Annotated in this window: 59 protein-coding genes (2 of these 59 running past the window's edge); 21 read left to right on the forward strand and 38 right to left on the reverse strand. The window is 68.4% G+C overall.

Going from position 1 to position 56,557, the window contains the following annotated elements; all coding sequences use genetic code 11:
* The 3 genes from F4560_RS31670 to F4560_RS31680 form a co-directional block, all read right to left on the reverse strand.
* Positions 1-5, reverse strand: the beginning of a protein-coding gene (locus F4560_RS31670; protein WP_312869595.1) for a tyrosine-type recombinase/integrase. It extends 1,177 nt beyond the left edge of the window; only the first 5 of its 1,182 coding nucleotides appear in the window; the start codon lies at positions 3-5; its stop codon lies off the left edge, out of view.
* Positions 6-86: 81 nt separating this feature from the next.
* Positions 87-281, reverse strand: a complete 195-nt coding sequence (locus F4560_RS31675) for a helix-turn-helix transcriptional regulator (protein ID WP_184926377.1) — start codon at positions 279-281, stop codon at positions 87-89.
* A 21-nt stretch (positions 282-302) separates the two neighbouring features.
* Positions 303-1,910: a replication initiator gene (locus tag F4560_RS31680; RefSeq protein ID WP_184926379.1), complete on the reverse strand. Its 1,608-nt coding sequence runs from the start codon at positions 1,908-1,910 to the stop codon at positions 303-305.
* 41 nt (positions 1,911-1,951) lie between these two features.
* Between F4560_RS31680 and F4560_RS31685 the strand changes: the two genes are divergently transcribed.
* On the forward strand, positions 1,952-2,245 hold the full coding sequence (locus F4560_RS31685) for a CPCC family cysteine-rich protein (RefSeq protein WP_184926381.1): 294 nt from the start codon (positions 1,952-1,954) through the stop codon (positions 2,243-2,245).
* 8 nt (positions 2,246-2,253) lie between these two features.
* On the opposite strand, the gene F4560_RS31690 is transcribed toward F4560_RS31685, so the two are convergent.
* From F4560_RS31690 to F4560_RS31710, 5 genes are all read right to left on the reverse strand, one after another.
* Entirely contained in the window at positions 2,254-3,723 is a 1,470-nt protein-coding gene (locus F4560_RS31690; protein WP_184926384.1) for an FtsK/SpoIIIE domain-containing protein, read from the reverse strand.
* A 351-nt stretch (positions 3,724-4,074) separates the two neighbouring features.
* Entirely contained in the window at positions 4,075-4,278 is a 204-nt protein-coding gene (locus F4560_RS31695; protein ID WP_312869596.1) for a transcriptional regulator, read from the reverse strand.
* Between the two features lie 62 nt (positions 4,279-4,340).
* Positions 4,341-4,637 (reverse strand): AMED_5909 family protein, encoded by a 297-nt coding sequence (locus F4560_RS31700; protein WP_184926388.1) that lies wholly within the window; start codon positions 4,635-4,637, stop codon positions 4,341-4,343.
* Positions 4,634-4,909 (reverse strand): hypothetical protein, encoded by a 276-nt coding sequence (locus F4560_RS31705; RefSeq protein WP_184926390.1) that lies wholly within the window; start codon positions 4,907-4,909, stop codon positions 4,634-4,636. The genes F4560_RS31700 and F4560_RS31705 overlap by 4 nt, the downstream gene beginning before the upstream one ends.
* Before the next feature lies 1 nt (position 4,910).
* Positions 4,911-5,369 (reverse strand): hypothetical protein, encoded by a 459-nt coding sequence (locus F4560_RS31710; RefSeq protein WP_184926393.1) that lies wholly within the window; start codon positions 5,367-5,369, stop codon positions 4,911-4,913.
* Between the two features lie 214 nt (positions 5,370-5,583).
* On the opposite strand from F4560_RS31710, the gene F4560_RS31715 reads away from it, so the two are divergent.
* Positions 5,584-6,426, forward strand: a complete 843-nt coding sequence (locus tag F4560_RS31715) for a GntR family transcriptional regulator (RefSeq protein ID WP_184926396.1) — start codon at positions 5,584-5,586, stop codon at positions 6,424-6,426.
* Complete coding sequence (locus tag F4560_RS31720) at positions 6,423-7,127, forward strand: HAD family hydrolase (protein WP_184926399.1); 705 nt, start codon at positions 6,423-6,425, stop codon at positions 7,125-7,127. The genes F4560_RS31715 and F4560_RS31720 overlap by 4 nt, the downstream gene beginning before the upstream one ends.
* A 19-nt stretch (positions 7,128-7,146) precedes the next feature.
* Here the strand turns inward: F4560_RS31720 and F4560_RS31725 are convergent, their stop codons facing one another.
* From F4560_RS31725 to F4560_RS31740, 4 genes are all read right to left on the reverse strand, one after another.
* Positions 7,147-7,641 carry a DUF4411 family protein gene (locus F4560_RS31725; protein ID WP_184926401.1) on the reverse strand — a complete coding sequence of 165 codons (495 nt, stop codon included), beginning with the start codon at positions 7,639-7,641 and terminating at the stop codon, positions 7,147-7,149.
* Complete coding sequence (locus F4560_RS31730) at positions 7,641-8,792, reverse strand: ImmA/IrrE family metallo-endopeptidase (protein WP_184926403.1); 1,152 nt, start codon at positions 8,790-8,792, stop codon at positions 7,641-7,643. Before F4560_RS31730 ends, F4560_RS31725 begins: the two co-directional genes overlap by 1 nt.
* Before the next feature lie 876 nt (positions 8,793-9,668).
* Positions 9,669-10,028 carry a hypothetical protein gene (locus F4560_RS31735; protein WP_184926405.1) on the reverse strand — a complete coding sequence of 120 codons (360 nt, stop codon included), beginning with the start codon at positions 10,026-10,028 and terminating at the stop codon, positions 9,669-9,671.
* Positions 10,029-10,046: 18 nt separating this feature from the next.
* Positions 10,047-10,724, reverse strand: coding sequence for a DUF3885 domain-containing protein (locus F4560_RS31740; protein WP_221485437.1), 678 nt, complete (start codon positions 10,722-10,724; stop codon positions 10,047-10,049).
* Between the two features lie 107 nt (positions 10,725-10,831).
* Between F4560_RS31740 and F4560_RS31745 the strand changes: the two genes are divergently transcribed.
* A complete protein-coding gene (locus tag F4560_RS31745) occupies positions 10,832-11,203 on the forward strand; it encodes a VOC family protein (protein WP_184926407.1) in 372 nt (123 codons plus the stop codon).
* A gap of 1 nt (position 11,204) precedes the next feature.
* On the opposite strand, the gene F4560_RS31750 is transcribed toward F4560_RS31745, so the two are convergent.
* The gene (locus F4560_RS31750; protein ID WP_312869597.1) at positions 11,205-12,110 is read right to left on the reverse strand and encodes a helix-turn-helix domain-containing protein; all 906 of its coding nucleotides are present in this window, start codon (positions 12,108-12,110) and stop codon (positions 11,205-11,207) included.
* Between the two features lie 226 nt (positions 12,111-12,336).
* On the opposite strand from F4560_RS31750, the gene F4560_RS31755 reads away from it, so the two are divergent.
* Positions 12,337-12,948, forward strand: a complete 612-nt coding sequence (locus tag F4560_RS31755) for a hypothetical protein (protein ID WP_184926411.1) — start codon at positions 12,337-12,339, stop codon at positions 12,946-12,948.
* Positions 12,949-13,033: 85 nt separating this feature from the next.
* Here the strand turns inward: F4560_RS31755 and F4560_RS31760 are convergent, their stop codons facing one another.
* From F4560_RS31760 to pdhA, 3 genes are read right to left on the reverse strand one after another with little or no spacing between them, the layout of a single operon-like run.
* Positions 13,034-14,425 (reverse strand): dihydrolipoamide acetyltransferase family protein, encoded by a 1,392-nt coding sequence (locus F4560_RS31760; protein WP_184926413.1) that lies wholly within the window; start codon positions 14,423-14,425, stop codon positions 13,034-13,036.
* Between the two features lie 10 nt (positions 14,426-14,435).
* Complete coding sequence (locus F4560_RS31765; RefSeq protein WP_184926415.1) at positions 14,436-15,458, reverse strand: alpha-ketoacid dehydrogenase subunit beta; 1,023 nt, start codon at positions 15,456-15,458, stop codon at positions 14,436-14,438.
* Positions 15,458-16,651 carry a pyruvate dehydrogenase (acetyl-transferring) E1 component subunit alpha gene (gene pdhA / locus F4560_RS31770; protein WP_184926417.1) on the reverse strand — a complete coding sequence of 398 codons (1,194 nt, stop codon included), beginning with the start codon at positions 16,649-16,651 and terminating at the stop codon, positions 15,458-15,460. The genes F4560_RS31765 and pdhA overlap by 1 nt, the downstream gene beginning before the upstream one ends.
* A 472-nt stretch (positions 16,652-17,123) precedes the next feature.
* Between pdhA and F4560_RS31775 the strand changes: the two genes are divergently transcribed.
* Positions 17,124-18,536 carry a M20/M25/M40 family metallo-hydrolase gene (locus F4560_RS31775; RefSeq protein WP_184926419.1) on the forward strand — a complete coding sequence of 471 codons (1,413 nt, stop codon included), beginning with the start codon at positions 17,124-17,126 and terminating at the stop codon, positions 18,534-18,536.
* A 4-nt stretch (positions 18,537-18,540) separates the two neighbouring features.
* Here the strand turns inward: F4560_RS31775 and F4560_RS31780 are convergent, their stop codons facing one another.
* Positions 18,541-19,014 (reverse strand): HIT family protein, encoded by a 474-nt coding sequence (locus tag F4560_RS31780; protein WP_184926421.1) that lies wholly within the window; start codon positions 19,012-19,014, stop codon positions 18,541-18,543.
* 174 nt (positions 19,015-19,188) lie between these two features.
* Between F4560_RS31780 and F4560_RS31785 the strand changes: the two genes are divergently transcribed.
* Entirely contained in the window at positions 19,189-20,901 is a 1,713-nt protein-coding gene (locus tag F4560_RS31785; RefSeq protein ID WP_184926423.1) for an ATP-binding protein, read from the forward strand.
* A gap of 46 nt (positions 20,902-20,947) precedes the next feature.
* Here F4560_RS31785 and F4560_RS31790 read toward each other — a convergent pair whose 3' ends face one another.
* Positions 20,948-23,023, reverse strand: coding sequence for a hypothetical protein (locus F4560_RS31790; RefSeq protein ID WP_184926425.1), 2,076 nt, complete (start codon positions 23,021-23,023; stop codon positions 20,948-20,950).
* A gap of 107 nt (positions 23,024-23,130) precedes the next feature.
* Between F4560_RS31790 and F4560_RS31795 the strand changes: the two genes are divergently transcribed.
* The 5 genes from F4560_RS31795 (at position 23,131) to F4560_RS31815 (ending at position 30,660) form a co-directional block, all read left to right on the forward strand.
* Positions 23,131-25,812, forward strand: coding sequence for an MGH1-like glycoside hydrolase domain-containing protein (locus F4560_RS31795; RefSeq protein ID WP_312869598.1), 2,682 nt, complete (start codon positions 23,131-23,133; stop codon positions 25,810-25,812).
* 156 nt (positions 25,813-25,968) lie between these two features.
* Complete coding sequence (locus F4560_RS31800) at positions 25,969-26,787, forward strand: transporter substrate-binding domain-containing protein (protein ID WP_184926429.1); 819 nt, start codon at positions 25,969-25,971, stop codon at positions 26,785-26,787.
* A 74-nt stretch (positions 26,788-26,861) separates the two neighbouring features.
* The gene (locus F4560_RS31805) at positions 26,862-27,686 is read left to right on the forward strand and encodes an amino acid ABC transporter permease (protein ID WP_184926431.1); all 825 of its coding nucleotides are present in this window, start codon (positions 26,862-26,864) and stop codon (positions 27,684-27,686) included.
* Positions 27,683-28,444, forward strand: coding sequence for an amino acid ABC transporter ATP-binding protein (locus tag F4560_RS31810; RefSeq protein ID WP_312869599.1), 762 nt, complete (start codon positions 27,683-27,685; stop codon positions 28,442-28,444). Before F4560_RS31805 ends, F4560_RS31810 begins: the two co-directional genes overlap by 4 nt.
* A gap of 59 nt (positions 28,445-28,503) precedes the next feature.
* Positions 28,504-30,660, forward strand: coding sequence for a translocation/assembly module TamB domain-containing protein (locus F4560_RS31815; RefSeq protein ID WP_184926433.1), 2,157 nt, complete (start codon positions 28,504-28,506; stop codon positions 30,658-30,660).
* A gap of 69 nt (positions 30,661-30,729) precedes the next feature.
* On the opposite strand, the gene mctP is transcribed toward F4560_RS31815, so the two are convergent.
* The 3 genes from mctP to F4560_RS31830 all read right to left on the reverse strand — a co-directional run bounded on the left by mctP (position 30,730) and on the right by F4560_RS31830 (position 33,451).
* Positions 30,730-32,364 (reverse strand): monocarboxylate uptake permease MctP, encoded by a 1,635-nt coding sequence (gene mctP, locus F4560_RS31820; RefSeq protein WP_184926435.1) that lies wholly within the window; start codon positions 32,362-32,364, stop codon positions 30,730-30,732.
* Entirely contained in the window at positions 32,364-32,630 is a 267-nt protein-coding gene (locus F4560_RS31825) for a DUF3311 domain-containing protein (RefSeq protein ID WP_184926437.1), read from the reverse strand. The genes mctP and F4560_RS31825 overlap by 1 nt, the downstream gene beginning before the upstream one ends.
* Before the next feature lie 122 nt (positions 32,631-32,752).
* Positions 32,753-33,451: a GntR family transcriptional regulator gene (locus F4560_RS31830; protein WP_184926439.1), complete on the reverse strand. Its 699-nt coding sequence runs from the start codon at positions 33,449-33,451 to the stop codon at positions 32,753-32,755.
* Positions 33,452-33,566: 115 nt separating this feature from the next.
* Between F4560_RS31830 and F4560_RS31835 the strand changes: the two genes are divergently transcribed.
* A complete protein-coding gene (locus F4560_RS31835; protein ID WP_184926441.1) occupies positions 33,567-34,340 on the forward strand; it encodes a LamB/YcsF family protein in 774 nt (257 codons plus the stop codon).
* Positions 34,341-34,343: 3 nt separating this feature from the next.
* On the opposite strand, the gene F4560_RS31840 is transcribed toward F4560_RS31835, so the two are convergent.
* The 4 genes from F4560_RS31840 to F4560_RS31855 are packed head-to-tail and all read right to left on the reverse strand — an operon-like array spanning position 34,344 to position 37,353.
* On the reverse strand, positions 34,344-35,135 hold the full coding sequence (locus F4560_RS31840) for a hypothetical protein (RefSeq protein ID WP_312869600.1): 792 nt from the start codon (positions 35,133-35,135) through the stop codon (positions 34,344-34,346).
* Between the two features lie 35 nt (positions 35,136-35,170).
* Positions 35,171-36,283 carry a WXG100 family type VII secretion target gene (locus F4560_RS31845; protein WP_184926445.1) on the reverse strand — a complete coding sequence of 371 codons (1,113 nt, stop codon included), beginning with the start codon at positions 36,281-36,283 and terminating at the stop codon, positions 35,171-35,173.
* Between the two features lie 16 nt (positions 36,284-36,299).
* Positions 36,300-36,623, reverse strand: a complete 324-nt coding sequence (locus tag F4560_RS31850) for a WXG100 family type VII secretion target (RefSeq protein WP_184926447.1) — start codon at positions 36,621-36,623, stop codon at positions 36,300-36,302.
* A 34-nt stretch (positions 36,624-36,657) separates the two neighbouring features.
* Positions 36,658-37,353: a YbaB/EbfC family nucleoid-associated protein gene (locus F4560_RS31855; RefSeq protein ID WP_184926449.1), complete on the reverse strand. Its 696-nt coding sequence runs from the start codon at positions 37,351-37,353 to the stop codon at positions 36,658-36,660.
* A 175-nt stretch (positions 37,354-37,528) separates the two neighbouring features.
* Here F4560_RS31855 and F4560_RS31860 point away from each other — a divergent pair, with 175 nt between their 5' ends.
* Positions 37,529-38,818: a pyroglutamyl-peptidase I gene (locus F4560_RS31860; protein WP_184926451.1), complete on the forward strand. Its 1,290-nt coding sequence runs from the start codon at positions 37,529-37,531 to the stop codon at positions 38,816-38,818.
* A gap of 5 nt (positions 38,819-38,823) precedes the next feature.
* Positions 38,824-39,651: a septum formation family protein gene (locus F4560_RS31865; protein WP_184926453.1), complete on the forward strand. Its 828-nt coding sequence runs from the start codon at positions 38,824-38,826 to the stop codon at positions 39,649-39,651.
* Between the two features lie 51 nt (positions 39,652-39,702).
* Here the strand turns inward: F4560_RS31865 and F4560_RS31870 are convergent, their stop codons facing one another.
* The 5 genes from F4560_RS31870 to F4560_RS31890 all read right to left on the reverse strand — a co-directional run bounded on the left by F4560_RS31870 (position 39,703) and on the right by F4560_RS31890 (position 44,966).
* The gene (locus F4560_RS31870) at positions 39,703-40,179 is read right to left on the reverse strand and encodes a hypothetical protein (protein ID WP_184926455.1); all 477 of its coding nucleotides are present in this window, start codon (positions 40,177-40,179) and stop codon (positions 39,703-39,705) included.
* A 109-nt stretch (positions 40,180-40,288) separates the two neighbouring features.
* On the reverse strand, positions 40,289-42,100 hold the full coding sequence (locus F4560_RS31875; RefSeq protein ID WP_184926457.1) for a phosphoenolpyruvate carboxykinase (GTP): 1,812 nt from the start codon (positions 42,098-42,100) through the stop codon (positions 40,289-40,291).
* A gap of 370 nt (positions 42,101-42,470) precedes the next feature.
* Positions 42,471-44,192, reverse strand: a complete 1,722-nt coding sequence (locus F4560_RS31880) for a DUF2716 domain-containing protein (protein WP_246477909.1) — start codon at positions 44,190-44,192, stop codon at positions 42,471-42,473.
* A complete protein-coding gene (locus F4560_RS31885) occupies positions 44,189-44,659 on the reverse strand; it encodes a GNAT family N-acetyltransferase (RefSeq protein ID WP_184926459.1) in 471 nt (156 codons plus the stop codon). Before F4560_RS31885 ends, F4560_RS31880 begins: the two co-directional genes overlap by 4 nt.
* A 7-nt stretch (positions 44,660-44,666) precedes the next feature.
* Positions 44,667-44,966, reverse strand: a complete 300-nt coding sequence (locus F4560_RS31890; protein WP_184926461.1) for a hypothetical protein — start codon at positions 44,964-44,966, stop codon at positions 44,667-44,669.
* 101 nt (positions 44,967-45,067) lie between these two features.
* Between F4560_RS31890 and F4560_RS31895 the strand changes: the two genes are divergently transcribed.
* Both F4560_RS31895 and F4560_RS31900 read left to right on the forward strand, forming a co-directional pair.
* Positions 45,068-45,928 (forward strand): helix-turn-helix domain-containing protein, encoded by an 861-nt coding sequence (locus F4560_RS31895; protein ID WP_184926464.1) that lies wholly within the window; start codon positions 45,068-45,070, stop codon positions 45,926-45,928.
* On the forward strand, positions 45,925-46,101 hold the full coding sequence (locus F4560_RS31900) for a DUF397 domain-containing protein (RefSeq protein WP_184926466.1): 177 nt from the start codon (positions 45,925-45,927) through the stop codon (positions 46,099-46,101). Before F4560_RS31895 ends, F4560_RS31900 begins: the two co-directional genes overlap by 4 nt.
* On the opposite strand, the gene F4560_RS31905 is transcribed toward F4560_RS31900, so the two are convergent.
* From F4560_RS31905 to F4560_RS31930, 6 genes are all read right to left on the reverse strand, one after another.
* The gene (locus F4560_RS31905) at positions 46,098-46,595 is read right to left on the reverse strand and encodes an Imm1 family immunity protein (RefSeq protein WP_184926468.1); all 498 of its coding nucleotides are present in this window, start codon (positions 46,593-46,595) and stop codon (positions 46,098-46,100) included. The two genes, F4560_RS31900 and F4560_RS31905, sit on opposite strands and share 4 nt — an antisense overlap.
* The gene (locus F4560_RS31910) at positions 46,592-47,137 is read right to left on the reverse strand and encodes a DddA-like double-stranded DNA deaminase toxin (RefSeq protein ID WP_184926470.1); all 546 of its coding nucleotides are present in this window, start codon (positions 47,135-47,137) and stop codon (positions 46,592-46,594) included. Before F4560_RS31910 ends, F4560_RS31905 begins: the two co-directional genes overlap by 4 nt.
* A gap of 165 nt (positions 47,138-47,302) precedes the next feature.
* The gene (locus F4560_RS31915) at positions 47,303-47,977 is read right to left on the reverse strand and encodes a DUF6802 family protein (protein ID WP_184926472.1); all 675 of its coding nucleotides are present in this window, start codon (positions 47,975-47,977) and stop codon (positions 47,303-47,305) included.
* A gap of 94 nt (positions 47,978-48,071) precedes the next feature.
* On the reverse strand, positions 48,072-49,889 hold the full coding sequence (locus F4560_RS31920) for a dynamin family protein (protein ID WP_184926474.1): 1,818 nt from the start codon (positions 49,887-49,889) through the stop codon (positions 48,072-48,074).
* Positions 49,890-49,911: 22 nt separating this feature from the next.
* A complete protein-coding gene (gene grpE / locus F4560_RS31925; RefSeq protein ID WP_184926476.1) occupies positions 49,912-50,292 on the reverse strand; it encodes a nucleotide exchange factor GrpE in 381 nt (126 codons plus the stop codon).
* Positions 50,289-51,860 (reverse strand): dynamin family protein, encoded by a 1,572-nt coding sequence (locus F4560_RS31930; RefSeq protein WP_184926478.1) that lies wholly within the window; start codon positions 51,858-51,860, stop codon positions 50,289-50,291. Before F4560_RS31930 ends, grpE begins: the two co-directional genes overlap by 4 nt.
* Positions 51,861-51,945: 85 nt before the next feature.
* On the opposite strand from F4560_RS31930, the gene F4560_RS31935 reads away from it, so the two are divergent.
* From F4560_RS31935 to F4560_RS31945, 3 genes are all read left to right on the forward strand, one after another.
* The gene (locus tag F4560_RS31935; RefSeq protein WP_184926481.1) at positions 51,946-52,434 is read left to right on the forward strand and encodes a hypothetical protein; all 489 of its coding nucleotides are present in this window, start codon (positions 51,946-51,948) and stop codon (positions 52,432-52,434) included.
* Positions 52,435-52,558: 124 nt separating this feature from the next.
* Positions 52,559-53,722 (forward strand): sensor histidine kinase, encoded by a 1,164-nt coding sequence (locus tag F4560_RS31940; protein ID WP_184929514.1) that lies wholly within the window; start codon positions 52,559-52,561, stop codon positions 53,720-53,722.
* Positions 53,723-53,749: 27 nt separating this feature from the next.
* Positions 53,750-54,406, forward strand: a complete 657-nt coding sequence (locus F4560_RS31945) for a response regulator (protein ID WP_184926483.1) — start codon at positions 53,750-53,752, stop codon at positions 54,404-54,406.
* 31 nt (positions 54,407-54,437) lie between these two features.
* Here the strand turns inward: F4560_RS31945 and F4560_RS31950 are convergent, their stop codons facing one another.
* Positions 54,438-55,349 (reverse strand): SDR family oxidoreductase, encoded by a 912-nt coding sequence (locus F4560_RS31950; protein ID WP_184926485.1) that lies wholly within the window; start codon positions 55,347-55,349, stop codon positions 54,438-54,440.
* The gene (locus F4560_RS31955; protein ID WP_184926487.1) at positions 55,349-55,918 is read right to left on the reverse strand and encodes a TetR/AcrR family transcriptional regulator; all 570 of its coding nucleotides are present in this window, start codon (positions 55,916-55,918) and stop codon (positions 55,349-55,351) included. The genes F4560_RS31950 and F4560_RS31955 overlap by 1 nt, the downstream gene beginning before the upstream one ends.
* A 66-nt stretch (positions 55,919-55,984) precedes the next feature.
* Between F4560_RS31955 and F4560_RS31960 the strand changes: the two genes are divergently transcribed.
* Positions 55,985-56,557, forward strand: partial view of an HAD family hydrolase gene (locus F4560_RS31960; RefSeq protein ID WP_184926489.1) — the 5' portion only. The gene runs 222 nt beyond the window's last position; the window shows 573 of its 795 coding nt (coding positions 1-573); its start codon is at positions 55,985-55,987; its stop codon lies off the right edge, out of view.

The following is a 56,557-nucleotide window of genomic DNA, read 5'->3' on the forward strand; positions in this document are numbered from 1 at the left end:
GTCACCGGGTCTTTGACCTCCTTCCACCAGCGATCTTGGACATGCCCCATGGCACACCTCTCCTGTGTGTCGAATTGCCGAAACTTCTAGGCCGCGTCGAGGTCCAGGCCCTCGAACCACTCGCGGACCTTGGCCGGGTCCCACCGCAGGTGTTTGCCGACCTTCCGAGCCGGAGGCCCGTAGTTCTTGCTGCGCCAGCCACGAATGGTGTGCACCGGTACACCGAGGAAGGCTGAGAGATCGTCAACGCCCCACAGCCGGTCGAACTCGTTCCCGCTCATTGCCGTCCCCCTCCCCAGGTCTCAGGCCGCTTGTGGAACTGCCGAAAGATCGGGCGGTGCACCACTGGCCGCCAGCAAGGCCCGGTCGTACTCGGCCTTCCACGTGACGCGTTGGGCGATGGCGTGCATGAGCAGGTGCGCGCGTGGTGGCACGTTGGGGTCGCCAGGCCGGACCTTGTGCCAGACGAGCTGTGACGTGTCGGGTTCCGGCTTCTCGATGCCCACGGCCTTGAGTGCTTCGACCACGAACCGCTTCCGGTCCGCCCGGTGATCCGCCAGCGTCTTGCCGGACCACTTGCGCGACACCAGGACCCGCCGACCGGGCAGGCCGAGCGTGGTCCGCCGATGAGCCCGCCCCTTGCAGTGCCCCGGAGCGGTCCGAGAGTTCACCCCACGCGGCTGGACGCCGTAGAGCAGCCAGACGGGGCAGCGGTCGGAGCAGGGCGTCACGGCCAACTCGTCCGCCAGGCGGTCAGCGTGCCGCCGTTGCCGGTCGGTGGTCTGCTCGACCACTTCGCCGATGGACTTGGTGAGGTACTTGGTCAGGTAGCCGATGTGCCGTCCGGCTTCCTCCGAGCCGCCGAGGACGCCCTTGGAGTGCACCTGGCGGCCGAAGGTCACCACGTGCGCCGGTTCGTCCACGGCCTCGACCGCGTCCGCCCAGGCCGTCAGCGGCTTACGGGTGTCCGGGTCGACGAACGCTTCCGCCCGTGCGTCCCACACCGGCAGGTGGTCACCGCCGTAGACGCGTTCGTCATGGTTGGGCCACCACACCTGGTGGTACGTGGCGGCCGTGACAAGCCGGATGGTCTCGTGCGGGATCGAGCCGCGGATTGCCACATGGAGGTGTGGCGCCGCTCGGCGTTGCGGTTCGACCGTGGCGAAGTACTGGACGTCCCAGCCGACGACCCGCCGCAGGTTCTGCCACCACCGGTCGACCAGCGAGGCGAAATGCACCGCGTCCCGAGCCGCCCGCCGGTAGTCGTAGGTGTCCGGATCGACCGGCGTGCCGTCGTCACGAACCCGACCGTAGGTGTCGAGGGTGAGCGTGACGAACATCGACGGCCGGAACCCGCCTGCGTACTCCCTTCCCACGGTGCGCTTCTCGACCCGCCGCCGAGGCAGGTTCGGCGCGTCCTGCCGCCGCTTGGTCGACCGCTTCACAGGTCGCTTCGGTGGTGCGTCGGGCGAGGGGAACCGACCCCGCACGCCGAGTTGCCGAAGTTCCGCGTCGACCGAGTGGATCTCCTCCCGCAGCTCGTCCGCGTCACCCGCCTCCCCGGCCTGGACTGCCTCCCGGTACGCCTTCACCAGGTCCGCCCGGAACGTCATCAGTTCCTTCTCGTCCTGGGACGGCTGACGTGCGGTGAAGTCCAGTTCCTCGGTCATGTGCCAGCCTTCGCGGCACTGCGCCATCCGAAGCGCCTTGGCCTTCTTCGCACACGGCCCACAGACGCTCTCCACCGTCGACCCGCACGGGACGGCGACGTAGCGGACTTCGTAGCTGGCGCGATCCTCAACTTCCATCGTGAACGGCCGCACGCACACCCCGTGCTGCTCGGCCGCAGCCTTGGCCACGTCCAACGCCATCGGCTGACGCATCCGCTCCGCGCGAGTCGTGGCGCTCATCCGGCCACCTCCGCCCGGTTGCAGATGTGACCATGTGCAACATGCCCCGAGAGCCGTTCGTCAACGTCGTCCGTGACGACGAGTCCGGTCCGCACGCCTGCCCTTGCTGCGGCTTCCTGACCCTCGGCGAACGGGGCGGCTACGAGATCTGCGACGTCTGCTTCTGGGAGGACGACGGCCAGGACGAACACGACGCCGACCAGGTACGAGGAGGCCCGAACCGGGGTCTCAGCCTGACCCAGGCCCGCGAGAACTACGCCCGGATCGGTGCCGCCGATCCGACGGACCTCAAGCACGTCCGACCGCCGAACCCTGCCGAGTACCCGCCCCTCTAGCTGCCAGTTCACGCCGCCACCCCGTCCACACCACCGGGATTGCTCGGAAACGGCCGCACCTCGGCAGGCCGGAAGTAGTCCCGCAGCGCCGCCAAATCGGCATCGGTCACGTAGAAGGCCCGAGCCCGTTCCGGCTCCCGCTGCCCGTCCTGCTTCACCCACGCCACACCGGGCGTGTTTTCGCTGATCTCGTGAGCCGCCGCCCCGCGCTGCCGGACACCGTCACCAAGGACCATGTCCACCTGTTGCGGTTCGTCCAGCCGCAACGCCACCCGCGTGGTGAACAGGTGCCGGAAGGAGACGATCTCCTTACGCGGGTCCTGGACCAGGCCGACGAGCACGTACCCCGGAGCCCGCCCCTGGGAAGCGATCGTCTGCACAGCTCGTGCCGCACGCTCCCGCAGCTGCTTGTCCGGCTGGTAGGCGACGACGTCCGCCAGTTCGTCCACGATGAGCACGGTCAAGGGCTCACCGGTGTCCCGAGCCCACAGCCGCCGAATGCCCCGATACCGGGAGGCCCGCTCCTTCACCTCAGCGGCGATCTCCTCCAACAGTTCGACCGCGTCAGCGCCGTTGCCGAACACCAACCGGTCGAAGGCGTCGGGGCATTGCCCGAGTTCCATCCCGCCCTTCGGGTCGATCCCAACCAGGCGCACCAGGCCCGCCCGAACTGCCGGTGCGAGCTGCCAGACGATCGACCACAACACCGAGCCCTTACCGGCCCCCGGTACCCCAACCACGAGAAGCTGTGCCCCGAGCAGCCGAACCCGCCACGGCTTGCCCGTCTCGGTCCGCCCGACGACCACCCGCTTGAAGTCGACGTCGGCCGAGCCGTCCAGCGCCGGCACGGGCACCGGCCGCACAAGCGGGTCAGCGTGCACGAAGTCCAGTTCAAGCAGTCGAGGCCGCAGCACCCGGACCCGGCAGGACCGAGCACCGAACGAGTGCGCCAAACCATCCCGCCTCAGCTCCCACGCCTCCGGCGATTGGGCCGGCACCATCCGCACCCGAACCCGGTCCCGCCATCCTTCGGACCGCACCCGCCGCAACCTGGGTCGGTACTCGCGGCCACGGTCGCGCTTGGCCAGGTCGGACAGCCGCATCACCGACCGCCACTTCGGCACGTACACCGTCGCCCGCCGCCACTCGGTCACCAGCCGGTACCAGCAGTGCCGCAGAAACGACGCCCGGTCGTACCCAGCCCACACGGCCAGTGCCGCGACCAGCGACAACAGCGCCAACACCAACGGCGACAGCCCGAACCGCCACCAGCACCAGGTCGCCGACGCCGGAACCAACGTGACCACCGGATAGCGCACGACAACGAGCACCAGGCGCACGACGCCTACCACCACGAGCCACACCAGCGCCACCAAGGCCGCAATCCACTTGGCCTTGCCCGGCACCAACATCCACCACGGCACCCGAGGCCGCACACCCTCGAACGGAGCCGGGTCGACCCACTTGCCGCCGTTCACAGCGCACCACCGCCCACAGCGGTGAAGACCAGCGACAACCACCCCAGACAGGCGCAGCAGTCGAGCTGATTCGGGGCGTAGACACCGAACCGCTTGCACGACCGGCACCGTTGACCGTTGGGCAATTTCCACAGACCGGTGGGGCGTCGACTTGACGTCCGCCCCCCAGATACCGATACCCTCGACATGACCGAAACCCCTTGTGTCGCAACAAAAGCGCGCAAGAAATCCGGTCGGTGTGTCGTCGGGAAACAGCCTCAGCCCGCCAAGACTTGAATCTGTTTCCCGCGACCCACACCAACCGGCACGAATCGTTCAGTTGTCACGCAACGCGTCATCAGCCGGACGCGGTCAGCGGTCCTCCACGACCTCGAACAGGTCCGTGAAGCTCATCGTCTTGAACGCGCTCAGCGCACCGGCGATGAACACCGGACCAGGCCGGAGCTCGTCGGCCAAGACCCGGCCCACCGTCGAACGGTGGACGCCCAGCGCATCTGCGATCTCGTAATCGGACTCCAAGCCCGCGACGCGAGTCGCCAGGTCGAACCTGTCCACTCGTAGCCGCACGGTGTACCGAACTCCGTCACCGCCGGCACGCGACCGCCGACGCCGACGCCTCACCGGTCACCTCCGCCATCCCCGGCACGTCCGGCATCGGTCGCGGCAGCGATGGCCTCACCCTTCTCCCGCTCACGCTTGGCCCAGTACAACGCTTCGTGATGGTGCCCCCGGTCGATCTCCGCCACCCGCGCGTACACCTCCGCCGACCGCAGGAAGAACGCCCGCCGCACAGCCGGTTCCGCATCGGGTGCCGGCATCACCCTGACCAGCGCTTCATGCGCGTCTTTCAACGACGTGACAGCCCACGCCGCCCGCCACAGTCCCTCATTCGAAGCCCGCTTCGCCTTGCTCATGTCCCGTCCTCGTCCGGGTTGACACGGGCGTGCTCGATCCGCGCCCGACGGTCGAATTCCTCGGCAGCGATGGCGCAGGCGTGACGAGCCCACAAGGGCACCGCCAGATCAGCAGCCAGAATCCGCCACGCCCACGCCACCGCCGCATAGCTGTCAGCCAGCCGAAGCCGTGCCGCCGCCCTGTCCTCAGTGGACGCTGCGAACAGGGCTTCGGTCTGGTCCGCGTACGCGAGGTTCCAGCGAGCGACCGCCTCACGAGACGGCCGCGCCACCTCAAGCCGCCTTCTGCTCGCCCTGGGGCTTCTCCGCACGCTTCGGAGCAGCGCCAACCTGCGGCGACGCAATGCCCGTAGCTCGGATCGTGAACCCCTGGTACTTGTACCGATCACCCATCACCCGCGGCTCGACCGTCAGCCCCTCGAACGCCACCGGCCTCACCTCGACACCAGGCATGACCTGCACAGCCTGCGGCGGCACCGGCTGCACGTCAGCCAGGATCGTCACCGTCACCGACGCGTCCCGCTCCTTCTCAGCGGACGGGTCCGTGACCACGACCTTCCACTGACGCTTACCCGTGCGCTCATCCACACGCTGCTTGGCCTGCCGACCGCGCCCCTTGTCCTCCGCGCTCATGTACTCCATGTCCGGCGCGACCTCACCGACCATCAACGCCCCCATCGGGAACACCTGGTCAAACGACGCCTCGAACCGAGTCCCATACGGAACCGCCACCAGCCACCTCCGTCACCTTGCCAGCCTGCCTATACAGGCTAGCCATGTCCCGAGAGTAAGACAGCTTGGCTAGCCAAGTCAAGCAAGTGACGAACATCAGCCGATCGAGCTAGCTCTCTAGGCGGTCTAGCCAAGTGCGAACAGACACTGCGAACATGTGCGAACAGCCGCTTTGCGCCCCGCTTTGCGCTCGCGGGACACGAGACGAGGAGCCATGGCACTAGACCCAGACGATCCGCGACCGCCATATATGCAGGTGGCCAACGCCTTGCGAGCTGCCATCCTGACCAAGGTCTTCAGGGCGGGCGACAAGCTGCCGTCACGTGCGGAGCTGGCGAAGAAGTACGACGTCGCACCGATGACCGTGCAGAGCGCGCTACGCGAGCTGCGTGACGAGGGCTTGATCGTCTCCCGACAGGGCAGCGGCGTGTTCGTCCGAGAGCGCACTGAGCGCCCGGTCGGCCTGCGCCCGCACATCGAGCAGGCGTTCACGTCCGACCGCGTGACGATCGACTTCGCCGGGTTCTCCGGCGAGACACTGCACGGCATCCTTCAGGAGCCACTGGACAAGATCCGCATCGGCCGACTCACGCCCGAGGCAATCCACGTCCGCATCCTGGTCCCGGACCCCACCGTCCCGTGGTCTGTCCCCTGCACCGTCGAAGACCGGTCCGACAGCCCAGCCTTCCGCGAACGCGCCGCCGAGATCATGCGCCGCCACACCCAAGCCATTGTGGACAACGTCACCGAGCTGGGCGAACTCGGTCTGGTCAAGGACGCCACCGCAGAAGTCCGCGTCCACCCAGCCCCACCACTGTTCAAGCTCTACCTGATCAACAACGACGAAGCCTTCTTCGGCTTCTACCCCGTCCGCGAGCACGTCCTATCCCTAGGCGGCCAACCCCAAGCCATCTATGACCTCATGGGCAAAGACGCCATCCTCTTCCACCACAGCACCACCGACGACGACACCAGCACCGGCAGCCAATACGTCGAGCAAGCCCGCACGTGGTTCGACAGCCTGTGGAGCTCCATCGCGACGGAGCAGAAGCGATGAGGGCAGATTTCGTGCAGACGGACGACCTAGGATTGCTGCGCCACATCTTGTCGTCCACCGACGCCTTGCTACTCGACTTCGATGGACCCATCTGCTCGGTCTTCGCGGGCATACCTGCTCGCCATGTCGCCGATCAACTGCGCAAAGTCCTCTCCAAGGAGAGTCGGGACAGCCTTCCGCCCGATATCGAAACGACCGAAGATCCCTTTGATATTCTTCGTTATGCCGCAACAGTGGGCGATACAGAAGCACAAGGTGTAGAAGTCGCTCTCCGTGCCTACGAAGTTGAAGCGGTTGCGAGCGCTTCGCCTACCGTTGGCGGCCTAGACGTCATAGCTGCATGCCACGACAGAGGCAGGATGGTCGCAGTAGTTAGTAACAACAGTGCAGAATGTGTTCGAACCTACCTTCGCATCAAAGAAGTTGAAGCCCTCGTCGACGCGATCTGCGCTCGGACTACACATGACACGTCAATGCTCAAGCCAGCTTCGACATTGCTGACTGCAGCGCTGACCACCCTTAACGTACCGCCCGAAGCAGCCACACTAGTAGGGGATTCCGAAACCGATATCCAGGCTGCACTACATACACAAGTCCACTCAGTCGGATACGCAAATAAACCTGGGAAAGAACAGAAGCTTAGGGACGCAGGTGCTCACGTGATCATCGACCGGATGACACAAATTTCAGACGTCCTATAAGCGTTCGAAAGCGGCGACATCAACTCGCCATGGCACCCATAACGAATTGAGCCTGCTCGGTCCGAAGCATCTCAAACGGAGTTATACACTTAACGCCAAGTCCACGACATACGTTCGGAATCTTAATTTTCTTCACTGACTCCGAGTACCTCTCATGCGTCACCACTACAAACTGCTTAGCGTGCGCATGTGAGACAAGGTGATAGTCGGCCACGCCGAGGAATGTACTGACAGCAGCGGACACGAAGTTCTGGCTGGTTACCCAGCGACTCGTGACCGCCAAGCTTCTTAACACGTTGGCGTCAGGCGACAAGAATAGCGTCGGGTTTCGCCCTACCCAACCCGACAGCTCGTCCTGAACCTCGACCAACTCTTTCTTCACTGCATCAATACTATAAACAACCTGCCTATGATTGGCGTCGATGATCCAATCCCAGAATGCTGGACAAAAGTCGAGTCCATAGTGAAAGTTCTTCGCCTGAATGAGCACATTGGAGTCGATCAGGTATGGCACTAAGAAACTCCCAACCGGTTCGCAAGCTCGCGATAGGTCGAGAGCTTCTTCACTCCAAGCAGACGGAACGCGTCCCTGTACAGCGTTGCGCCCTCCTCGGCGCTTTCCACTATGGCACGGGCGAATCTCTTGCTCGTACGGACGGGTTGGGTGTTATAGAAGTTTCCTCCGGAGCCACCGTCCTGCTCTCGCGCCAGTTTCATGACACGCACATACTCCGCGTCATACATCTGCCGGAATTGTTCCCACGGAAGAAACCTGATGTCGCGCAGCCTTCTGAGGACAACCAAGGTGCTCACCTTGAATCGAGCTGCTAGTCGATCAAGTTCAGCCGTAATATCATTATGCCTACTGAACTCTTTCTGCAACATATCAGCCGGAACTAGAATTTCGGCAGCCACTTGATTACACCAGCGCTCAGCATGATTTTCAGGCACTGAGGCGACGTCGACGTCACTCAGAGCCGATTGACCCACCCAAATGTGAGCCAATTCATGCGCCAAAGTGAATATCTGAGCCGCCTTAGTGTCGGCACCATTAACGAATATGACTGGCGCATAGTCGTCCACCAGCGCGAACCCTCGAAACTCAGTCGGATTCAGTTTACGGTGCGTGTTGCCGCCAACCACTCCATTGACCATAACGAGGATTCGGAGCTCTTCGGCCGCTTCGGTGAGACGCTTGAAAGCTTCGCTCCAGGATGAGCCTCGCTCCGCCACGCCAAAATGGAGCGCCTCGCGGAGTGATCGCGCAGCGGCGTCCGAAGGTGTCGACGGATCGAAAGACCCAACAAACGAAAGTGGTTCCATACCCATCGTTCGGACATGGTCGCGATACCACTCTTGTCGTTGCTGAACTTCGAACAATGTGTCCAACAGGTCGACGCTCGGCTGTCGCAGCGCCTCGTCTCGCACTGTTCTAAAGTCGGGGAGTGGCAACTCCTCTTCCGGAGGCTCAGGGAGGAAGAAGAAACCCACGGGCGTGTGCGTGGCGTTCGCGAAGTCTTCCAACTGATGAAACGTCGGTGAACTCGCTCCAGCTTCCCACTCACGCAGCTTCGGAAACCTCCGGGCAAGTTCGGTCCCGCTGACGCCGGAACGCTCACGCGCCCAACTGATCAGCTCGACCGGAACCTCAACCCGCAGCACCATGTCTCCCAGTATCGTTCACCAGGCACCTGCCCTGCATAAGATCACTGGATCGGCGTACCTGTGTGGTGCTCAGTCCGTCGTCGGCGACATGCGTGGTGTTACAGACAGGAACGAAGTACTGCCCTCTGCTGAACTTGGCTCTATGGGATCAAGGCGCGCCGCCTGCGGCGGCGCGCGGTACGGGGTGGCGCACGTTGGCACCGACTCCCCGCATCACGGCACGCCGGGCTCCCGCTTCGCTCCGCCCGTCGGCCGTGCGCGGAGTCGGTGCACGTGGTCGGGTGGCGGCGCGCGCCAGCGACGAAGGCCGCCAAGGCGAGAGCTCCCAGCGGCACCGGTCGGGACGATCGCGCGGTCACGCGGCTTGGTCGGGCTGGGCACGGCGATCGACGCCCGCCGACGCTCCGCGCCAGCGGCCAACGGGAGTGTCCCGGCATAGCGGAGGGCACCACCTCGGCACGTGAGTCGTCGCGGTTGGCGACGCGGTGTGCCGGGGTGGTGCCCGTAGTGCGTGATCAACTCTCAGGCCGTCTCCAGGCCGTGAGAGGTCGAGGAAGGTTGGTCAACGACGATGAACGTTGACCAGGTATGCGCAGTTCAGATGACCATTCCAGGTGATGTGGGCAGGTCATAGCCACCCCGGCGCAAAATCTTCACCATCTTCGAGGGGACGTCGGAGATCCAGCGGTTGGTTGTCGCGCGCGCTATCTCGGGCATGCACATCAAGTAGACCTGACTGATCAGGTCACCCGGTCTGGGCGGGGTCTTCAGGACGCGGAAGACCCCGTCCACTGCTTTCCGGTCGCGGTCGGTGGTGTGACTCAGGCGGGCCACAACAGGGAACTCAGCTTGGTTCGGGCGTGCGGTTCGGTCCGGCTACGCGCGGCTGAGGGTGTTGCCGTCGTGTTTGCCGGTTTGGCGCGCCGGTGGCAGTTCTGTGGGCTGTTCGTCAGTGACCCACGCGTGCTCCAATGCCGACAGTCGGCCGTGCTCCAACCACACGAGCAGCCAGCCGGTGAACGTGCCGGCGTCGTCCGCGATGGGGAACGAGAGCGGGCTGGGGAGGTTGTCGCACGGTGGGCTGTCGTCGGGGACGTGCAGGTCGACGCTGGTCGACCCCGGCGCCCACGGGCGGATCACCTTGGCCTTGTCGACCTGTGCGTGGAGGACTGGGTAGTCGGACAGGACGTGATGGAGCACGGTCCTCTCGTCGACCGACATTTGACGTCCCGACATCGCGCTCATTTCGTCCGCTCACAAGCCTTGCGGATGCCTGGAGAGCCACTCTGTGTGCCTAGCCCTCAGTACGTCGCGTTCCTCGCTGGTCGGGAGCAGCACGTCGGCGCCGCCGTCATAGGGATGGTGGATTCGGGTCATCGCCACGTCGGTGATCATCACGTTGGCTTCCACGTCATCCGCCACGTCGCGGAGCAGCGGATCGATCGCCCCGGTGGTCCACGGGATCCGTTTGGCGTACACATGCCAGTACGTCGGGTCGTCCGGGTCCGGGTCGGTGCAGATCGTGGTCCAGTAGTCGGTTTGCGGCTTCGGGTCGTCACGCCACTGGCCGGTGATGACGTAGACGTCCTCACCGGCGAAAAGCTCATTCAGGACCGTGTTGTAACGCTCCAGGATGATGGCGTACTCGGCTTCGGTTTCGGCGTACCTCTTGGACTCCGGCAGGCTGTGGAAACGCACCCAGCGTTCCCGGTAAGCCTGCTTCAGCATGTAGGCAGCCGGGTCGCAGCGGGCCCAGTTGCGGTTCCACTGGTGGAGCAGGTCAGGGATCGGGTGCGACTCGCGCAGCCAGTTGTCCAGGTAGGTGACGATGTCGGGTGAAGTGGGGCGTAGTTCGACCGCGGCGTGCCAGAGGGGGCCTGCCAGCTCCAGGACCAGCGCTTCACCGCGCACGTCCGAATAGAGGGTGGGCACGATCGCTTGTCGGAGCCACCGGTCCTGGTGGTCAGCGACCCATTCGCACACAGTGTCGTTCAACGGTCGTCCTCCGTATCCCGACAGAAGCGGTTAGGCTCGGGCGCATGGTCGGGGTGTTGCAGTGTGTTGTCCTTGATTGCCCAGAGCCTAAGGCGCTGGCCGCGTTTTACCAGGGAATTTTCGGCGGTGAGGTGGACAAGCCGGACCGTCGGTGGAAGTTGAACGACGAGTGGTCGACGTTGCACATCGAGGGCGGTTTGGTGCTCGCGTTTCAGCGGGCCGTCGACTACGTCGCACCTGAGTGGCCTGATCCGGGCAAGCCTCAGCAGTTCCACCTGGACGTCGGGGTGAAGGACCTCGGCTTGGCCAAGGCCGAGGTCCTTCGGTTGGGCGGTACCTTGTTGGACGACTCGCAGGAGGTGTGGTGGGTGTTCGCCGATCCGGCCGGCCACCCGTTCTGCCTGGTCTGGGAGTGAGTCAGTTGCCCGCTTCGGTCAGCCAGCGCCGTTCCGCGGTCGTATCCGGAACGGGGTTGTCCCAGCCGTTGATCGTGGCCAGCAACGACCAGTAGCGCTCCGCCCTGGGATCGCTGAACTCCTCCAGGCGCCTGGACAGTTCCGGGCCCACCGGCACGTCCAGCACGGCCGACCACTTCTCGTTGATCCGGGCGACAACGGTTGCCGCTTCGGGCGAGTTCGGATCGATCCCCGCGTCCAACGCCTCACGGGCCTGGGCGATCGCGTACTGGAACGCTTCCATCGACTCGTCGGAACGGCCGGACATGTCGACACCTTCGGCCCGCATTTCCTGGTGCCGTTCCGACATGTTCCTGATCGACGCCCGGAAGTCCGGGTCACGGACCATGTTCGCCAGCTCTACCCACGCCTCCAGCTGCTCGGTCGTCGGATCGTCCGGCAACTCGACCCGCACCGACCGCATCATCTGCTCGAAACCGGGATCCAGCTCCAACCCGCCGAACACCTCGTCGAAGAAGTCGTCCAGGATCGCCTGCCGCTCTTCCTCCGACAGCCGCGCCAATTCGTGCACTATCTCCACCTCCCCGTTCCGCGCCACGACCCGCAGCACGGCCCGGCGCAACCGGAGCGTGCGTATCTGCGCGTCGATGGCTTCCGCGTGCGTCCGCGCCACGTCGGCCACGGACACCTCCCGTGCCAACACCCGCTGCGCCGTGGGCAGGTCCACGCCCAGGTCACGCAAGGTCCGCACGAGCTTGAGCCGCGCCAACCCGTCGACGTCGTACGTGCGGAACCCGCCCACGGTGCGCCCCGCCACGGGGATCACGCCGGAATCGGAGTAGAACCGGATCGTCCGCGTGGACAGCCCGGTCATCCGCGCCAGTTCGCCGATCGAGTAGTGCGTCACGGGGACCACCTTGAACTTTCCAGTCGCTGGAACTTCAACTGGTTTACCGGACCACCGCACATCCGTCCCGCCGACGTGACACCCGACGGGCGGGTGCCCGACGGGCGGGCGGATTCGTTGACGGCACCCCTGTGTGCGCGCCTAATGTGCACGCCGGGGGGCGTTTCCGCTGGTAGAGCGCCAGTCGACGCTGTCGTCCACCCGTCGGCGTGATCGAGGGAGAAACGTGCTGAACAACTTTCGAACGGCAATCGGCGTCGCGGCGGTCCTGCTCGGACTGCTCGCGCCGGGAACGACGGCGAACGCGGACGTCTCGCAGGCGCAGGCGCCGACCGGCGTGCGGTCCGTGACCACCAGCGCTGAGTTGCCGGCCGGTGCGCCGCCGTTGCCGGTCCTCGCCAACGCGGCAGCGCCCGCGCTGTGCATGGTCGGCCACGTGCAGGACCGGGACTGGGGCCAGTGGCAGTGCCAGGCGCCCGGCCAGTCCGCCTTCGCCGGATCTGTCGGACTGGGCAAGAACCTGGAGGCTCTGGTGGTGTACGTCAGCGCCCCGGACGCCGGCTCCCAACTCTGCGGCGCCGCACACGTCCGCAACCGCGGCTGGGTCCAAGAAGGCTGCCGCGGCGCGGGCTCCGCGGTGCAGTACGGGTACACGGGGCTGAACCTGCCGCTGGAGGCGTTCAAGTTGAAGAGCTCCACCCGCAAGGTGTGCCTCGAAGCCCACGTCCGCAACCAAGGCTGGGTGGGCAACGGGTGCGTGAACCCCGGCGAGTGGCGCGAGGTGGGCACCACCGGCCTCGCCCTGCCGCTCGAAGCGGTTCGGGGAATCGTGCTCTGACCGGACACCACTGACGACGATGGGGCGGGACCTGATAGCCAGGTCCCGCCCCATCCGGTCGACAGCGGAACGTCGACAGCGGAACTCAGTAGGTCATCGCCACGCCGGGGTCGGCCAGGAGGGCGCCTACGTCGGCCAGGAACTGCGAGCCCTGTTGGCCGTCGACGACCCGGTGGTCGAAGCTGAGCGCCAGTTGGCAGACCTTGCGCGGCACTACTTGGCCGTCCACCACCCAGGGCATGTCCCGGATCGCGCCCAGGGCGAGGATCGCCGACTCTCCCGGGTTGATGATCGGGGTGCCGGTGTCGACGCCGAAGACGCCCACGTTGGTGATGGTGATCGTGCCGCCCATCATGTCCGCGGGTGTCGTCTTGCCGTCACGGGCGGTCGTGGCCAGGGCGTCCAGGGCCTCGGCCAGCTCGCGCAGTGACATGCGGTCGGCGTCGCGGACCTTGGGGACCACCAGGCCCCGCGGCGTCGCGGCGGCGATGCCGAGGTGCACGTAGTCCTTGTAGACGATCTCCTGCGCCGCCTCGTCCCACGTCGCGTTGACGTCGGGGGTGCGGCGGGCGGCCAGGATGACGGCCTTGGCGGCGAACGCCAACGGCGTGATCTTGACGCCGCGGAACTCGCGCGCTTCCTTCAGACGCGCCCGCAGTTCCATCATCGGCGTCACGTCCACCGTCAGGAACTCGGTGACGTGCGGCGCGGTGAACGCGCTCTCCACCATCGCCTGCGCGGTCGCCTTGCGGACGCCCTTGATCGGGACCCGGCGCTCCCTCGTCCCGCTGTCCACAACGGACGGCGCGGGTGGTGCGGTGGGAGCGACGGCCTGTTCGACGTCCTCGCGCGTGATCACGCCGCCCGGACCTGAACCCGACAGGGCGTAGAGGTCGATGCCCAGGTCCTTGGCCAGCTTGCGAACGGGCGGCTTGGCCAGTGGGACGTACCCACCGCGAGCCGGTTCCGCGACAGGGGTGGGGGCAGGGGCAGGGGCGACAGGAGCAGGCGCGGGGACAGCGGCAGGGGCGGCAAGAGCAGGAGCGGCGGCGACGGGGGTCGGGGCCGGGGAGTCCTTGCGCGCACGGCGTTTCGCCGCACCCGCACGGGGCCCGTAGCCGACCAGGGTCGCGATCCGACCGCCCGGCATCTCCTCGCCGATCTTGCCGTTCGACTCGGCGGGAGCCGAAGCCGGAGCGGCGACAGGAGCAGGCGCGGGCGCCGAGCCGGACGGGTCCACGTCGATCGTGATGATCGGGACGCCGACCTCGACCGTCTGACCCACCTCGGCCAGCAACTCGGTCACCACGCCGTCCCAAGGGCACGGCAGCTCAACGGCAGCCTTGGCCGTCTCGATCTCGACGATGACCTGGTTGACCTTCACCGCGTCACCCGGCTTCACGTGCCAGGTGAGGATCTCGGCCTCGGTCAGCCCCTCTGCCGTGTCCGGCATGGGGAATTGCTTCAACTGCGGCACAGCGATCCCCCTACCAGGCCAGCGAGCGGTCGACGGCGTGCAGCACGCGGTCGAGGTCGGGGAGGAATTCCTCTTCCAACTTCGACGGCGGGTACGGGGTGTCGAAACCGGTCACCCGCAGCACGGGCGCCTGCAAGGAGTAGAAGCACTCCTGCTGCACCTTGGCCGCGATCTCGCTGGAGATGGAGGACTCGCTCGGCGCCTCGGTCACCACGATCAGCCGACCGGTCCGCCGCACCGACTCGAACACCGGCGCGAGGTCGAGCGGCGACAACGTGCGCAGGTCGATGACCTCCAGCGAACGCCCCTCCTCCTCGGCCGCCGCGGCAGCCTCCATGGACGTCCGCACGGACGGGCCGTACGTCACGACGGTGACGTCCGTGCCGGTGCGCAGCGTGCGCGAGCGGAACAGCGGTCCGGGCGCGGCGGTCGTGTCGACCTCGCCCTTCTCGTAGTAGCGCCGCTTCGGCTCGAAGAACAGCACCGGGTCTTCGCAGTCGATCGCCTGCTGGATCATCCAGTACGCGTCGGCCGGGTTCGAGCACGTCACGACCTTGAGGCCGGCGGTGTGCGCGAAGTACGACTCGGGCGACTCGGAGTGGTGCTCGACCGCGCCGATCCCGCCGCCGAACGGCACCCGGATCACCATGGGCAGCTTGAGCCGGCCCTGGGTGCGGTAGTGCAGCTTGGCGACCTGCGACACGATCTGGTCGAAGCCTGGGAAGATGAAGCCGTCGAACTGGATCTCGCACACCGGTCGGTAGCCCCGGATCGCGAGGCCGACGGCGGTGCCGATGATGCCGGACTCGGACAGCGGCGTGTCCAGCACGCGCTGCTCGCCGAAGTCCTTCTGGAGGCCGTCGGTGATCCGGAAGACGCCGCCGAGCTTGCCGACGTCCTCACCCATCACGATGACCTTGGGGTTGGCCTCCATCGACGCGCGCAGGCCGTTGTTCAACGCCTTGGCGATGGTGAGCGTCTGCACCGCGGCGGGCGCGGCGGACGTGGGGCGGTCCATCGTCGGAGCAGCCATCAGTGCTCACCTCCCGCGAACCCGGCGTGGTACGCCAGGAACTCGTCGCGTTGCGCCTCCAGGACCGGGTTGCCCTCGGCGTAGACCTCGCTGAAGATCCGCCCCGGGGGCGGGTCGGGCAGGTTGACGCAGTAGTCCCGCAGCTCGATCGCGATCTGCTCGGCCTCGGCCTCGATCGACTCGAAGAACGCCTGGTCGGCCCACTGCTGCTTGACCAGGTGCACCTTGACCCGCTCGATCGGGTCCTTGAGCTTCCACAGCTCCAGCTCGTCGGACAGCCGGTAGCGGGACGGGTCGTCGGAGGTGGTGTGCGCGTCCATCCGGTAGGTGAACGCCTCGATCAGGATCGGGCCGTTGCCCTGGCGGCACTCCTCCAGCGCCCAGCGGGTGACCGCGAGGGTGGCCAGCACGTCGTTGCCGTCGACCCGGATGCCGGGGAAGCCGTAGCCGCGGGCCCGCTGGTAGAGCGGGAGCCGGGACTGGCGCTCGGTGGGCTCGGAGATGGCCCACTGGTTGTTCTGGCAGAAGAACACCAACGGCGCGTCGTAGACCGCGGCCCAGACGAAGCCCTCGTGCACGTCGCCCTGGCTGGTCGCGCCGTCGCCGAAGAAGCAGACGGTGGCCTCGCCGTCGGCGTCGCCGACCTTGCCGTCGAACTTCTGGCCCATGGCGTAGCCGGTGGCGTTGAGCACCTGGTTGCCGATGACGATCGTGTACGGGTGGAACCTGGTCGCGACCGGGTCCCACGTGCCGTTGTCGGTGCCGCGGAAGATGCCGAGCAGGTCGGTCGGCTTGACGCCCCGGGTCCACGCGATGCCGTGCTCGCGGTAGCTGGGGAACGCCATGTCCTCCGGGCGCATGGCCCGGCCGGCGCCGATCTGCGCGGCTTCCTGGCCCAGCAGCGGAACCCAGATGCCGAGCTGGCCCTTGCGCTGGAGGGCGTTCGCCTCGCGGTCGACCCGACGCACGAGGACCATGTCGCGGTACAGCCCGCGCAGTTCCTCGGCCGTGATGTCGATGTCGAAGTCCGGGTGCTGGACGCGTTCGCCCTCGGGGGTGAGCAGCTGCACCAGGTCGGCGCCGCCCTCGTCTGTCGCTCGCAAGCCTGCGATCACCTGTTCCGCTGTCGGTTTGGCAGCAGTGGCCGGGGCGGCATCCGGCCCTGGGTGCGTCCATTTCTCGGGGGACGACATGAGCCTTGTCTCCTCGTCTACGAGACCGCCCGGTCGCTTGTGACGACACTGCGCGGCTGCACCGCCAGTCGCCGTGCCCCTCGGTGTCGGGGTCGGTCGACCGTCGGCGCTGACGGTGTTCTCATCCACATCCTGACATGGCCCCACCCCCGATGGTGAGCCCCATCCCAGTTCGTAACTCTTCACGCAGCGGCCTGACGTGCACCAACGGTCGGAAGACCAATCTTCGGCAGTCCAAGTAGGCCGTCCGTTCATCGAACACCCTTGTCCAGGTTATCGCCCGTTAACTACCGAACGTAGGGATCCGCACACGACCGGTCGGCCTAACTGCCCACGTCCGCACCCCTTGCTGTGGATGGACTACCGACCATCGGCAGACGCAGCATTTCCACCACGCGAAATCCCCGGATCCGGCGGTCGGATTGCCGGCTCGCGGGTCCGTCGGCGAATCGGGTCGTGACAGGATCGGGCCGTGGACCGTTCAGCGCTGACCCGTACCGTTCGCGGGCTCTGGGAGGACGACATCCTCCCGAGCCTGTCCGCCTTGGTCGCGATCCCCGCGATCTCCCCCTCCTTCGACCCCGCGTGGGCCTCGCACGGCCATCTGGCCGCCGCCGTGGAGCACGTGCGCGGCTGGCTCGCCGACCGCGACCTGCCCGGCGCCACCGTCGAGGTCGTCCAACTGCCCGACCTGACTCCGGTGCTGCTGGTGGACGTGCCCGGCACGGCGCCGACCTCCGACACCGTGCTGATGTACGGGCACCTGGACAAGCAGCCGCCGGTCGGTGGTTGGGGCGAAGGCCTCGGGCCGTGGACGCCGGTCCTGCGCGACGGGCGGCTGTACGGCCGGGGTTCCGCCGACGACGGGTACGCGGGTTACGCGGCGATCGCGGCGATCGAGGGGGTGCGGCAGGCGGGCGGCACGCACTCGCGGTGCGTCATCCTGCTGGAGACCGGCGAGGAGTCCGGGAGCCCGGACCTGCCCGCGTACCTCGACCACCTGCGGCCCCGGCTCGGTGACGTGTCGCTGGTCGTGTGCCTCGACTCGGGCGGCAACGACTACGAGCGGATGTGGCTGACCACGTCGCTGCGCGGGTTGGTGCAGGTCACGATGACGGTCCGGGTGGTGGAAGGCGGGCTGCACTCGGGGATGGCGAGCGGCATCGTGCCGTCGTCGTTCCGGATCGCGCGGCAGTTGCTGGACCGGCTGGAGGACTCGGCGACCGGTGAGGTGCTGGTGCCGGAGACGCACGTCGAGATCCCGGAGGACCGGGTGCTCGAGGTGCGTGACGCGGTGGCGAGCACGCCCGGCGTGCTGGTCGGCAGCGTGCCGTGGGCCGGTGGGACGCAGGCCATGGCGTCCGACGAGGTCGAACTCGCGCTGAACGCCGGGTGGCGGCCGACGTTGTCGGTGACCGGGGCGGACGGGCTGCCGGCTCCGGACGACGCGGGGAACGTGCTGCGGCCGTTCACCACGCTGGTGCTGAGCTTCCGGCTGCCGCCGACGGCCGACTCGTCGGCGGCGATCGAGTCGATCCGGCGGGCGTTGACGACGGACGTGCCGTACGGCGCTTCGGTGGAGTTGTCGCGGATCGAGGCGGCGGACGGGTGGAACGCGCCGACGCTCGCGCCGTGGCTGCGCGAGACGTTGGACAGGGTCGGCAAGGAGGTGTTCGACGCGCCGTGGCGGACGGTGGCGCTCGGCGGCTCGATCCCGTTCATGGGGTTGCTGCCCGAGGCGTACCCGGAGGCGCAGTTCCTGGTCACCGGCGCGGTCGGGCCGGACTCCAACTGCCACGTGCCGGACGAGTGGCTGCACCTAGCGCAGGCGGCGCGGATCACCGAGGCGGTCGCCGTGGTGTTGGACGCGCACGCCCGGCGCTGACGGGTCAGCCGATCAGCCGGTCGATTTCGGCGGTGAGGTCGGTGCGGAGGTCGTCGTGCTGGGGGCCGAGGGCGGTGGCCGGGTCGGTCCAGCGTTCCGCCGGGTAGAGGTAGACGGGGTGGCGCACGATCGGCTCCGGCTCCCAGTGGTAGCGGGCGCGGACGTGGGCGTGCAGCCACGGGTCGGTGTTGCCCAGGATCTCCAGGTTGACCCGGCGGAACTCGGGGTCCCGCCGGGCGCACACCCGTTCCACCGCTTCGGCCAGCAGTTCCATGTCGGCGAGGAAGTTGAGCCGGCGATGGCGCGGCAGGTCGGTGAGGCGGTGGACGTCCGGCGTGTCGGTCAGCAGGACGCAGTAGCCGGGGAGGAACTGGACGTCCCCGATGACCGCGAAGCCGGCGGAGAGTCGGCGGAGCACGGTCGGGTTCTCGCCGCGCAGGGCCGAGCCGATGCGGTCGTTCTTCCAGTCTTCGGTCACGTCGCCCATCTTCGGTCGATGTCCCGGAGCAGGGCGAGGCCGGCCTCCGGATTGGTGAAGGTCGGGCACGTTGGTGAAGGTCGGGCACGGTCGTCAGCAGCAAGGACTTACAAGGCTCTAAAGTACTCTCAACCGACTGCAAGACTTTGAGAGTACGGAGACGTGCGGGCTGCGATGGACGTGACCAATCTGCCCTCCCTGATCGACCGGCTGCGACGCATCGGCGGCGAGCCCGCCGACGTCGAAGTCAAGGCGGCGGCGGGCGGTCTGCCGAAGAGCATCATCGAGACGCTGTCCGCGTTCGCGAACACCAACGGCGGAATCATCATCCTCGGCCTCGACGAGTCCTCCGGATTCGCGTTCGTCGACATACCCGATCCGAGCAGGATGCGGGACAACCTCGCGTCCTTGGCGTCCGGGTCGCTCCAGCCGCCGTTGCGCATCGATACGCAGATCGTCGAAATCGACGGCCACGCCTTGGTGGTTGCCGAGGTCGAGCCGTTGACCTCCGATCTGAAGCCCTGTTTCGTCGACTCACGTGGGATCGCCACCGGTTCATACGTCCGGGTCGGTGACGGCGACCGGAGAATGAGCCAGGCAGAGATCGGCCTGGCGATCGCCAACCGCGGTCAACCAAGGCACGATCTCGAACCGGTGGGAGAGGCGACGCTGCAGGACCTCGACCGGACAGCGATCCTGCGGACCCTTGACCGGGTACGCCGAACCTCACGAGCCTTCAGGGACGTCGACGACAACCTGGCACTGGAACGGTTGCGAGTCCTGGTCCGTGACGACAAGGGTGCTGTGGTCCCGTCCCTTGGCGGTCTACTCACGTTCGGCATCCTGCCCCAGCAGTTCTTCCCGCAGCTCACCGTTTCGGTTGTCGTCCACAGTGCCGAGCCTCCCGGCGGCAACTCGCCCAGGTTCGAGGACAACCCGGTGATCAGAGGCCCGATACCGGACCAGGTCGCGGAGACGATCGCCGTCCTCCGACGGCACATGCGGGTGCGGAGCTATGTCGACTCGACAGGACGAACCGAACGACTGGACTACCCGCTGGAGGCAGTCCGCGAGGCAGTTGTCAACGCGCTGCTGCACCGCGACTACAGCCCGGTGACGCGTGGCACCCAAGTTCAGATCGAGCTGTTCCCGGAACGACTTCTCGCGCGCAGCCCAGGTGGCTTGTTCGGCCCGGTCTCCGTCGAGGATCTGGGAAGCGAAGGGATCTCGTCTTCGCGGAACTCGTTCCTCGCAGCTCTGCTGTCCGACACCTTCCTGCCCTCCAGCGAGAACCTGGTCGCGGAGAACCGTGCGTCCGGTATCCCCGCGATGATCCGCGAACTCCGGCGCTCCGGCATGCCGCGGCCGGTGTTCGGCAACTTCCCCGCTCGATTCGAGGTGGAGTTCAGCCGATCGCAGCTGCTCGATCCCGAGACACGGCAATGGTTGGCGGGGCTCGCGGAGCCCGGCCTCGGTCAGGTCCACGAACTCGCGCTGGCCACGATGTACCACGGCCAGGCCATCAGCAACGCGACGCTGCGCGAGTTCGGCGCGACCCAGTCGGAGGCGACCGCGGTGCTGCGTGACCTGGTGACCAGGGGACTCGCGGTGCGGGCCGGCGGCCGGCGCTATGCCAGCTATTCGCTCGGCAGTGTCTCCGCCGCTCCGGATTTGTTCACCAGTGCCGATGTGCCGGTCACCAGACTTGACGTGGCCACGGTTCTCAGGCGGCGAGGCTTGGCGAAGGCCTCGGAACTGGCCGCGGCCACCGGCTATTCGAGGCCGACTGTGCTGAGCAGGCTTGACGAACTCATCGCAGAGGGGAAGGCGGTGGCCGAGGGTAGGCCGCGCAGTCCCCAGCGGGTCTACCGGTGGGTTGGCGGGTGATCGAAGCGATACGTCGATGCCGGAGTCGCGGCCTTCCAGTCTTCGGTCACGGTGCCCATCTTCGCTCGATGTCGCGGAGGAGGGCGAGGCCGGCGTCCGGATTGGTGCCCGCGTAACGGCGGGCGCGGGCGAGTTCGTTGAAGTCGAGGGCCCGCATCCGGTCTTCGGTGAGGTCCGCGGTGAAGGTCTCCTGGACGGTGGCGAGGAAGCGGGTGCGAGCGGCGATGGTGTCCTTCAGTTGGCGGGCGCGGTCGGATCGTCCTTTGTAGGCCGCGCGGAGGTTTTCGCTGTGCGTCTTGAGGTCTGTGGTCCGGCGTTCGTCCAGCAGGCGCAAGAGGTCGGTGACGCCGTCGCGGTCGTCCACGGCGGTCAGGGCGTCGGCGGTGGCCTGGCAGGCCCGGGTCAGTTCGGCGTCCACCAGGGCTTGGACCACGTCCGCGATCTCGCGTCCGGGCTGCTCACGGCCCAGTTCCACGATGGCCCGCGCGGTGCGGACGAGTTGGCGGGCCAGGCCGCCGGAGAACACGTACGCGAGCGCTTGGAACTGCTCGGACAGGTCCAGGACGTAACGGCGCAGCAGCTTCCGGGCGTACTCGAAGTCGAGGTAGTCGACCCGGACCACTTCGTCGAAGGAGCTGTCGAAGACGCTGCGCAGGCCGATGCCGGACAGCTCGAAGTCGTGCTGCGCCTCGGTCGACACGGAGACCAGGTAGTAGCAGCCCTGGACGTCGAAGACGGCCTTGACCTCGTTGAGCAGGCGACGGGCGGGTTCACCGGCGCCGATGCGGTCGAGTTCGTCGATGCCGATGACCACCCGACCGGGTTTCAGCTCACGCTCGGTGGCCTGTTCGGCGGCGATCCGGCTCAGGAACCCCCGGAAGCGTTTGACCACCTCAGGGTAGGTGAGCGCGCGTCCGGCCATGGTCACCGCCCGCTTGCCGGCCAGCTCGAACCCCTTGAACCCGCCCTTGCCGCTGATCTCGTCGGCGTACGTGCGCACGTAGTTGAGGACGGCCAGGTGGTCCCGCGCGAGCGAGACCAGCGGGTGCGGCCCGACCTTCCCCCGTCGACGTGCGGCACGCTGCCCGAACCGGTCGATCACCGCCTCGCACACCTCGGCGAACAGGTGCACGACGAACTCCTGCGGCACGTAGTCCACCGGCGCGGACACCAGCACGGCCAAGTCGGGCGCGCGGTCCTCCGACCGGTACCGACCACCGCAGAACGCCCGGAGCAGGTTCGTCTTGCCCGCGCCGCGCGGTCCGGCGACGGCGAAGCTGCCGCCGTCCAACCGGTCGACCAGCCCAGCCAGCACGGCGCCCGCCGGCGTCGGCACGTGCATCCGCAGCGGATCGGCGCGGACCAGGGACGACACCTCCCGCACAGCCAGGACGGTGGCGTGGACGGGCGGCGTGACCTCGTTCAACTTGCTGTAGAGGACCGGCAGCACACCGTCGACCAGCACGCTCTCCTCCCACGCCACGAGCGCGGCGCGCGCGACCCCGTCCTGGCCCGAGTGCCGGAAGCTCCTCAACAACGTGCGGATGGAGAGGAAGGCCGCTGAATAGCTCGCGAGGGAACCCACGAAGGCCAAGAGGAGCGCCCAGCCCGGCCAGTCGAGCCGGAACAATGCCTGCATCACCGTCAGGGACAGCACCCCGCAGGCCAACCAGGCGATCGCCACCCGACGGCTGAACCGACCCTCGGACCAGTTCATCAGCAGGAGCAGGTCGACCACGACCGCGAGCACCGCCGCGCCGCCGACGACCGCGAGCACTCCCGCCCACGACAGCCCGATCAGGGCGGCGACGAACGAACCCAGCGCGGCCAAGCCCAGGACCGGCGTGATGAGCAGCACCCACCGGCCGATCGGCGCGTTCACCGCGAACCGCGCGTACCAGCCGGGCCGTTCCGTCCGGTAACGCTGTTCCGCCTGGCCCGCCGCGGCCAGCACGGCGGTCTCGGCGCCGGCCAATGAGTCGATCAGAACGTCCCGCGTCACCTGCCCCGACGCGACCGCCCGCGTCACCTCCGGACGTCCCAGCGCCGCCGACACCGCGCGTTCCAACACCCGTTCCGGGCGGTCCGCGCCGCTGTGCCAGGGAGGTAAGTCGTAGTCCACGGAGAGTGACGATCGCAGTCCACTGGCAGGGTTTGCAAACACCGGTCAGGACTGTGACCTAACCGGCCGGTAACCGGTTAACTGGATCGATGCCGCACACTGGCCGAGTGAACGAGCAAAGCCGGCAAGCCGAGCGGACACGGTTGGCGGAGTCCGACGCGCCCACCGCGCCCTGGCGACTCTGGGGCCCCTACCTGGCCGGACGCCAGTGGGGGACGGTCCGCGAGGACTACTCGGCGGGTGGGGACGCGTGGACGTCCTTCCCGTTCGACCACGCCCGCTCACGCGCCTACCGCTGGGGCGAGGACGGCATCGCCGGCATCTGCGACGTGCACGGTTTCCTGAACCTGTCCGTCGCTCTCTGGAACGGGCGCGACCCGATCCTCAAGGAACGCTACTTCGGGCTGACCAACGACGAGGGCAACCACGGCGAGGACGTCAAGGAGCACTGGTGGGTCACCGACGGCACGCCGACGCACTCCTGGATGCAGGTCGTCTACCGCTACCCGCAGGCTGAGTTCCCCTACGCCGAGCTGCGCGAGACGGCCAAACGAGCGGGCCGCAACGAGCGCGAGCCCGAGCTGTCCGACACCGGCGCGCTGGACGAGAACCGGTTCTTCGACGTCCGGATCAGCTACGCCAAGGCCGGCCCGAAGGACATCTGCGTCGAGCTGACCGCCACCAACCACGGCCCGGACCCGGCGCCGCTGCACCTGCTCCCCCAGTTGTGGTTCCGCAACACGTGGGCGTGGGGCCGCGACGACCGCATGCCCAATCTCACCGCCCGGACGCGGGACGGTTGGCGCCGGATCACCGCCGAGCACGGCGCGCTGGGCCGCTACACGTTGCACGTCGAGGGCACGCCGACCCTCCTGGTCACCGACAACGAGACCAACGAGGTCGAGCTGTTCGGCACCCCGCGGAACCCGACCCGCTACACCAAGGACGGCATCGACCGGTACGTCGTCGGCCGCGACGCCAAGGCGTGCCAGGTCATCGGTCCGGACGACACGAGCGAATCCGGCACGAAGGTCGCCGCCTGGTACTCGTTCGACCCGGTCGAGCCGGGCGAGTCGGTCACCGTGCGGCTGCGCCTGGTGGAGGGCGACGGGCACCTCGACGCGTTCGGCCCGAGCTTCCAGGACACCGTGGACCAGCGGAAAGCCGAGGCGGACGAGTTCCACCACACCGATCTGGACCCGAAGCGCGCCGCCGTGGTCAGACGCGCGCTCGCCGGGCTGATGTGGAACAAGCAGCACTACCGCTTCCGGACCCGCGAGTGGCTGGACGGCGACCCGGCGCAGCCCGCCGCGCCGACGTCCCGCAAGAACATGCACGCCCGCAACGCGCACTGGCGCCACTTCGACGTGGCCGACGTGATCTCCATGCCGGACGAGTGGGAGTACCCGTGGTTCGCCGCGTGGGACCTCGCGTTCCACACCGTGCCGTTCGCGAAGGTCGACCCGGCGTTCGCCAAGGAGCAGCTGCTCCTGCTCTGCCGCGAGTGGCTGATGCACCCGAACGGCCAGCTACCGGCGTACGAGTGGGAGTTCGGCGACGTCAACCCGCCGGTGCACGCGTGGGCGGCGTTGCAGGTCTACCGGTCCGAGGAGAACAAGGACCGGAAGTTCCTGGCCAAGATCTTCCACAAGCTGCTGCTGAACTTCTCGTGGTGGGTGAACCGCAAGGACGCCGACGGCAGCTACCTGTTCGAGGGCGGCTTCCTCGGCATGGACAACATCGGCCCGGTGAACCGGTCGGAGCCGATGCTCGGCCAGTGGCGGCTGGAGCAGTCGGACGCCACGTCGTGGATGGCGGCGTACAGCCTGCACCTGATGCAGATCGCGCTGGAGCTGGCGCGGCACGACGAGTCGTACGAGGACGTGGCCACGAAGTTCGTGGAGCACTTCCTGAGCATCGCCGAGGCGTCCACCCAGTTCGGTTCGGGCGGGCGCGGCATCTGGGACGAGACGGACGGCTTCTGCTACGACGTGGTGTCCCGCCGGCGGCCGGACGGGCACGTGGAGTCCCAGCCGGTGCGGGTGCGGTCGATGGTGGGCCTCATCCCGGTGCTGGCGTGCGCGGTGCTGGAGCCGTGGGTGTTCGAGGAGCTGCCCGATTTCGCCCGGCGGCTCGAGCACCTGCTGTCCAAGCGGCCGGAGTTGCGGCAGTTCCTGAGCCGCAGCGGCGGCGGGGCGCTGCTCAGCCTGCTGGACGAGCGCAAGCTGCGGCGGGTGCTGGGCCGGATGCTGGACGAGGGCGAGTTCCTCTCGCCGCACGGCATCCGCAGCCTGTCCGCGGCGCACCGCGAGGGCCTGGAGGTGCAGGTCGCGGACCAGGAGCACCGGATGGGCTACGAGCCGGGCGAGTCGCGCACGCCGATGTTCGGCGGCAACTCGAACTGGCGCGGGCCGGTGTGGTTCCCGACGAACGCCCTGCTCGTGGAGGCCCTGCGGACGATCGAGGAGTTCCACGGCGGAAGGTTCCACGTGGAACTTCCCACTCGCAGCACGCGGCACGTGACGGCGGGCCGGGCGGCGGACGAGCTGGTCGGACGGCTGGTGTCGCTGTTCCTGCCCGATCACGACGGGCGTCGACCGGCCGACGGCAAGCGGATCGAGTCGACCGATTCACCCTTGTGGCGGGAGCACGTGACCTTCAGCGAGTACTTCGACGGGGACACCGGCGAAGGCCTGGGCGCGACGCACCAGACCGGCTGGACGGCGCTGGTCGCCAGCCTGTTGACGGATCGTCGCCAAACAGGCGCTGTGGGTGAAGCAAATGAGTGATTTACGCCAAAGCGCTGAACATTTTGTGGCTGAACGTGGCGTGTGACGCAAGATTCATGCACACCGAAGCTCTGTAACACGCACGTGCTGTGCACCTAGTCACCCAAGTGGCAGTATGCCGAACACTCGACCGACACAGTTACAAGGAGTGACGCCGTGGCCCGCCGTACCAGGCACGCAGCGCTCGCCCTGTTCCCCGTGCTCGCCTTGGCGGCCACGATGACGGCGTGCGCGACCAAGGTCAACACCGGCTCGCAGGACAGCGGGTCCGGCATTTCGCTTGTCCAGAGCGGCAAGCTCGTGACCTGCACCCACCTGTCCTACAAGCCGTTCCAGTTCTCCCAGGGCAACGAGACCGTCGGCTTCGACGTCGACCTCGTCAACCTGGTCGCGAAGGATCTGGGCGTCAAGCAGGAAATCTTCGACACGCCGTTCGAGACCATCACCTCCGGTGAGGTCTTCAACACGGGCAAGTGCGACCTGGCCGCGGCCGGCATGACCATCAAGCCGGACCGCGCCGAGGTCATCGACTTCTCCGAGCCCTACTTCGACGCCTCGCAGGCGCTGCTGGTCAAGAAGGACTCGCCGGTCAAGAGCCTGGAAGACCTCCGGGGCAAGAAGATCGGCGTGCAGCTGGAGACCACCGGCGAGATCTACGCCAACGAGAACGCCGAGAAGTACGGCTACACGGTCGTCCAGTTCGAGGACCTGCCGCTGATGCAGACCGCTGTGCGCACCGGCTCGGTGGACGCCGCGATGAACGACAACGGCGTGCTGCTGGACTACGTCAAGGAGTTCCCCGAGACCGCCGTGGTCGCGGAGTTCGACACGCAGGAGAAGTACGGCATCGGCGTGAAGAAGGGCAACACCGCCCTGAAGGCCAAGATCGACGAGGTTCTGAAGAAGGCCAAGGACAGCGGCGAGTACGACACGCTCTACGAGAAGTGGTTCGGCAAGAAGCCGGAGTCGAAGTAGTCGGCTGACCGCGGGGCCGGTGCTGCCAAGCACCGGCCCCGAGCCTTGTCCACCCCACCCACGAGGTAATCCACATGGCACTCTCCAAGCGACAACGGGCCAAGGCGTTCCGACTCGCCCAGTACGCGCTGCTCGTCGTGGTCGCCGCCGTACTCGCGGTGGTCGCCGACTGGGGCGAGATCAAGCGCAGCTTCTTCAACCTCGACATCGCCGCGGAGATGTTCCCCAACGTCATCACCGTGGCGTTGAAGAACACGCTGGTCTACACCGCCCTCGGCTTCGCGTTCGGCCTGGCCCTCGGCTTGGTGCTGGCGCTGATGAAGCTGTCCCCGGTCGCGCCGTACCGGTGGCTGGCCACGATCTACATCGAGTTCTTCCGCGGTGTGCCGGCGCTGCTGGTGTTCATCGCGCTGAGCTTCGGCGTGCCGCTGGCGTTCGGGCTCCAGTTCGACATCTACTCGACGGTCATGCTCGCGCTCGGCATCGTCGGCGCCGCCTACATGGCCGAGACGATCCGCGCGGGCATCCAGGCGGTGCCCAAGGGCCAGATCGAGGCGGCCCGCTCGCTGGGCATGTCCAGCGGTCGCGCGACGATCACCATCGTGATCCCGCAGGCGTTCCGGATCATCCTGCCGCCGCTGACCAACGAGCTGATCCTGCTCACCAAGGACTCGTCGCTGATCTACATCATCGGCCTGGCCCGCGACCAGTACGAGCTGACCAAGTTCGGCCGCGAGACGCTGAGCCGGTCGCCGTCGCTGACGCCGATCCTGGTGGTCGGGCTGTGCTACCTGATCATCACGCTGCCGCTGGGCCACCTGTCGCGGTACCTGGAGAGGCGCACCGGCGGCAAGAAGATCAGCACGCCGGAGTCGACCGGATTGGGGGTGTCGGGGTGAGCGACGTCGTGGTGGAGGTCACCGGGCTGAAGAAGTCGTTCGGCACGCTGGAGGTGTTGAAGGGCATCGACCTCCAGGTCAACCGCGGTGACGTGGTGTGCATCATCGGGCCGTCCGGCTCGGGCAAGTCCACGCTGCTGCGCTGCGTGAACCTGCTGGAGGAGCCGTCCGGCGGCAAGATCGTGGTGGACGGCGCGGAGCTGACCGACCCGGACGTGGACATCGACAAGGCGCGCACGCGCATCGGCATGGTGTTCCAGTCGTTCAACCTGTTCGCCCACTTGAACGTGCTGAACAACCTCACGGTCGCGCAGCGCAAGGTGCTCAAGCGCAGCGAGAAGGAGTCGCAGGAAGTCGCGCTGCGGAACCTGGAGCGGGTCGGGCTGTCGGACAAGGTGAACGCCATGCCGGCGCAGCTGTCCGGCGGGCAGCAGCAACGGGCGGCGATCGCGCGGGCGCTGTCGATGGACCCGGACGTGATGCTGTTCGACGAGCCGACCTCGGCGCTGGACCCGGAGCTCGTCGGTGACGTGCTCGGGGTGATGCGGCAGCTGGCCGACGAGGGCATGACGATGCTCGTGGTGACGCACGAGATGCAGTTCGCCCGAGAGGTGGCCGACCGGGTGCTGTTCATGGACGCGGGGTACGTCGTGGAGGAAGGGCCGGCCGCGCAGGTCATCGGCGATCCTCAGCACGAGCGCACGAAGTCGTTCCTGGCCCGGGTGCTCGACCCGACCAACCAGGGGCCGAGGGACTGACCCCGGGCTGACGCCGGGCGTCCTTGCCAACGGGTCGATCGACCGACATTGTCGATCACATGACCGATGTGGGGGCGCGGGGGCTGGACGTGTTCGACCCCAGCCCGCCGCGCTCCGCCCGGATGGCCGCGGCCGAGGTGTTGCGCGGTGTGGGCGAGCAGGACGGGACGTGGCGGTTGCCGCGGCGGCGGGCCGGGATGCCGCCGGTGGTGCGGGTGGCGGACCGGTTCCTGACCGGGACGCTGGACCTGCGCGCGGTGGAGTTCCCGTACCTGCTGGAGTTCGTCCGCTGCCGGTTCGAGGAGCCGCCGGACCTGCGGCAGGGCAAGCTGGCCGGGATCGAGTTCGCCGACTGTTGGCTGCCCGGCCTGTCCGCGCGGAACCTGAGCAGTGCCAACGAGGTCTCGTTGGCGGGCAGCACGGTCGACGGTCTGGTCGACCTGGTGGACGCGGACGTGGCCGGGTCGCTGTCGTTGCGGGACAGCACGTTGCGGGTGCCGGACGGCATCGCGTTCCACGCGGACCGGTTGAAGCTGGCGGGCGGGTTGCTGGCGCAGCGGGTCCGGGTCGTCGGCGAACTGCGGATGGCGGGCGCGCACGTCGGCGGGTACTGCAACTTCAGCGGCGGGGTGCTGGACAACCCGCTCGGCCACTCGTTCAACGGCACCGGGCTGCACGTGGGCGGCAACCTGCTGATGAACGGCTGCACGCTGAACGGCACGATGCTGCTGGCGGGCGCGCGGGTCGACTCGGCGTTGACCCTGCGCGGCACGACGGCGGCCGACGGGCGGGCGGACGACGACGCGCTGGACCCGCACTCCGACCCGAACGCCACCCTCGTGTTCGACCGCATCACCGTGGACGGCGACGTGCAGCTGGACCGGGGATTCCGCAGCGCGGGCACGGTGCGGATGGTCAACGCCACGCTCGGCGGCACGCTGTCGCTGTCCGGCGGCACGTTCGACTCGATGGGCGACGAGAAACCGAGCGGTGATCCGGTGGCCGACCCCACGGGCTACGGGCGCGCGCTGCACCTGGACGGCACGCAGGTCGGCGGGGACATCATCGGCCGCCAGGCACGGGTGCGCGGCCAGTTCCGCATGGTCGACTTCCAGGCCAAGGGCAGCCTCATCCTCGACGGGTCCACATTGGACAACCCGCGCGCGGACGCGGTGCTGGGCAACAGGTCCCGCATCGGCAGCAACCTCACCGCCCGCGAGGTGGAGGTGACCGGCGGGCTGGAGCTGCGCGGCGTGCACGTCGGCGCGAACCTGGACCTGCGCGGCAGCCGGATCACCAAACCCGGCCGCTACCGGCACCAGCCGGCGGGCAAGCCGTCGGTGGACGTCGGTGGCGCGATCATCGGGCGTGACCTGATCTGCGCGGGTGGGGCGAAGGAGTTCGTGGCGCACGGCGGTGTGCGGGCCAGGCGGGCGCAGATCGGCCGGATGGCCACGTTCGCGGGCGCGGTGCTGGGCGACAAGCTGGACGCGCACGCGTTGAACCTGCTGGGGATGCAGGTGCAGGAGCTGGTGGTGACGCCGATCAGCCCGCCGCGCGGTGACGTGACGTTGCGGCAGGTGCGCTGCACGGTGTTGGACGACAACGAGCTCTTCTGGGGCGCGACCGGCCGGATCGACCTGGAGGAGTTCCGCTACGACTCGCTGCGGCACCCGATCGACCTGCGTGACGACGAGGAGGTCGACCGGCGGCTGCGCTGGCTGCGGCAGGCGATGCGGCGCGCCTACCGGCCCGGCCCGTACGACCAGTTCGCCGAGATGCTGCGTGCCGGCGGCAACGACGAGCACGCGGCGACGGTGCTGGTGGAGAAGCAGCGGCTGCGGTACCGGGCCGTCGCCGAGGGCCGCCGGTGGCTCCGGCCGCTGGTGCTGCTGTGGAGCTGGCTGCAACGCGCGATGGTCGGCTACGGCTACCGCCCGGCCCGCGCGTTGGCGTGGCTGGTGGTGGCGTGGCTGCTGGGCAGCATCTGGTTCGCCACCGGGCCGGAGCTGAAGGAGATCAACGGCGATGACGAGCTGACGTGGAACGCGTGGCTGTACACCATCGACCTGGTGGTGCCGATCGTCGACTTCGGCAACAAGAACCGGTGGAACCCGCCGGGCGCGTCGCAGTGGATCGCGTCCGGGCTGATCGTGACGGGCTGGGTCCTGGCCACGACGGTCGCGGCGGGCGTCACCCGGCTGTTGAAGCGCTGACGCGACGAACCCCGCCCGGCTGAGTGCCGGACGGGGCTCGTCGGTTGTTCCGAGATGATCAGTGGATCGCTAGTGGACGGCGATCGGCTTGACCCGGTCGCTGTCCTCGTCCACGTGGTAGTCGTCGGCCTGGGTCTGGTCGGTCCCGTTGAACCACCGGGCGCGCTTGGCGATCAGCGTGACGATGACGGCGACCACCAGGTTCGCCGCGATGGCGACCACACCGGCGTAGATCTGCACGACGGAACCCTCGAACGGGTGCCAGCCGAAGAGCGACAGCTTGTCCAGCGGCAACGCGGACCCGCCGAAGTGCGCCTTGCCGGCGGCCGGGTTGGCGATGTTGTAGAGCAGGTACATGCCGTAGCCCATGCCGGCGATCCACCCGGCGATCAGGCCGTACACGTGGAACCAGCGGGTGTAGAGCGCGATCGCCACGGCCGGCATCGTCTGCAAGATCATCACGCCGCCGATGAGCTGGAGGTCGATCGCGTACTCCGGGTTGATGAACAGGATGAACGCGACCGCGCCGAACTTCACCACCAGGGACGCGACCTTGGCCTGCTTGGCCTCCTGCTTGGGCGTGGCGTCCTTCTTCAGGTACTCCTTGTAGATGTTGCGCGTCCACAGGTTCGCCGCCGCGATCGACATGATCGCCGCGGGCACCAGGGCGCCGATCGCGATGGCCGCGAACGCGACACCGGCGAACCAGCCCGGGAACTCCTGGCCGAACAGCACCGGCACGATGGTGTTGTTGTCCGCCTTGCCGGTGGCCTGGTTGGTGATCGGCTTGACGCCCGCGGAGATGGCGACGAAGCCAAGCATCGCCAGCAAACCGAGGAGCAGCGAGTACGCGGGCAGCGCGACCATGTTCCGCTTGATCACGTTCCGGCCCCGGGAAGCCAGGATGCCGGTCAGCGAGTGCGGGTAGAGGAACAGCGCCAACGCCGAGCCCAGCGCCAGCGTCGCGTACTGGAGCTGGTTGTTGCCGTTGAGGATGATGCCGTCGGCCTTCGACTCGGTCGCGGCGTACTTCGCCTGCGCGGTGTCGAAGATCGCGCCCCAGCCGCCGAACTTGGACGGCAGGTAGATCACCGCGACCAGGATCACGATGTAGATCAGCGTGTCCTTGACGAACGCGATCAGCGCGGGCGCGCGCAGGCCCGACTGGTACGTGTAGAGCGCGAGGATCACGAACGCGATGAGCAGCGGCAGGTGGCCCAGGATGCCGGAGCCGTTGAAGCCCATCGTGCGCAGCACGGCCTCCAGGCCGACGAGCTGCAACGCGATGTACGGCATGGTGGCGACGATGCCGGTGATCGCGATAAGCAACGCGAGCCAGTGCGAGCCGTACCGGCCCTTGACGAAGTCCGCCGGCGTCACGTAGCCGTGCACGCGGGAGACGGACCACATGCGCACCAACGGCAGAAACACGATCGGGTACAGGATGACGGTGTAGGGCAGGGCGAAGAAGCCCATCGCGCCGGCGCCGAAGACCAGTGCGGGCACGGCGACGAACGTGTACGCGGTGTACAGGTCACCGCCGACCAGGAACCAGGTGATCCAGGAGCCGAACTTGCGGCCGCCCAGCCCCCACTCGTCCAGGTGTTCGAGGGTGTCGCCGGCTTTCCACTTCGCCGCGAAGAAGCCCAGGACGGTGACCAGCAGGAACAGCGCGCTGAATACCGCCAACTCGGTCCACTGCATTACTTGGCCCCCTCGTCCAGGTCGTCCACGCCCAGCTTGTCCGGCTTGCCCGTGACGACGGGTTCGTCCTTGGTCTTGATGTAGACCAGGCCGACGCAGACGACACCCACCGGGACCCAGGCGAACTGGAACCAGTAGAAGAACGGCAGCCCGAACAGTCTCGGCTCATCGGTGTTGAACCAAGGCGTGACGAGCATCAGGAGCGGAACGAGCAGGAGCAGGTTCCAGTTGCTCCAGCGGAGGCTGGATTTTCGAGCTGACGGCATGTGCCCCTCCGTACGGCGGCCCAGTGACGGCGGTGTCGCGCGATGCTAGGCCGGAAGGACGACAGTCGTCACCATGTCGAGTGGGTTACCGACGAATGAAGTAGTTGGATCGTGACCAAATTTCATCCACCGCGCAGGCCGGTCACCAGGTGCTTCTCGGCCTGGTCGAGGTACGCGAGCAGGGCCTCTTCGGCCTGCCGAACCAGGCCCGCGTCGAGGTGCTCCACGATGGACTGGTTCTGCGGCAGGTAGTCGCGGTAGAAGTCCTCGTGGTCGCCCATCACGTGGAAGGCCAGGCGCAGTTCGGCGAGCAGGCGCTTCACCTCCTCGTCCAGCCGGGCGCTGCCGGCCAGGGCGGTGAGGGCCTGGTGGAACTTCACGTTCGCGGTGCCGACGCCGGTCCAGTCGCCCTTCTCGCGGCTGGTCAGACCGAGGTCGACGGCGTCGCGGACGGCCTGCCTGGCGCGGTCGTCGGTGTCCGGCCAGCGTCGGACGGCGCCGCACTCGATGATCCGGCGGGCGGCGTAGAGGTCGACGATGTCGGCCACCTCGGGGCGGCGGACGAAGACGCCCTTGCTGTACTCGTGCACGAGCAGGCGTTCGTGGGTGAGCAGGCGGAACGCCTCGCGCAGGGTGTTGCGCGAGACGCGGAGGGCTTCGCCGAGCGCCTTCTCGTTGAGCTGCTGACCGGGCTTGATGTCGCCGTCGAGGACGCTGGTGCGCAGCTTGTCGGCGACGCGTTCGGCGGTGCTGGAGCGGTCGAGGTCGCCGCGGTCCTTCGCGAGGGCGTCCAGCCAGCCGTCTGCCTCACCGGTCGTCATGCGACCGAGTCTAGTGACGTTGAACGAGGCTACTGCCCCACGAATCAAATGGGGGATTGAAGGATCGTTGAACAATCCTTACATTGAGTTGAGCTGTGAGGGGAGGGCGTCGCTCATGGACCTGAACGCGGACCTCGGTGAGGGCTTCGGCCGCTGGGCGTCGGTCGACGACCAGGCTCTGCTCGACGTCGTGACCAGCGCGAACGTCGCCTGCGGGTTCCACGCGGGTGATCCGGAGACGATGCGGCGGACGTGCGAACTGGCGGCAGCGCGGGGTGTCGCGGTGGGCGCGCACGTCGGATACCGGGACCTGAACGGCTTCGGACGTCGATTTGTCGACGTGTCGCCGGACGCGTTGACCGCCGAGGTGCTGTACCAGCTGGGCGGGTTGGACGCTTGCGCCCGTGCCGCCGGGACGCGGGTCGGGTACGTCAAGCCGCACGGTGCGCTCTACAACGCCCTCGTCACGCACGAGGCGCAGGCTGACGCCGTGGTGGACGCGGTGCGGGCTTACGACCCGGCGTTGCCGGTGCTCGGGCTGCCGGGCGCGGTGTGGTTGAAGCGGGCGGGTGCGGCCGGGTTGCCGGTCCGGTACGAGGCGTTCGCGGACCGGGCTTACACGGCGGTGGGGACGTTGGTCGACCGACGGCAGCCGGGGGCGGTGCTGGTCGACGTCGGGGCGATCGAGGCGCGGTGCGTGGTGCTGGCGACCGAGGGGCGGGTGCGGGCGGTGGACGGGCGGGTGTTGCGGATGCCGGTGGACTCGATCTGCGTGCACGGCGACAGCCCTGGTGCGGTGGCGGTCGCCCGTGCGGTGCGGTCGGCGTTGACCGATGCGGGTGTGGCGCTGGGTCCGTTCTCCGGCGGGCTTGACCGGCTCAGCGTGTGAGGCTCAGGCGCTCACAGGCGGGTGCGCCGGTGTCACGTGGGGCATCCGATCGAGCATCCCGAGAATCACGTCGACCTTGGCGAGGACCTTGTCCGGATCGATCCGCCGGTGCGACGTCGCGAAAACCAGCCCCGCCTCGAAGGTCAGGTGGAGGGGCCAGGCGCTCTCGAACGGGTCATCGCCCGCTTGTCCGAGCATCCACTCCACGAACTGGGGGTTGAACGCCCGAGCCACGGTGGACGGGTCGGTGGTGAACACGACGAAGTCACCGTCCACAGGCGCCGGCACCCTGGTCCGCAGCCACGGCCGCTGCTCTCGCACCACCGTCACCGGCGCTTCGGCAGCCGGTTCGCGGTCCGGGTCGGGGATGCGCTTCGGCGGCAGCGGTCGCCGCATGTGGTCCACGAGGAGCCGCCGACTGATCTTCATCGGCGCCACGATCGAGGTGGCCACCTCGATCCTGTGCTCGTAGATCGTGGCCGAGCTGGTCGAGTTGGCCTTCTCCATCGACGCCTCGCTCACCCGCACCGACCAGTTGCCCCTCCGGAAGTCCAGCGCGGTCTCGAAGCGGGGCCGCCGCACCGTGCCCATCCAGCCGATGACGCCCTCGGTGTCGCTCTTCATCGGTGGCAGGAGTTCGGCCGACCACGCGTGGGCTTCGGCGGGACCGACCACACGTCCGCCGAGCGTGCCCGCGAACGCCACCAGCGCCTCGGCGTGCGACCGCTCCGCTTTCCGCTCACTGCGCCATTTCCACCAGAACAGCAGGCCGACCAGGCCCAGAAGAGTGCCCACCAGCGGTGCGAACGTAGCGAAAGTGTTGTCCATGATCAGATGTCCAATAGGTTCTCGGTCTGCTGCTTGGACTGGTCTTCGCCGGTGTCGGCGTACGCGTCGGCCTTCTGTTTGGCGGCGTCGTTACGCAGCTTCTTGTCGACACCGGCGTTTGCCCCCGTGCCGAGGCCCACCTGCGCAGCCGCCGCCCCACCAGCCGCGTCCAGCAGTGATTTGCCGAACCCCGTCTGCAGCCGTTCGCCGAGCATCCCGTCCTTGGACCACAACTTGTCCAGCATCGACTTGTCCTTGACGCCGTCGGCCGTGACGCTCCTGGCCTGCTTGCTCGCCATGGAGCGCTGGAATCCGGCGCGCACGTTCCCTGCCCGCTTGCTCAGGCTGCGCAGGAAGTCGAGGATCTTGGTCAGGAACTGCTTCAGCTTGGCCACGATCCGGGCCACCCGGCTACCAGTGGTCGCTACCCGCACACCGGTCGCGGCACCGGCCGCGGCGGTCGACGCCCCGAAGCTCGGCACGGCGGCGGCCAACGCCGGGATCCAGATCATCACCAGCCAGGTGATCAGCTCGGTGAGGATCGCCTTGATGAAGTCCTCGATGATCGTCATGATCATGCTGGACATCTGGAGCATCTGCGCCAGCTCACCGGCCTGACCCGCGACACCGTCGATGCCGTTCGCGAACTCGCCCAGCTTCGTGCTCGCCGCCTCCGCCGCGTCGCCGCCCCAGAGGGTCACCGCGCTCTCCAAGTCCTTGTCGAACGTCGTGCGCAGGTCTGCCACCCCCTTGGCGATGGCGCCGAAGTTCTCCGCCGCCTGGGCCAGCGCGGGGCCGTCACCGCTGACGAAGTGGATCGCGTCCTCCAGCGGCTGCACCACGCTGATCAGGAAGTTCAACCCCTGCCCGACGAGCCAGCCGATCGGGTCGGTCGCGATCCCGATTGCGGAGGTGCCGAGAGACGTGACCAACGCGGAGCCTTCGGAGACCAGGCCGGTCACCTCCGCGCCTCCCTTGTCCTGCGCCTTCCCCCACGCTTCCTTGGTCTTGAGGTAGTTGCCGTAGAAGGGGGCGGCTTCCGCCATCTTCTGGCTGGTGTCCTTTTCACCGACGGTGATCTCGACGCCACCGGCGGAAGTCTTCTCTTCAGCCATCCTGGATTACCCCCCTCTACTGGTTGTCGAGCTCGACTTGCAGGCCGTTGAGTAGTTCCTTCACGGCTTGCTCCTGCTCGTCGTAGTCCTGGGCCGTGCCGTTGAACTTGTCCGAACCGGACTGCAGGCCGTCCTGAAGCGCCTGGAACACGTCGTTCAGGTCGTCGAGCATCTGCGTGTACTGGCCCTTGACGAACAGGCCGACCACGCCCCACGACTTGTCCGAGACGTCCGCCTTGGCCACGAGGCCGGCGATCTCGGCGGCGGTGCCGCGGTGGCCGTCGAGCTTGCCGGCGAAAGTCCTCAACTCCTCGACGTTGACGTCGAACCCACCGGTCATCGCGCACTCCTCATCTGCTTGCCCACGAACACGGTCAGCGGTCCTCGTCGTCGAAGAGGTTCAGGAAGCGGCCGTCGTTCTGCGCGGGCCCGGAGTTCGGGGGTGGCTTGGACTTGTCGTCGTCGCGGAGGAACCGCTGCTGCGAGAAGTCGTCCGGTTCTTCCGGCGCGGGCCTGCGGGGCGGGGGAGGCGGTGGGGTAGGGCTTGGCGGCGGCATCCGGTGTGGGCCGACGCCCGTCATCGGTGGCGGCATCGGCGGCCGGCCCGAGCCTGGAGGGGGACCGGGACGTGGCGGGACGGGCGGTGGGGGTGGGGTGGGCGGTGGCTGCTCCGTCATCGCGCGCATCTCCTGCGGCGAGACGCCGAACAGCTGGGCCTGGGTCTCCAGGATCTGGTCGGTGAGGTGCATGTCGTCGCCGAGCGCGTTCTCCACGATCCCCGCCTGACGCCGCGCGGCCTCGGCCACGGCTTGGCGCAGGGTTGCCATCAGCGCCCCGGCCAGCGCGTGTGGCGGCCGGCGCATGGCCTGGTCGGTCAGCCGGATGTCCTTGATCGCCCCTGAGGGACCGGCCACCACGGTCACCGCACGGTCCGGTGACGTCGCGACCACCTCGAGCGCCGCCAGTTCCTGCTGCATCTCCCCGATGCCCGCGACCTGCTGGTCGACCCGCTGGATCTTGGCCTGGAACTGTTCGAACTGGGCGACGAGCTGGTCGAACTCGGCCGACACGAAAGACCTCCGAGAAGTTCTGGATTCCGGCGACGCGAACCGGCCGGGTGAGCGTCGCCCATAGTCGCAAGGCGATGACTGGCTGTGGGGCGGAACGGGCGAAGAGCCTGGACGTGAAAGCCGTGGGCCGTTCGGCGGGTTTCACGATCCGGCGGCGGTTCGGGAGTATCCGTCGGTGACCAAACGACTCCGCGCCGTTATCCCGATCGCCCTTGGCCTGTCCCTCCTCGCTCTGCCTGGCGTTGCCCACGCGCAACCCGCGCCGTGCTTCGACCCGACCGCGCCCACCACGGTGGAGGAACAGCGGTTGGACGATCGGCTCACGCCCACCGGGCCTGAGGTCGGACCGGAGTTGGCGCGGTTGGGCGGATTCGCGGACGACGTCCGCAGGTTCACCGCCCGGCTGTGCGAGCCGATCTCCCGTTCCCAAGCCCTCCGGCTCACGCTGACCAGCGGCACGGAGTTGTGGCGGGCGGCGGTGGAGCGGGCCCGGTCGGCGCAGGCTCCGTCGGCGCAGGCTCCGTCGGCGCAGGCCTGGGACGCGTTTGACGACCGGCCGCTGTACTGGGCCCGGCTGCTGGGCACCAAGGCGCTTCGGCAGTGGCAGCCGCGCGGGTGGCAGCTCACCGCGACCGATCGGGCCAAGCTGGTCGACTCGTTCGACCGCGCCTCCCGGGGCGTCACGGACCTGCGGTTCGCGCCGGCGGGTGTCCGGCGGATCGCGGTCACCGGGTTCGATCCGTTCCAGCTCAGCGGCACGTCCGTGCGGCGCAGCAACCCGGCGGGGGCGGCGGCGTTGCAGCTCGACGGGAAGGTGATCGACACGCCGTCCGGGCCGGTCGTGGTGGAAGCCGCCGTTCTGCCGGTGCTGTGGGGTTCGTTCGACCAAGGGATCGTCGAGCGGTTCTACGGCGCGGCGCTCGGGTTCCGGCCGGACGCCCTCGTCACCGTCAGCCAGGGCCGACCCGGGCGGTTCGACGTCGAGCGGTGGGCGGCTCGGTGGCGGGGCGGGTTCCCGGACAACAACGACGTCGCCGCACGCGGTGTCGTGCCGGACGCGGCTGGGTGGCCGCAGCCGGCGCACGAGTTCATCGAGACGACGTTGCCGCACCAGCGGATGGTCGACGCCGGGACCACGCCGTTCCCCGTCTTCTACAACCGGTCGTTCTGCGAGTGGCCGGTGGGCTCCATCCCCGGCACGGGCACGCCGAGCTGCCGCGCCGACGAGCCGACGCCCGGTGCGACGGCGGCCCAGGGCAGCGGCGGCGACTACCTGTCCAACGAGTCGATGTACCGGGCGAACCGGCTCCGGCTGGGCCTGCACGCGACCACCACCGCGGGTGGTCACCTGCACACGCCCGTGCTCGGCCAGCCCGCCGACCCGACCGCGCTCACCGATCCGACGTTCGAACGGGAACGCCGTGCGATCGCCGATCAGGTGGTGGCGCTGGTGTCAGTAATCTGACCGACGTGAAGGGCTGGCGGGCGACGGTCGTGGCACTGTCCGCGCTGTCGCTCGTCGCCTGCACGGCCCAGGTCCAAGGCGTGCCGGACGCCCAGGTGGTCCGGCCCTCCCTCACCCCGACCGTCGATCAGCTGCCCAAACCGGGCCAGTGCACGGACACCGGCCTCGAAGTCCTCGACTGCAAGACCGAGCACGAGGCCGAGGTGACCGAGGTCGGCTCGGTCGAGTTGGGGGCCGAGTACCCGAGCGACCGCGACCTGCGCCGCGCCGTCCTCCCCGCGTGCCGCGCCGCCCTCACCGCGTACCTCGGCAGCGCCGACCACGACGCCACCCGACTCCAGGCGCACGCGTTCTGGCCGAGCCGCGACGGGTGGGCCAAGGGCGACCGCTGGCGCGTCTGCACGGTGGTCGAGCTGAAGCCGGACGGCAGCCGGGTGCGGCGCAAGACCGGCGCCAAGGACCTCCTCAAGGCGGCCGGGTTCGCCACCGTCCAGCTGTGCGCGGTCGCCTCACCCGGTGAAGCCAAGGACGCCGGGATCACGGCCTGCGATCAGCCGCACAAGGCCGAAGCCGTGCCGGGCGTGCTCACCCTGGGCAATCCACAGGACCCGGCGCCGTCCCTTGACCAGGTGAACGCCAAAGCCTCCGAGCACTGTGCGAAAGCGGTCACGAACTACGTCGGCGCACCGCGTGAGGACGTCTTCGCGTCGTGGCGGGCGTTCGGCAGCCAAGCCTGGTCCGAGGGCCACACGACGGCGGTCTGCTACGCCGAGGCGACCCGCCCGTTCACCGGCCGACTGTGGGGCCTCGGCGCCAACCCGCTCCCCGCCTGATCCACATCAACCCACAGGCTGTGCACAGCTCTGTCCACAACCTGTGGACAACTACCGCCGTCGCCAGGCGAGCAACAGCAGCAACACGCCGACCAGAATGGGAGCGCCGCTCGCGAACACGGGCCTGAGCACCGGCAAGAACGCGACAGTGCCCAGTTCGTAGAGAACCGAAGCGGTCAACGCGATCACCCCGGCGGTCAACGGCGCGGCTGGGGACAGCTTCCCCAAGCCCACCAATCCCACCACCAGTCCCGCCAGTCCCAGGGCGACCAACCCGCGGACGCGCACCTCGTCGAACTGGTCCAGCCCGTAGCCCCAAGCGAGGCCCGCGACGGGCGCCGCGAGCGCACCGAGCACGAACCCGCCCAGCTGCCACCACGCCGACACACGCGTCCGAACCGGGGCCGCCGCGTCCCCGACCGACCCACCGACCGGGTAATACCGCACGTTCCCCCGACTCGGACCGACCTGCGGTTCGGGCGGGCCGTCGTAGTGCAGTCCGCCGAGGAAATCGTCCTGCTGGGTCACTCTTCCTTGGTACCTCCGGACGAGCCGGAAATCACCCAGAGCAACCAAAAAGAGACCCGGTGGACGCCGTTGGCCACCGGGTCTCACGCCATGAAGCGTGGGGAAGTGCTCAGCCGAGCCGGAGCTTCAGCGCCTCCAGCTCGTCGCGCAGCGAGGTCGGCACCTTCTCGCCGATCTTGGCGAACCACTCCTCGATCATCGGGATCTCGGCCCGCCACTCGTCGGCGTGGAACTCCAGCGCCGCCTCGACGTCCTCGCGCGGCGCGTCCAGGCCGGACAGGTCCAGCTCGTCCGCCGTGGGCACGTGGCCGATCGGCGTCTCGACCGCGGCGGCCTTGCCCTCCAGGCGCTCGACGGCCCACTTCAGCACGCGCGAGTTCTCGCCGAACCCGGGCCACAGGAAGCGCTTGTCGTCGCCCCGGCGGAACCAGTTGACGTAGAAGATCTTCGGCAGCTTGTCCGCGTCGGCCGACTTGCCGGTGTCGATCCAGTGCTGGAAGTAGTCACCGGCGTGGTAGCCGATGAACGGCAGCATCGCCATCGGGTCGCGGCGGACCACGCCGGTCTTGCCGACGGCGGCGGCGGTCGTCTCGCTGGACAGCGTGGCGCCCATGAACACGCCGTGCTGCCAGTCGCGCGACTCGGTGATCAGCGGGACGGTGGTGGCCCGCCGGCCGCCGAAGAAGATCGCCGAGATCGGCACGCCGTTCGGGTCCTCCCACTCCGGCGCCTTGATGTCGCACTGCGAGATCGGCGTGCAGTAGCGGGAGTTCGGGTGCGACGACAGCTCCTCGCCGCCCGGCGTCCAGTCCTGCTTCTTCCACGAGGTCAGGTGGGCAGGCGGCTCGCCCATGCCCTCCCACCACACGTCGCCGTCGTCGGTCAGCGCGACGTTCGTGAACAGCGAGTTCCCCTTCTCGATGGTGCGCATCGCGTTGGGGTTGGTGTGGTAGTCGGTGCCCGGCGCCACGCCGAAGAAGCCGTTCTCCGGGTTGACCGCGTACAGCCGGCCGTCCTTGCCGAACCGCATCCAGGCGATGTCGTCACCCAGGGTCTCGACCTTCCAGCCCGGGATGGTCGGCTCCAGCATGGCCAGGTTGGTCTTGCCGCAGGCGCTCGGGAACGCGGCGGCGATGTAGTACGCCTTCTGCTCCGGCGAGGTCAGCTTGAGGATCAGCATGTGCTCGGCGAGCCAGCCCTCGTCCCGCGCCATCACGGAGGCGATGCGCAGCGAGTAGCACTTCTTGCCCAGCAGCGCGTTGCCGCCGTAGCCCGAGCCGAACGACCAGATCGTCCGCTCTTCGGGGAACTGGGTGATGTACTTGGTTTCGTTGCACGGCCACGGAACGTCGTCCTGGCCCGGCTCCAACGGCGCGCCGATCGAGTGCAGCGCCTGGACGAAGTCGGCGTCCTCGCCGAATCGCGCCAACGCCTTCGCGCCCATGCGGGTCATGATGTGCATCGAGACGACGACGTACTCGGAGTCGGTGATCTCCACGCCCAACATCGGCTTCTCCGCGTCGAGCGGGCCCATGCAGAACGGGATCACGTACATCGTGCGACCGCGCATCGAGCCCCGGTAGAGCTCGGACATGATCGCTTTCATCTCGCCCGGGTCCATCCAGTTGTTCGTGGGGCCGGCGTCGGCCGGGTCCACGGAACAGATGAAGGTGCGCTCTTCGACCCGGGCCACATCCGTGGGATCCGAGGCGGCCCAGAACGAGTTGGGTTTCTTCTTCAGCGGAACGAAGGTTCCCGCGTCCACGAGTTTGGCGGTGAGCCGGTTCCACTCTTCCTGGGAGCCGTCGGCCCACACCACTTCATCGGGGCAGGTCAGCTCGGCGACCTCGCGCACCCAGGACAGCAGGCGCGGGTGGTTGGTGGGTGCCTGGTCGAGACCGGGAATGGTCACTGCCGTCATCTCGTCTCGTCTCCTAGCTGAGCGCCAGCCCACGGTGGACGCCGTTGTCCTGGTGGGACGTCCTCGGGAATGGCTCCGCCCGCCCGGTGGAGGGCGTGCCGTTTAAGGGGATAGACGGAGGTTAGCCGGGTTAATCCCCGGTAACGCACATCTGACCTGTCGGCTGGCTCACAAAACCGATTCTGGAATCGATTCAGCACCCGATCACCACAAATCGGCCTGTGACCTGGGCTTTAGTTCCCGGAATGCAAGGGCACGCCGCTGCGTCGATCACCACACGACAAGGTGTACGGATGGTTACGACGTGAGAGCGCTCTCACATCGTGGCGCAAGAATTGCTGCGACGAAATGCCCGAATTACTCGACCGTTTCAGGAACGGCGGACCGGCGGTCCCAACAACTTGTTCAGCGCCTCTTCCACATGCGCCACAAGGGATTCGCCGAACACGCACAGCGTGTGCTCCCAGGGGTGCCCGAACGTGCCGAAGCGCAGATCCCTTGGGAGGTACAGGTAGTAGTCGCCGTCCGGGTACGCCGAGCCGGGCCAAGGCGGCTGCCCCGGCCGGCCGACGCGGTCCGGCTCGAACCGGTAGCCGACGTGCTGCCAGTCGAGCCAGTACAGCTCCTCGCCCCCGATCTCCCGCAGTCCCGCGACGACCACGCTCTGCAGTTCGTCCAATCCGTCTTCTCCGACGTTCAGGTGCCAGGTCACCGAACCGGGTGGTTCCGTGATCCCGGGGAAGGCCCTGACGCTGGGCCGGAAGCCGAGCCGGCGGTCGACCCGGTGCCAGATCTCGTCGTGCTCGGGCTGGTCGAACTGCAGGACGACCGGCCGGGTCGCGGCGGGCGGGCGCGGCGGCGTCCAGTGGTAGGAGCGGGCGGTGACGACCTCGCGGAAGCCCACGTCGAGCAGCACGTCGCGCAGCTCGCCGTCCGCTTCGGCGAAAAACGTCGAGTTCCGCTCGGCCCACCGCGCCCACTCCGCCAACACCTGCGGCCACAGGCCGGTGAGACCGCCGATCACCACGACGCCACCGCCTGCGGGCTCCGCCCACCCCGCGCCCACGACCCGGCCGCGTTCGAGCACGACCTGGACGTTCGCGTCCCAGAGCCGGACCGGGCCGTCGGTCTCGATGTCGGCGAACGGTGTGCGGTGGCGTCCCCCGGCCAGCCGTCGCACCTCCGGCAGGTCCTCGTTCCGCAGGTCGCGCACGTCGCGGTTCGGCGGCGCGGTGATCTCGTCCGCGACCAGGACAGAACGCTCCCAGCCTGGCGTGAAACCGGCCGCGAGCAGGTGCTCGGGGAGGTCGGGCGTTTCATGCGCGTAGGTCTTCCACTCGACCGGCTCACCGCGATCGGCGAAGTGGCGCAACTGGCGCTCGACGAGGTCGGAGAGGTCGACTCCGGTCAGATCGGGGTGCTCGACCGTGCCGTGCGTGCCGTAGTGGACGCGGGTGACCGGACCGTCGTGCTCGACCACCGCGCCGATCGGCGTGCTCCACGGACGGCGCGGCCACGCGTCGTCGGCAGGTCGGGTCCTGCGCCGCGGTGGGCAGGGGCGCACGGGGGTGGCGTCGAAGAAACCGCTGATCGCAGCGACGACCTGAGGTGAGGCGAAGTCCGGCACGGTGAGGTTCAGGCCGCCCTCCACCTGGCCGTCCGGGCCGGGCGTGGTGAGGACGAGCATCGACGCGCGGAGCCGGCCGAGTTCTTCCCGGGACGCGACGTCCACGCTCAGACCGGCCACGATCACGCGGTGTGGCGTCGCGCCCGCGAAGACCATCCGCACCACCAGTAGCGCGCCGACGCCGTGACCGCCGAGGTCGTAGCCGGCGGGGTCGTCGGCGGTGTCCAGGTGGTCGAGCAGGGCGAGCCCGGCAGCGGTCGGCGCCCGGGCCGGGGATCGCTCGTCCGGCAGATCGACCAGGATCACCCGGTGACCACGGGCGACGAGGGGGTCGACGTGCGGGAGCCACAGGTCGGCGGTGTCGTCCGAGTCGCCGGCGAACAGGACCAGCGGACGACCTTCGCCGAAGTCGCGGTAGGTGAGGAGCGTGCCGTCCGGCGCCCGGAAGTGCTCGCGCGCGGTCATCCGTCGAGCCGCTTGTAGTACTGGACCTGGGGGAAGGCGGTGAAGCCCGCGCGTTCGTAGGTGCGGCGGGCCGGGGCGTGGCCGGGGTCGCCGCCCGTGCCGACGACGGCGAGCATGACGCCCGCTTCCCGGAGGCGGTCGACGGCGAAAACGGTGAGGGCGGCGCCGATGCCCTGCCGCTGGTGGTCGGGGTCGACGGCCAGCATGTGGATCTCGCCGTTTCCCACCCGGACCGCGACGAAACCCACGACACGGTCCAGCTGGTCGGCCACCCACACGGCTGTCGCATCGTCCCGGCAGACGTCCTCGACGGCTCGGGCCTGCGTCGACTCCCAGTCCGGGAACAGCGCGGTGTAGATCGGAACGCCCAGGACAGCGCGGAACGAGTCGAACACCGGAGCCCACGCGCGCAGCGAGAACTCCACGACGGTGCCGATGTCGTCGGCCGTCAGCGGGCGGATGACCATGTGGTCATCATCGCGCCATGCGCACCACGTCCGCACCCGGGTTTGCCTGGCCGGGCCCTGCCGCGCCGGACTCTGCCACGAGGTCCGTTTCCGCGCGGGCGATCGCCGCGTCGAACGCCGACCGGAAGTCCGCGATCGTGGTGTCTTCGAGCTGGAAGCAGAACTTGTCGTCCGGGCCGAGCACCTCAAGGACGCCGTTGTGGACGTTGATCGTGCACACCGCCGGCTCGCCCCGGTCCGTCTGGCACCGCAACAGCCACTCCCGACGCTCCCGTTCCTTGCGGATGACCCTCTCCCGCTGTGCCATGCACACCTCCTGGTTGTATGTGAACCACCACTCTCCGTGGTGTCTTAGACATTAGACTTACCTTGACTACTTGAGCATTGCCCTGATGGAGTGAAGCGACCATGGGCCAAGCACGGCAAACCGTCGAGCGCCTTCAGCTCGGTCTCGCCCTGACCCGGCTGCGAGGCCGCGCGAACAAGTCGCAGGGCGAGGCGGGAGCGGTGATCAACCGCTCCGCCAGCCGGCTCAGCCAGGTGGAGAACGGCAAGGGCGCGCTCGGCACCGAAGAGCTGGTCAAGCTCCTCGACTACTTCGGCGTCCGGGGTCAGGAGAGGGAGACCATCCTCGCCCTGGGTGCGGCGGCTCGGCGGCGGTCGACCCGGCGGGGCTATGTCGACAACCTGCCCGAGCCCTTCCAACGCCTGGTGGAGTTGCAGGCCGCCGCGCGGCAGATCAACTGGTACGAGTGCGGCATCGTCCCGGGCCTGGTGCAGTCGCCGGACTACATCCGGGCGATCATGCGCCTGTCGAACTCCATCTACTGGGACAGCTCTGAGGCCGAGACCGTCGAGCGCATCCTCTTCCGCGAGGAGCACCAGCGCAGGGTGCTGGAGATCGGCGAGCCCAAGCAGATCGACATCGTCTTCACCGAGGACTCACTCGACCACGTCATCGGCGATGCTTCGGTGATGCGGGGGCAGTTGCTCCACCTGCTCCAACTGTTGGAACGACAGGTGAACATCCGGGTCGTGCCGAATGGGACCGCCAACAACCCGGCACTGGGCGGCGGATTGGTGGTGCTGGACTTCCCTCAGGCCACACCGGTCAGCTTCGCGTCGGTTCTGCACGGCCCATACACCTACTACGATCAGCCCGAGGACATCGAGCCGATGCAGCGGATCTTCACGCGGGTCCAGGAGTTGGCGCTGAGCAGTGAAGACACCCGCATGCTGTTGATCGACCGGCTGAAGGAGGCCAAGTGACCACAGGTTGGTTCAAGAGCACCTACAGCTCTGGCGGCAGCAACGGGTGTGTCGAGGTGCGGTTCACCGAGGCTGCCGTCGGCGTGCGGGACTCCAAGAATCCCCACGGGCCGGCGTTCTCGTTCACCGGTCGCGCTTGGGGCTCGTTCCTCACCCGGCTCGCCGACCGCTAGTACACGGTCGACACGTCCCACTCGACGCACGTGGGGCGAAGGCCTGTGCGCATGAACTCGTACAACGCCTCTCGCCAAAGGTCCAACGGCAGCACAGCGTTCCGAGGGAACTCGGTCATCACCGCTTTGTCGATGTACAACGGCGGCGTGCCGACAGGCGGTACCCATGCGGTGCTCCGAGCCACCCACACCCCGCCGTCCGGTGACGTCGTGGCGAAGTCGGGAGCCGACTCGGGCACGAAGTCTCGCGGCCCCATCGCCAAGACCGCACCCACTGCACTCTCACGGTCAGCGTCGATCTTGAGCTGGTGGTCGGGCCGCCCGCGACGACCGACCTTCGGCCGCTCTCTCGCCACCAGGACCGGGGGGTTCGGCTGGTGGTTGGCGAGCACATAGGTCAGGACATCAGCCAATTCCGACTCGGACCGCACAGTCCGCGCCGCATCCGAAGGCGCATCCGCCCGGTAGTACCAGACATGGAGGGTGTAGTTCACCGGTCGTCACTCCTCCCCTCGAATCGCCTGGCCTTCACCGGGTCGTACACGGTCAGCACCTGTCCTGGCAGCAACACCGATTCGAGCAGCTCAACGCAGCTTATCGGTCCAGTGCACACCACGTTGTTCACGATCAGCATCGCGCTGCCGGCTCTGCTTTCGCGTAGTCGCCAAGCCGCCTTCATCTCGACGTGCTTGGCGACCTCGGGGAACCCGCTTCGAGGGACCTCGTCCTGCTCGATCAGCAAGTCGGCGATCCTCTGGTGTTCGCCGTCGGGCTCGCGACCGCTTTGGATCAGTTCGCCGTAACCGTCCTCGTCGAACAGCCGTCCACTGGTGATGTAGGCGGGGAGCGACTTCCGCTGTTGTTCGTCCCAAGGGGGTTCGGGCGACGTGTCGGCACGGCCTCCGGAATCCAGGCGAAGGTGGTTCAGGTAGCGCTCCGCACAAGCGATTCCCATCGCCAGGGCGTCTCGCAGTCGCTCCACGTCGCGGGACACGTGCGACCAGAGGCTGACGACTTCCGCGACATCAGCCTCCAACGACCCGGCACCCTGACACGCCCGCTCTATCAGGCCGACCGCCTCGTCCGTGAGGTCACCCGCACGGACGAACACAGCTATCGCATCACGCGCCCTGGACAGTGAGGCGTCGATCGCAGCGGCGACTTCAGCAAGGCTCGTGGACACGAACGGTCAGTTCGGGGCTCAGTTCGGGCTGATCCACTGGCCGGTCACGGCGTCGATGCGGACCACGCCGGAGACCGTCACCTTCTCCTCCGACCAGGCCTCGTCGCTGTCGGGCGTGTACTTGCCGTCCTCGCCGATGCGGCCGTGTTCGACCTCGGTCCACTCGTCGTCACCGGTGTGCTTCGAGACGGTGACCTCGCCGTCCTGGGTGATCTCGGTGGCCAGGTCGGCGTTGCCGTCGCCATCGGCGTCGGTGAAGAGCCAGGTGTCGCCCTCGTCGTCACGCACGACCGCCGTGTCCGCCCGGCCGTCGCCGTCGGTGTCCTCGGTGGCCGGCCCGACGTTCTGGTCGGCGCCGTCCTCGGTGTCGACCACGATCGACTTGCCCGCGTTCGTGTTCGTCTGCTGGCTGTGGTCGTCCGACGGCTCCACCGCGATCCACTCGCCGGAACCCTCGTCGAACTTGGCCTGGCTGGTCAGCTCGCCGTCGGCGTCGAACGTGCTCATCAGGTCGGCCTGACCATCGCCGTCCGTGTCGCTGAACGCCAGGTGCCCGCCGTCGTCGGTCTCCACGACCGCGCTCTCCTCGACACCGTCCTGGTCCAGGTCGTAGGTCGCCTCGGCGGTGTACTCCTCGTCGCTGACCGTGACCTTCAGCTCGCCGTCGGTCGCGCCTGTTTCGTCGATGTACACCGTTTCCCACCCTCCCGCGTTCTACCTCCAGGTATGACTCACGTTATGCCTGTTCGGTTCCGTTGCGAAAGGCACGTCACCCCGCACTGATCGACTAGACGCGGTCGCGCACCGCCCGGATCCGGCCGAGCAACTCGTCCACCTTCACCCGGCCCGCGGTCAGCTCGGCCACCCGCCGCGTCACCGCCTGCAACGCACGAGCGCGTTCACCGGCTTCCATCCGCAACGCCTTGTCGACCTCGCGCAGCTCTGCCTCGATCGCGTCGACCCGCTTGCCCAACGCGTCGTCCAACGCCAGCGACAACTGCTGCTCCGCCTCGATCAACTGCTCCGCCACCAACTGGTCCACGGTGGACCGCGCGTCCGCGATGGCATCCGACAGCCACTGCTTGAGGTGCTGCTTGTCGGCCGAGTGCTTGCGGGTCCGGGCCATCCACCAGCCCGCGCCGAGCCCCAGCGCGATCGTCACCGGCAGCACGATCGGGTTCAGCGCCGCCACCCCGAGCCCGGCCAGCGGCAACGCGGCCAACCGGCCCGCGCCCAACCCGCCGGACACGCCCATGAACACCAGGAGCTTGTCCTCGGCCGTCGGCGCGCGCTTCTCCGGCGGCCTCAGCACGACCGGCGGCGTCACGCCCCGCGCGAACTGGCTGCGGATCACGGCCAGCTCGTCCGCCGAGAACAGGTCCGCCAGCGCCGAGTCCGCCACCTTCGCCAGCCGCACCGCCAACCCGGCGCTGATCCGCCCGGACACCATCTGCAACGCCGCGTCCACCTGCTGCGGCAACGCCGCCAGCCGCTCGCGGTCCGCCGCGTCGATGGCCGTGCGGAACCACGTCTGCACGTCCCGCATCTGCCGGCTGACCTCGTGCGCCCCTTCCACCCGGGCGCGCTGCACCTCGCCACGCAGCCGGACCTGCCAACTGCGCGTGGACGAACGGCGTTGGGAGTTCAGCTCGTCACGCCGTCCGCGCAGCGTCTCGGCTTCCTCTTCACCGGACGACAGCGCGCGCTTGTCCGCCTCCTGACGCGCGATCAGCTCGTCGAGCACGGTCGCCAGCGCACGCAACCCGTTGGCCTCGCCGAGCATCGCCGCCCGACCGACCACCAGCTCCTGCAACGCCTCCTGCAACTCCCCGATCCCGGACCGCTCGCGCAGCATCGCCGCCGCGTCCGGGTTCGGCGCCTTCGAAGCCAGCTCGAACATCCGCGACGACACCGGGTGGAACGTGGCGCCGCGGAACCGGGGCGCGTGCTCCGCCAGCAACGCCTGGTCCGCCTCCATCACCTGCCGCCAACCCCGGTACTGGTCGACCTTGGCCAAGGCGAACACCACGGTCTCCACGCGCTCGCCGACCGTGCGGAGGAAGTCCAGCTCACCGCGCGTGAACGGGGCCGACGCGTCCACCACGAACAGCAGCGCGGTCGCGGTGGCGGCGGCTTCGGCGGCCAGTTCACCGTGCACCGAGTCGAGCCCGCCGACGCCGGGGGTGTCCACAACGGACAGTCGTTCCAGCAGCGGGATCGGGGCGTCGACCTCGACGTACCGGGGCGGCAACATGCCCTCGGGCAGCTCGTGCGCCGCCGACACCCAGTTCACCAGCTCGGACCGGTCGAACGGCACCGGCGACATCGACCCGGCGTAGCAGGCGCGGGCGTCCCACTCCTCGCCGTACCGGAACACGAGGTACGTCGCGGTCGCCACCTCGGCGTCCACCGGTGACAGGCCCGGCGTCGCCAACAGGGCGTTGACCAGCGAACTCTTGCCCCGGTTCGTCTCACCGACGACCACGACGGACGCGGGACCGGCTCGGCGCCCCTCCACGAACGACGCCGCCGCCGGGTCCAGCGTGCGGACCAGGTTCGTCAGCTTCTCCCTGGTCTGGCGGACGATCTGCGGGAGCGTGCTCATCAGGCCTTCGTTCTCATCGGGCTCATCGTGCGGTGTAGACGGTGACGATCGGCGCGCGCAGCGTCCGGCCTCGATCGGTGAACCCGACCACTTCGGTCTCGGCGACCACACCGTCAAGCGACAAGTCCTCCGTCGGCGCGGTGCCGCCCGCCTCGTGCCGGGACGGATCGAACCGCTCGCCGTCCGGCCGCACCGCCGTCACGCCGATGGCAGCCAGGCCCTCTTCCAGCCGTTCCACCACCCCGGCGCTGCGAGCCCGGTCCAGCGCGTACAGGCAGAGCTGCACCAACGCGCGCCGCTCGGCCAACGCCTGGTCGAGCAGCTCGCCGGCGATGGTGTGCTCCAGCGTCGTCGTCTCCACAGCGTGGTCGGACGCGGACGCGCCCGGTTCCGTTCCGCTCATCGCCGTCCCCGCAGTTGTTGCCAGATCAGGAAGTACGCCCGGTGCACCACGTGCGCGACCCGGCTCTGCGCGGGGGTGGCGCCGAACGAAGCGAAGGAACGCCACCAGCCCGCCCGTTCCAGCGCGTAGGCCATCAGCTCCTGGGGCGGCCGGCCCCTCAAACCGAGCTGCTCGGACAGGTCCGGCGAGCTGCCGAACCGCAGCACCTCTTCCACCAGGTCGTTCGGCATCGCCACGGCGCCGGACGCGACCAGCGTCAACGCCTCCAGCAGCCGCAGCTGGTGCGCCTCCGGCTTGGCCAGCAGCACCTCGATCGCGTTGTGCACGCGCTGCCGCTCGTTCGGGTCACCGGAGGCGGCGGCCAGCGACGTCACGGAGGCCAGCGCGGCGGCGGCCTTGATGCCGTCGGCCCGTGACCGGAACACCGCGTTGAGCTTCGCGCGCACGCCGTCCAGCCCGGACGCGTCGAGCAGCTTGCGGCGCAGTGCTCCCGCCGTGATGTTCGGTTCGCCGTCGATCGCTTCGAGCGCCTTGCCGATGCCGTAGAGGTCGAGTTTCTCCAGCAGCCGGGTGCGGGTGCCGACCGGGACGTCGCACTCCCAGCTCACGAACAGGTCCGCCGAGATCAGCATGGTCTCGCGGGTCGCGTCGTCGAGGTCGGCCAGCCGGCGCAGCGCGTCCGCGTCGGCCGACGTGAAGCCGCCGGTCTCGGTGGACTCGGCGACCAGGCCGATCACCGGCAGCACGTCCGCGACCCGCGGCTTGAGGGTGTGCGCCTGGCGTTCGGCGAGCAGCACGGCGGCACGCCACGTGTCGCCGTCCGAACCTTCGACGGTCTCGGCGGCGATCGTGTCGGCCTTGTTCAACACCGCGATGGCGTTCACCGGACCGGCCTCACGGCTCGCGGTCGCGGCGGTGAACGCGGCCAGCGCCTGCTGGTCGTCCGCACGAACGCCCTGCGTGACGACGTACAGGACGGCCTCCGCGCCGGCGACCGCGTTCCGGGACACGGGGTCCAGCCCAGCGGAATCCAGCCCAGCGGAATCCGACTCGGTCGAATCCGCCCCGTCCGCCCGCGAGCCGAGCAACGCCTCGGTGCGCGCCACCGACGCCGCGTCCAGCGATCCCAGGCCGGGGGTGTCGATCACGGTCAGGTCCCGCAGCACCGCGTTCGTCAGGTACGCCTCGATGTGGGACACCTTGTCGATGTCCACGCCGAGGTCGGACGGGATCGACCCGTTCGACTCGAACGGCAGCACCTGCTTGCGGCCGTCGGTGAACACGACCTCGATCCGGTCCACCGTGCCGTACTGGAAGCGGGTCACGAGCCGGGTGCACTCGCCCACGTCCGTCGGCGCGACCCGGCGTCCGATCAGGGCGTTGACCAGCGTCGACTTACCGGACTTGATCCGACCGGCGACGGCGACCTGCAACGGCGCGGACAGCCGGCGCAGCACCTCGCGGAACCCGGCCGCGGTCGCGGGCGACACCTGGGCCTGCAAGCCGACGCACAGGTTCGCCACGGCCGCCGAGAGCGGACCGGCGAGCTGCTGGGCCTGCGTCGTCACGCCGGAGATCGTGCCACGTCAGCCGGTCGTGCGGTTTGCCAACACGACCACCGGGGTATTTCCGCGATCGACGAGGAGGTGCGCCATGGAACAGGGCTATGCGGTGTTCCTGCTGCTCGGCGTGGTGCTGGTCCTGATCGACGGCCAGCTGATCTACCGCGGCGGCAAGGGGTACATGAGCCGCGCGTACGGCGACCCGGAAGCGGCGAGGTCGATGACCCGGCTGGCGACCGTGCTCTTCCACCTCGTGGTGCTCGGACTGCTCGCCATCGTGTCGGTCGTCTCCGTGAACACCGGCGACCCGGTCAAGGACGTCGTGGTGAAGCTCGGCGTCATGTTCCTGATCCTGGCGTTGGTGCACGCGGTCACGATGTTGATCCTCGGCCGGATCCGCGACCGGCAGCTCCAGCAGCAACTGGCCGATGAGATGGCCGAGGAACACCGGCAGTACGAGCAGCAGCGAGCCGTGCCGCCGCAGACCCGGGTCGAACCGGCTCCGGCTCCGGTGGAGCGCCCTCGTGCGCCGCGGGCCGAGGACCTGGTCGACCCGACGCAGGTCAAGACCACACGGTAAGCACGCCGTCTCACGGTCCACGCGCTCATCCGCCTGGAGGATTAGCCGCGGGTCAACCCGTGGCGCGACGCGCGGCCGTCGGAGCGATATCTACCCTGGTCACGTGCGGCGGCTGAGCCTGTGGATGCGAGCTCACCCGGCCTTCGGGGACTCCCTGATGGCCGGGTTGCTGCTCGTGTTCGACATGGTCGCGCTGGCCACCGACGGCGCCCGGGTGCCCGGCTCCACGCTGCTGTTCGTCGGCGCGATGTTGATCGTGCCGGTGGTGTTCCGCCGGCGGTACCCGCTGGGCGCGTCGTACGTCATCCTGTTCGGCGGTGCCGTGCAGCTCGTCACGCACGGGAACCTCGAAAGCGGGCTGCCGTTCCGGCTGGCCGACTTCTCGCTGGCCATCGCGCTGTACACGGTGGTCGTGTACGTCGGCCGCCGGCAAGGGCTGCTGTACGCGATCTGGCTGGCCATCGGCACGTTCGTGTGGGCCCTGTGGCCGATGGAGGCGACCGGCGCGGCCGCGTTCATGGTGTTCGTGATCGCGGTGGTGTTCGGGTTCAGCTGGGCGATGGGCGAGTTCGTCGGCGCGCGCCGGGCCTACCACTGGGAGCTGGAGCAGCGGCTCAAGCTGCTGGAGACCGAACGGGACCAGCAGGCGCGGATCGCGGTGGGCGAGGAGCGGTCGCGGATCGCGCGTGAGCTGCACGACGTGGTCGCGCACGCGGTGAGCGTGATGGTGGTGCAGGCGGACGGCGCGAGCTACGCGATCAAGACCAACCCGGACCTGGCCGAAGCGGCGGTGCGGACCATCGCGGACACCGGGCGGCAGGCGTTGACCGAGCTGCGGCGGCTGCTGGGCGTGCTGCGTTCGGAGGACCAGTCCGGCACCCAGTGGATGCCCCAACCCGGTGCCGGTGACCTGCGCGAACTGGCCGAGAACTGCCGGGCGACCGGGTTGCCGGTGCGGCTGGAGACGGACGGCGACCTCGACGCGTTGCCCGCCGGTCTGGGGCTCGGCGTGTACCGGATCGTCCAGGAGGCGTTGACGAACACGTTGAAGCACGCGGGCGCGGGCGCTTCGGCCACCGTCCGCGTCACGCAGGCCGCCGATCAGGTAGAGGTGGAGGTGGCGGACGACGGGTTCGGCACGCCGCACGACCTGGTCGCGGTGTCCGGCGGCAACGGGCTGATCGGCATGCGCGAACGTGCCGGCGTGCTCGGTGGCTCGCTGGAGGCGGGTCCCAACCCCGGTGGCGGGTGGCGGGTCCGCGCCGTGCTGCCGCTGGTCCCGTCATAGTGTGCGGGTGTCTATGAAGGGGACGGTGTGATCCGAGTACTGCTGGTGGACGACCAGGAGCTCATGCGCATGGGCTTCCGGATGGTGCTCGGCGCGCAGGAGGACGTCGACGTGGTCGGTGAGGCGGCCAACGGGCTCGACGCCGTGCACCTGGCGGAGCGGCTGCGGCCCGACGTGGTGCTGATGGACGTGCGGATGCCGGTGCTGGACGGGGTCGAGGCGACCAAGCTGATCGCCGAGGCGGGCACCGCGAAGATCCTCGTGATGACCACGTTCGACCTGGACGAGTACGCGTTGTCGGCGTTGCGGAACGGCGCCTCCGGGTTCCTGCTGAAGGACACTCCGCCGGGTGACCTGGTGTCGGCGCTGCGTGCGGTGGCCAGCGGTGACGCGGTGGTGTCGCCTTCGGTGACCAAGCGGCTGCTGAGCCGGTTCCTCGGTGACGGCGGCGGTGAGCTGCGGGACGCGGCGGTGCTGGAGGCGTTGACCGAGCGTGAGCGCGAGGTGCTGGTGCTGATCGCCAAGGGGCTGTCGAACACCGAGATCGCGCGGAAGCTGTTCCTCTCGGAGGCGACGGTGAAGACGCACGTGGGGCGCATCCTGGCGAAGCTGGAGCTGCGGGACCGGGTGCAGGCCGTCGTGCTGGCGTACGAGACGGGGCTCGTGCGGCCCGGCGACGTCTGACCCGGTCCCTTGTGCTCAGCGGTGCTTTCGCTCAGCGGTACTTCGCGGCGTCCGCCGTGGTCGGGTCGACGCCCGCCTTGAAGACGTCCTCGTACCACCGGCCCCAGTCGGGTTGCGAACCGTCGAGGTCGGTGAAGCCGTACTCACGCATGAGGGTCCACGACGCGAGCGCCTTGCCGGTGAACCGGTGGCGGTCCGGATCGGCGGCCAACGCCGCCACGCCACGCCCCACGTAGCGCGGCGTCTCGGACATCGCGTAGTGCGGCTCCTTGGCGATCGCGTCGCGCCAGTTCTCCTCCTTCACGCCGAAGTGCTCCAGCATCTGCTCCGACCGCAGGAAACCCGGCGTGACGGCGACGGACGTGCCGCCGAACGGCTCCAGCTCCTTCGCCATGACCGTGCCGAACCGCCGGATCGCGACCTTCACCGAGTCGTACGCCAGCGACTCGCTGTAGTACTCGTCGCTGTCGCCGTCGGTCACCTCGACCAGCAGCCCACCCGGCTGCCGCACCAGCAGCGGCAGCAGGCGGTGCAGCGTGACCAGGTGCGCTTGGACGCTGTTGCGCCACATCCCCAGCTGCCGGTCCAGGTCCTGCTCCCAGAAGACCTTGAACTCGGTGTCCGCCTCGCCACCCCACACATCGTCCACGAGGACGTCCAACCGGCCGTCCACTTCGGACTCGATGCGGGCGCGGAACGCGTCCACGTCCGCCGGCACGGTGAAGTCGCAGCGCACCGGGATGCCCCTGCCGCCGGCCGCCGTGACGAGTTCGGCCGTCTCCTCGATCGTCTCGTCCCGGCCGATCGGCGACTTCTGCTCGCGCGTCGACCGGCCGCCGACGAACACCGTCGCCTTCGCCGCGCCCAACTCGACCGCGATCGCCCGTCCCGCTCCTCGCGTCGCCCCCGTGACCGCCGCCACCTTGCCCGTCAAATCCGCCATCATCTCCCCTTCCACGCGTCCAGCACCGCGTCCACGTCCTGCTCCAGCCGGTCGGCCAGCGCACCGCGCGGCCGGACCGACCAGTCCATCGACACTCCGTAGAGCAACCCCGTGAGCACCCGCCCCGCACGTTCGGGCGGCGGACCGTGCGGAAGATCCACCCGTCGGGTGATGTCCACCACGGTCTGCTCGGTCGCCGCGTACAGGTCGGCCAGCAGCGCGCGCAGCTCCGGGTCGATCAGGTCCACGCCGAGCTGCGCCAGGTGGTTCTGCGCCTCGGCCGGGTCCGTCATGCCCTCGAACCACGACAGCAGCGCGGCCCGCAGGCCCTCGACCGGGTCTTCACGTGCCGCCGCCTGACGCATCCGCTGCGTGATGTCGGCCGTGGTCTGCCTGGTCAGGGCCTGGAGCAGGCCGCTCTTCGAGCCGAACCGCAGCGCCACCGTGCCAACGGAGACGTCCGCTTGCGCGGCCACGTCGGCCATGGTGAACCCCGGTCCCTTGCGACCGATCACCTCTGCCGTCGCGGTCAGCAGGCGTTCGTCCGTGATCGTCTTCGGTCGTGCCACGTGGTTATTGAACCATGGTTCAGTAATTGTCGCTCGGGGATTACGTCGCCCAGTAGGGTGACGCCAGTGACCTGGAGACCACGCCTCATCGCCCTGGACATCGACGGAACCATCACCCCGGTCGGCCGCGAGGACGTCGCGCCGGCGGTGCGTGCGGCGATCAAGCGTGCCGTGGACCACGGCGCGCACGTCGTGTTGGCCACCGGCCGGAGCCTCGTCGGGACCCGTCCGATCGTCGAGGACCTCGGCCTGCGCGCCACCACGGCCATCTGCTCCAACGGCGCGGTGTGGTGGGACACGGACTCCGGCGAGGTCGTGCGGAAGATCGAGTTCCAGCCCGGTCCGTCGGTCGAACGCCTGCGCGACCTGTTGCCCGACTCGGTGTTCGCGGTCGAGGTGACGGGCGTGGGGAACCTGTCGCTCGGGCGGTTCCCGGAGGGTGACCTGTGGGGTGAGGTGCGCGAGGTGTCGTTCGAGGAGCTGGCGGCGACGCCGACGTCACGGCTGGTCATGCGGTGGGTCGGGCGCACGCCGGAGGAGCTGGCGTTGCGGCTGTTGGACATCGAGCTGCCTGACGTGTCGGCTTCGTGCGACCACAACGAGCCGTGGCTGACGTTGTCGCCTCCCGGGGTGACCAAG

The sequence above is a fragment of the Saccharothrix ecbatanensis genome, assembly GCF_014205015.1.
GTDB classification, from domain to species: domain Bacteria; phylum Actinomycetota; class Actinomycetes; order Mycobacteriales; family Pseudonocardiaceae; genus Actinosynnema; species Actinosynnema ecbatanense.

Coding starts and splice junctions, on each gene's coding strand:
- F4560_RS31675 (WP_184926377.1), bottom strand. CDS start 281: ATGAGCGGGAACGAGTTCGACCGGCTGTGGGGCGTTGACGATCTCTCA.
- F4560_RS31680 (WP_184926379.1), bottom strand. CDS start 1,910: ATGAGCGCCACGACTCGCGCGGAGCGGATGCGTCAGCCGATGGCGTTG.
- F4560_RS31685 (WP_184926381.1), top strand. CDS start 1,952: ATGCCCCGAGAGCCGTTCGTCAACGTCGTCCGTGACGACGAGTCCGGT.
- F4560_RS31700 (WP_184926388.1), bottom strand. CDS start 4,637: ATGAGCAAGGCGAAGCGGGCTTCGAATGAGGGACTGTGGCGGGCGGCG.
- F4560_RS31715 (WP_184926396.1), top strand. CDS start 5,584: ATGGCACTAGACCCAGACGATCCGCGACCGCCATATATGCAGGTGGCC.
- F4560_RS31720 (WP_184926399.1), top strand. CDS start 6,423: ATGAGGGCAGATTTCGTGCAGACGGACGACCTAGGATTGCTGCGCCAC.
- F4560_RS31730 (WP_184926403.1), bottom strand. CDS start 8,792: ATGGTGCTGCGGGTTGAGGTTCCGGTCGAGCTGATCAGTTGGGCGCGT.
- F4560_RS31735 (WP_184926405.1), bottom strand. CDS start 10,028: ATGTCGGGACGTCAAATGTCGGTCGACGAGAGGACCGTGCTCCATCAC.
- F4560_RS31745 (WP_184926407.1), top strand. CDS start 10,832: ATGGTCGGGGTGTTGCAGTGTGTTGTCCTTGATTGCCCAGAGCCTAAG.
- F4560_RS31765 (WP_184926415.1), bottom strand. CDS start 15,458: ATGGCTGCTCCGACGATGGACCGCCCCACGTCCGCCGCGCCCGCCGCG.
- pdhA (WP_184926417.1), bottom strand. CDS start 16,651: ATGTCGTCCCCCGAGAAATGGACGCACCCAGGGCCGGATGCCGCCCCG.
- F4560_RS31785 (WP_184926423.1), top strand. CDS start 19,189: ATGGACGTGACCAATCTGCCCTCCCTGATCGACCGGCTGCGACGCATC.
- F4560_RS31805 (WP_184926431.1), top strand. CDS start 26,862: ATGGCACTCTCCAAGCGACAACGGGCCAAGGCGTTCCGACTCGCCCAG.
- F4560_RS31815 (WP_184926433.1), top strand. CDS start 28,504: ATGACCGATGTGGGGGCGCGGGGGCTGGACGTGTTCGACCCCAGCCCG.
- mctP (WP_184926435.1), bottom strand. CDS start 32,364: ATGCAGTGGACCGAGTTGGCGGTATTCAGCGCGCTGTTCCTGCTGGTC.
- F4560_RS31825 (WP_184926437.1), bottom strand. CDS start 32,630: ATGCCGTCAGCTCGAAAATCCAGCCTCCGCTGGAGCAACTGGAACCTG.
- F4560_RS31830 (WP_184926439.1), bottom strand. CDS start 33,451: ATGACGACCGGTGAGGCAGACGGCTGGCTGGACGCCCTCGCGAAGGAC.
- F4560_RS31835 (WP_184926441.1), top strand. CDS start 33,567: ATGGACCTGAACGCGGACCTCGGTGAGGGCTTCGGCCGCTGGGCGTCG.
- F4560_RS31845 (WP_184926445.1), bottom strand. CDS start 36,283: ATGGCTGAAGAGAAGACTTCCGCCGGTGGCGTCGAGATCACCGTCGGT.
- F4560_RS31850 (WP_184926447.1), bottom strand. CDS start 36,623: ATGACCGGTGGGTTCGACGTCAACGTCGAGGAGTTGAGGACTTTCGCC.
- F4560_RS31875 (WP_184926457.1), bottom strand. CDS start 42,100: ATGACGGCAGTGACCATTCCCGGTCTCGACCAGGCACCCACCAACCAC.
- F4560_RS31880 (WP_246477909.1), bottom strand. CDS start 44,192: ATGACCGCGCGCGAGCACTTCCGGGCGCCGGACGGCACGCTCCTCACC.
- F4560_RS31885 (WP_184926459.1), bottom strand. CDS start 44,659: ATGGTCATCCGCCCGCTGACGGCCGACGACATCGGCACCGTCGTGGAG.
- F4560_RS31890 (WP_184926461.1), bottom strand. CDS start 44,966: ATGGCACAGCGGGAGAGGGTCATCCGCAAGGAACGGGAGCGTCGGGAG.
- F4560_RS31895 (WP_184926464.1), top strand. CDS start 45,068: ATGGGCCAAGCACGGCAAACCGTCGAGCGCCTTCAGCTCGGTCTCGCC.
- F4560_RS31920 (WP_184926474.1), bottom strand. CDS start 49,889: ATGAGCACGCTCCCGCAGATCGTCCGCCAGACCAGGGAGAAGCTGACG.
- grpE (WP_184926476.1), bottom strand. CDS start 50,292: ATGAGCGGAACGGAACCGGGCGCGTCCGCGTCCGACCACGCTGTGGAG.
- F4560_RS31935 (WP_184926481.1), top strand. CDS start 51,946: ATGGAACAGGGCTATGCGGTGTTCCTGCTGCTCGGCGTGGTGCTGGTC.
- F4560_RS31940 (WP_184929514.1), top strand. CDS start 52,559: ATGCGAGCTCACCCGGCCTTCGGGGACTCCCTGATGGCCGGGTTGCTG.
- F4560_RS31950 (WP_184926485.1), bottom strand. CDS start 55,349: ATGGCGGATTTGACGGGCAAGGTGGCGGCGGTCACGGGGGCGACGCGA.